Genomic DNA, 50,324 nt, shown 5'->3' on the forward strand with positions numbered 1-50,324 from the left:
GCGACGTTCGAGGTTTCGACTTCATGTACCACGGTGCCAGCCATGACCATGCCGAGCTGTTCGGGGTCGATGTCGCTGCGCGCGAGTACACCGCGAATGGCGTAAGCGGCGAGTTCATAGCTCATCAGTTGCGAATAGGCGCCGCCTGAGTCTAAAAATGGCGTGCGGCTACCGCAGACAATCATGGCTTTACTGAGTTTGCTCATGAGGCGCTCCCGGCAGCTTGTGCACCAGCGGCTTTAGTGCCAGCGGCTTTAGTGCCAGCGGCTTTAGTGCCAGCAAAGCGGCCCACTAAATGCATGCCATGACCAGAGACTACGCGCAGTGCATGTTGCCCATCGGCGTCGATGCTTGGGCTAACGTCTACCGATACTTCGCCGCTAGGCATGGGCAATGGTTTTACCCAACGGATATCTAGCTCTTGAATATCCCAGCCGGCATTGAGCAGGGTTTCCCAGGTTTTCGCGAGCTGGCCAAAGCCATGCAAGATGCAGCTACCAGTGGCGGTGCGGCGGCCAACTGCAGGCATGGTATGAATGGGGTTGAAGTCGCCGGTGAGGAAGGCGAAGCGCAAGCCATCTTTAGCGTCTACCGACCAGCTGCCCGTTGCCTCAAAGGCGGGCTCGACACGTTCGCTGGTGGCATTTTTATCACGCGGGCCAAGCAGCACGGCGGCATAGCTATCGATATCTAAACAGCGACCTAGGCCTTCAATGCTGGCTTCGATGCGCATATGAATACGCAGGCGATTGCCTACTTCTTTCACTTCAACGAGCTGGCCTTCCAGCGTCATCGGCATGCCGCGTGGGATGGGCTGATGCATCACCATATGCACACCCTGATTCAGCAAGGTGGTGAGATTGTAAGGTGCTAAGCGGCCCAGTTCAGCCAGTAATGGCATAGCCCAGTGGCTGCAAAAATGCGCCGGTACAGTATCGCGATAACGCGCGGCGGGTGCGCCGGTCCATTCGCTATAGGCATCGATTAGTTCATCGCTGGCGGGCAAAATGTGATCGTCTTTACGCACCGGCATTGCCGGCAGTTTGCTTGGGCGAGTCAGTGAGTTGCTCGAGAGCACGCCGGCTTTTAGCATGGCGTAAATTTTTGGCAGTTGCTGAGGTAAAAAACGGATAGGTAAATCGTTAGTCATGACAAGTCTCGTACAAAAAATAGATTACAGAATTTAAAGATACATGCACTTAGGCGTGTGAATCTTGCCCTAGCTAAAACTGAAGTGCACGCAACAAATCGCGTTCGTAATAAGCGCTCGCCAAGGTGTGCAGTTCGACGTTCATTAATTCCTTTAGCTCATACAAGCTCATCGCAGATGTATCTAGGCGGCGCACACCATAAGGCGTGAGGTCGCTGAGTTGGCGGGCGGCGTTTTTGAGCAAGATTTGCAGCCAAGTCCATGGAGTGGCCTCGAAGCGATAGCTTAGGCGAAGCTGGTCCAGTGTTTGCCGCAGCAGCTGAGCATCGATAATTTCAAAATAGCGCGGCATGATTTGTGTCAGCAGGCCATCTAAGCGATGCCAAATTAAGCGCTTTTGTTCGGCGCTGTAGCGGTTCCACTCAACCACTTCATGCAAATAGCGGCGACAGCCCCGGCAAACAATATCGCCATAAGTGGTCGAGCAGATGCCAACGCAGGGCGTTGGGACGGTTTCAAACGGCATCAGAAAAACCTATGCAAAAACGGCAAGCTTCTGACGATAGCAAAATTTGCGACCGTTGGGCTTGAACCAATGCGCGTACTCTGCGACAAAGAGTGCTTAGTTTTCTAGCCAAAAGGTAATTGCGTGAATACATATATGATGTTGAAGCATCCCCATATGCTAATAGCGGCGCTGCTTACGCTGGTGTATTTGTGGAGAGGTTTCTATTTGCTTACTGGCCAAGCAGAGCGACCAGCAAAGCTTTTGCGCATTGCACCGCATATTTTAGCTACCATCATGTTAGTGACCGGTTTTGCCATGATTTATCAGGTTGGCGCTATACCTGGCTGGGCTTTACTTAAGCTAGTGCTGCTGGTGGCCTTTATTGTTTGCGGCACGGTGGCGTTTCAGCGTTCACGCGGCTCTAGCATTGCCAAGCCGATCTTTGCTGTCGGCTTAGGCCTGTTATTTATGATGTGCTGGTTGGCGGTGGCTAAGCCTGCAATGGGTGTTTTCGGGTAAACTGCTACGCGGCGTAAACCTAAGCGTGATGGCTGCGTTTAGGCGAGTATCTATATCTAGGAGTTTTATTATGCGTTTAATGATGATTGCAATGGCCGCTGGCGCCATGGTGTTAGCGGGCTGTACAACAAACCCTTATACCGGCGAACGCCAAGTAGCTAAAGGCACATACGGTGCTGCTATCGGTGCTGCTATCGGTTGCGGTATTGCTACAGCAACTACTAAGCACGGCAAGCGTAATGAGCGTTGCTTGCAGGGCGCAGCCATTGGCGGCGTAACTGGCGGTGGTGTTGGCGTCTATATGGACGTACAAGAAAAGAAATTACGTGATCGTTTAGCGGGCGTTGGTGTTGGTATTCAGCGTGATAAAAATACCGGCATCATCACCTTGATCATGCCTGGCAACATTACCTTTGCCACAGCGCAAAGCGGTGTTCGTTCCGACTTCTATCCAGTGCTTGATGCTGTTGCTGACGTACTGAAAGAGTATGACGAAACATCGATCACCGTTTCTGGTCATACCGATAATGTTGGTGCAGCTAGCTACAACCAAACGTTGTCGCAACAACGTGCTTCATCAGTTGCCGGCTACTTGGTTAGTCGTGGCGTTGCTGGTAACCGTGTATCGGCTATTGGTAGTGGCATGAACCAGCCTATCGCTAGCAATGCTAACGAAGCTGGCCGTTCGCAAAACCGTCGTGTGGAAGTTGTGATTAACCCACCACGTGGCTAATTCTGCTACACGATAGAAAAAGCGCGCCTCAGGGCGCGTTTTTTTTGCTTAATAATGTAGGTGTAGTGTCATCAGGGTGATGGCTTTTGCGTTGTACTTGAATTGGCTAATTCGGAGGGGCATATGATGTGGCGAGTTTGTACCGCAGCGTTGTTATTACTGCAGATGGCCACGGCGCATGCCTCTTTGACAGTGCATATTCAGCAGACCCTAGAGAAGGGTTTGGATCTTGCAGTCGCTAACTTCTCTGGCCCAGCAGCTGGCGAGCCTTTGGGCGATATCATTCGTAATGATTTGCGCCACAGCCCAGGCTTGCGCGTTGCCGAACAAGCAGTCGGTGCATGGCAGCCAGGCGTTATGGAGTTTAATGAGGCGGCGCCAACGGTCACGAGCTTGACTGAGGCGGAGGCATCCAACGAACCGGCCCCGGCTCTGCCGAAATATATTGTGCAAGGTTTTGTGCAGCAAATTGCACCGCAGCGTTATCACTTTAGCTATGCCGTAGTCGAGCCAGCAACGCAGCGCGTGGTGCTGAGTGGGCAGCTGAAGGCGGGTAATGGTCGCTGGCGTGCGGTTGCGCATTACATCAGTGATGCCGTGTATGAAAAGCTCATTGGTGTGCCAGGCATGGCATCGCGTCAATTAGCCTATGTGCAAGTGCAGCAAGGCTCGCGGTATCGCCTGATGCTTGCTGATAGCGATGGTGCCAATGCCCGCACATTGCTGCAGTCGACCCAGCCGTTGCTATCGCCTAGTTGGTCGCCCGATGGCAAGACGATTGCGTATGTGAGCTTTGAGGATGGTCAATCGGCTATCTATAGCCAAAATATAAGTAGTGGTGAGCGCACACGCTTGACTGCTCTCACAGGCACTAGCGCTGCTCCGAGCTGGTCTCCCGATGGCCAACGCTTAGCGATGTCGTTATCGGCCGCAGGTAATACGGATATCTATATTTACCGCCTGAGTGATGGCGACCTGCAGCGTGTCACGGATCATGCCGCGATTGATACCGAACCAACGTGGGCTGCCGATGGCAATTCGCTCTTGTTCACTTCTGATCGCAGCGGTCGTGCGCAGATCTATCGCCTTGACTTAAGAAGCAATGACGCTCAGCGTGTCAGCTTCACTGGTCGCTTTAATGCGCGAGCAGCGCTGGATCCAACTAGTGATGCCATCGTGACGATTCATGATAGCGGCGATGGTCGTTACCGCGTGGCTGTTTTAGAGCCGAGACGTACGCCGTGGTTTCTGAGCAGTGGGGCATTGGCGAGCTCGCCGAGCTTTGCATCCAATGGTCTGCTGCTGACCTATACCGAACAAACCGCTGGCGGTGACCGTGTCTTCTTCGTCTCGCGAGATGGGCAGTTGCGCTGGCAGTGGCCAGAGCGCCTTGGCACGGTACGAAGTGCTGTGTGGGCGCCTAAATAGCACCAGTTTTCCGTTGTAATACTTGTTGTATCCCATCCTCAGTAGGAGCATTCCTTATGCAAAAGCGCCACCTTGCTGCACTCATTAGTGCCAGTATTTTCACCGTAACGTTGTCTGGTTGTGCGATGTTTCGCAGCGAGCCAACAGCGCCACCTGTAACGCCGGATATGAGTTCCGACACACTGCCAGCAGCTGCAGAAATAATAGCGGTTGATGCTGGTGTCGGCGCAATTGCAAACTGTAGCCGCGCGCAGTTACAAGCGCTGCTGAATGCGCAAACACCTGAGATTGCGCAGTTGTTGCGCCATAATGTGTACTTCTTTGGCACCGATGCTAGCGAGCTGTCACCTGATGCGTTGGCTAGCTTGAATGCGTTAGCAGGCGTGCTGAAAGCTGCTCAAGGTGTCAGTGTCCAGCTTGATGGCCATACAGATGCGCGTGGCACGCATGACTACAACTTGGCGCTCGGCGAGCGCCGCGGCAATGCAGTAGCTAGCTATCTGCAAAGCCAAGGTGCACAAGCGGCACAGATGGCAGTGGTCAGCTTTGGTAAAGAGCAGCCAGTTGCTGAAGGTAATGATGAATCAGCGTGGGCACAAAATCGCCGCGTTCAAGTCGCTTATTCTGCTTGCGATATGGCTCCCTGAGCCGTTAGCACCGCTTTTGCCAGCGACGGGGTGGGCTGCGATGCACTGCAGTGCACGCCAAGGTCGCGCAAAATACCATCGCTAATGCTGAAAATAAGGCCATGTACGGAAACGTCTTGGCCTTTTGCCCAAGCGCTTTTTAAAATGGTGGTATTGGCAACGTTGGCAACCTGCTCAACGACATTGAGCTCGCAGAGTAAATCCAGCTTAGCCTCATAAGATAAACCGTCGAAACGCGAAGCGTGATAGCGATGAATATCTTTAATGTGCTGCAGCCAGTTATCGATCAAGCCAAAGCTTAGGTTGTCTAAAGCAGCCTTCACACCGCCGCAGCCATAGTGGCCGGTAACCAAAATGTGTCTAACTTTCAGCACTTCTACTGCGTACTGCAGGACGGATAGGCAGTTCATGTCAGTGTGAACGACTAAGTTGGCGACGTTGCGGTGAACAAATACCTCGCCGGGCGCTAAGCCCATAATTTCATTAGCTGGAACGCGGCTATCGGCGCAACCTATCCACAGTAGTTGTGGCGATTGTTGTTGAGCTAACTTTTCGAAAAAGTCAGGCTCTTTGTCTTTAATCGCATCGGCCCAACGCACATTATTCTTAAATAGAGCATCTAACATTGTCGTTTCTCTTTAATGAACCGCAGTGAGTATGCCACGCTCTGCGCTAGCCTTTATGTCGGCTTTTGTCGATGATGTAAACATTGTTGTTAAGGGATTCTGATATGACATCGCCTCGTATGGGCTGGCCGCAGCTGCTGTCGCCGCAACGCTTTAAGGTCAAAAATGAGCAGATTATCGCGGCCCCGGCAGCGGCTACCGATCAAGGCTTAGCAGGCCTGCGCTCGGAGTTTCATATCGACCATGATCGTGTAGTCTTTTCTACTGCATTTCGCCGACTTGGTCGCAAAACTCAGGTGCATCCGCTGGCACAGCATGACCATACCCATAACCGACTAACGCATAGCGTGGAGGTTGCCAGTGTCGGCCGCAGCTTGGGTAACCGCGTTGGCGCCAGCTTGGAAATTAGCCCACATGAGTTGCCAGAAGGTTTCACTCCTTTTGATGTTGGCGGCATCGTGCAGGTAGCTTGCCTTGCGCACGATATGGGCAACCCGCCATTTGGTCATACCGGTGAATACGCCTTACGGGACTGGTTTCGTGATCCAGCGCGCGCCGAGTTGCTAGCACCGTTAACCAACGCTGAGCATTGCGACATCACAACCTATGAGGGCAATGCTCAAGGCCTACGCCTAGTGTGTTCGCAGGAAATGTATCGCAACGAGGGCGGTATGCGCCTCAGTGCTGCCACGGTCGGTGCTTTAGTAAAGTATCCATGGACTGCGCAGTGCTATCCCAAGCGTGGCAAGTTCAATATCTACCAAGCGGAGCTGCCTTATTATCGCGAGGTGGCGAAGTCGCTGGGCTTAATTCAGCGCGGCGATGAGCAGTGGGCGCGGCACCCATTGTCTTATTTGATGGAGGCCGCTGACGATATTTGCTATGCCATTGTCGATTTAGAAGATGCGGTGGAGATCGGCATTCTCGATTTGCATGAGCTAGAAAGTTTGCTCGGCCCTATTGTTCACCCCGATAAGCAGTGGCATATCCGCGATCCGCGCCAATACGCGGCGGCGCTGCGCGGCACCATGGTTGGCGCCTGCGTTAGCGATTTAGCCGACACTTTTATGCGCCATCACGATGCGCTCTTGCATGGCGAATTGCCTGGCAAAGATTTGATTGCCGTGGCTAGCCCGACCATTCGCGATGCGCTTTTGGCTGCCAAACAACTCGCGCACGACAAGGTCTATCGCCATCGCAGCAAAGTTGTCACTGAAATCGCGGCTTACCCCTGCTTAGGCATTGTGCTCGATACATTAATGCCGGCGGTGCATGCCTTCTGTGTGCATGGTCCAGACGCGCTATCGCCACGTCAACAAACCCAACTGGCCTTACTTGAAACGCCCTTAGAGCCTGGCTTGTCGCTATATCAAGGCTATTTGCGCGTGTTCGATTTTGTCGGCGGCATGACCGATAACCACGCCGCACGTTTGGCGCGAGAAATATCCGGCCTAGGTCTTATCTAAGCCCGCATGTGTATTTGAGTCGGCGCTAGGCAGTGCTATGCTCGCCCGCGGTGACTGATTAGTCGCAGTCAATTTAGTCGGAGTTTTTTATGCAGTTAACGAATAGTGTCGCCATCGTTACCGGTGGTGCATCAGGTTTAGGTTTTGCTACAGCGCAGGCATTTATTGCCAAAGGTGCGCGCGTGGCCTTGTTTGATTTGAATGAAGAGACCGGTGCTGCTGCCGCTAAAGAGCTAGGTGAGAATGCTCGCTTTTGCCGCGTTAACGTCTCCGATGAAGCGTCCGTGCAAGCTGGTTTAGCCGATGTTGTTGCGGCCTGGGGCGGTGTTCATATTGCAGTGAACTGTGCCGGCATTGGCAGCGCGATGCGGACTGTTGGTAGAAATGGCCCGCACTCATTGGACGTATTTAGTAAGGTAATTGCGGTGAACTTGATCGGCACATTTAATGTCACGCGCTTAGCCGCTGCTGAGATGGCTAAAAACGAAGGCAATGCCGACAACGAGCGCGGCGTGATTATCAACACAGCATCGGTTGCGGCGTTTGATGGCCAAATTGGTCAGGCGGCGTACTCGGCATCGAAAGGCGGCGTTGTTGGCATGACGCTACCATTGGCACGTGATTTAGCCAGCATTGGTGTGCGCGTGAATACCATTGCACCGGGCATCTTTAATACGCCATTGCTTCAGTCTTCACCGGATAGCGTGAAGCTGCCATTGATCGAAATGACGCAATTCCCTAAACGTTTAGGTCTGCCTTCAGAGTATGCGCAGCTAGCTGCTCAGTTAGTCGAAAACGCCTTTATGAATGGCGAAACCATTCGTATCGATGGCGCGATTCGTATGGCGCCACGCTAAGTCGTCATATGTAGCGGCTGATGAACGCTGCTGCATCCGGCTTCTGATAAAGCCCGTGCTATGTCCTAGCACGGGCTTTATCTTTACAATTGGCACACTTTAGCGCTGAGTGCTGTCATGACTTACCCCACCATTGCCGACTGCGTTGGCAACACGCCCTTGGTTCGCCTACAACGACTGCCCGGTGACACCAGCAATACCATTCTTGTGAAGCTCGAAGGCAATAATCCCGCCGGCTCAGTGAAAGATCGTCCTGCTTTAATGATGATTAACGAAGCTGAGCGCCGTGGTGATATTCGACCTGGCGACACATTGATTGAGGCCACCTCGGGTAATACTGGCATTGCTTTAGCCATGGCAGCGGCAATTAAGGGCTATAAAATGCGCTTGATCATGCCTGCGAGCCAAAGTCAGGAGCGCCGCGATGCGATGGCGGCCTATGGCGCCGAGCTGATCTCCATGGATGCCGGCATGGGCATGGAGGAGGCGCGAGACCTAGCGCTGCGTTTGCAGGCCGAAGGCGAGGGCGTGGTGCTCAATCAGTTTGGTAATAGCGATAACCCCTTGGCGCACTATCGTGGCACTGGCCCAGAGATTTGGCAGCAGACCAATGGTCAGATCACGCACTTTATTAGTTCGATGGGCACAACTGGTACCATCATGGGCGTTTCGCGCTACTTAAAAGAGCAAAATCCAGCAGTGCAAATTGTCGGCCTGCAGCCAATAGATGGTGCTTCGATACCCGGCATTCGGCGTTGGCCAGAGGCGTATTTGCCCACGATTTTTGAGCGCGATCGCGTCGATGTTGTTGTCGATACATCTCAGCAAGCAGCCGAAGACACCATGCGCCGTTTAGCCCGTGAAGAAGGCATATTTTGTGGAGTGTCGTCGGGTGGCTCGGTATGGGCGGCGCTAGAGCTATCAAAAACTGTCGAAAACGCCGTCATCGTGGCGATTATTTGTGATCGAGGTGACCGCTATTTATCCACTGGCGTATTTTCTTCGGATGATCGCGCATGAATACATTAGTGTTCGACATCGAAACCGTACCCGATATTGCTGGCGGTCGTCGCCTCTATGGTCTTGATGGCCTAGATGATGCCGCCGCCGCCGAAGCAATGTTTAAGCTGCGTCGACAAGAAACCGGTGGCTCCGACTTTATTCGCCACTCATTGCAACGAGTGGTGTGTATTTCTGCCGTGTTGCGCTCGCGTGATGGCGTGAAAGTTTGGTCATTGGGCGATGAGTCGTCGAGTGAGTCCGATCTGATTTCGCGCTTTTATCAGGGCTTGGAGCGCTTCAACCCAACCTTGGTGTCGTGGAATGGCAGTGGTTTTGATTTGCCGGTACTGCACTACCGTGCCTTGCTGCACGGCATTTCAGCGCCCACCTATTGGGATCAGGGCGAACTGAATCGCGATGCTAAATTTAATAACTACCTCGGTCGCTTTCACTCACGCCACACCGATGTCATGGATGTGCTGGCGGGCTATCAAGCACGTGCCGTACAGCCCTTAGATCAAGTGGCTAGCTTGCTGGGTTTTCCCGGTAAAAATGGCATGGATGGTGGTCAAGTATGGCCAACATTTTTGGCCGGCGACTTGGGCAGTATTCGCAATTACTGCGAGTCTGATGTGCTCAACACTTACTTGGTTTGGCTGCGTTTTCAGCAGATGCGCGGGCAGCTAGACGCAAGCCAGCTCGCTGAAGAGTTCACGCTGCTTGAAAATGCTCTTGTCGCTGCTAATCAACCACATTTAAGCGAGTTTTTGGCGCAATGGCAGACGGCAACAGCAGCCATGCCATTAATCGATCCGCCGCTAAATACCCCGATTTCTTCCCATTAATATTGCGCCGCCAGCCTTAAAGCTGGGGCGTGATTAGAGTCTGTTATGTCGCGTAAACACAATAAATTGAACGCCATGGAGCCAATGGCGCTAACCGTGACCAAGCTTGGTCACGATGGCCGTGGTATTGCGCATCGCGAAGATGGCAAATTGATATTTGTCGATGGCGCTTTGCCGGGCGAGCAGGTGGTGGTGAAGCTCACCAATCTGCATAAAAAATACGATGAAGGCCGAGTCATTGAAGTTATCACCGCTTCTAGCGATCGCGTTGACGCTCCGTGTGCGCACTTTGGTGTCTGTGGTGGTTGTTCGCTACAACATATGTCGCGCGAAGCGCAGCTGACATTGAAGCAGTCAGTATTGGCTGAGCACCTCCAGCACTTTGGTGGCATCGTCCCGCAAGAATGGCTGCCGCCGTTAGTTAGCGACAATATTTCCTATCGCCGTAAGGCTCGTATGGGCGTGCGCTATGTCATCAAAAAAGAGAAGTTGCTGGTCGGTTTCCGTGAGCGCCAAGCCAGCTTTCTCGCTGAGCTTGATTCCTGCGTGGTCATGGATCCTCGCCTAGGTTTGAGCATCACTGCTTTCCGTGAGCTGATAGGCGGCTTAGAGGCGCGTGATCATATCCCGCAAATCGAAGTGGCCGCCGGCGATGAGCTTGATGGTGTAGCGCCAGTGGCTTTGGTGTTTCGACACATGAATGAGCTGAGCAAAGGCGACCGCCAAGCGCTCATCGACTTCTGTGCTGAGCGTGGCTGGCAATGTTATTTGCAGCCAGGCAATTACGACACTGTGCATAAGGTGTGGCCTGAAGATGGCCCCGATCGTCTGGCCTATGAGCTGCCGTTTAAAACGCCTAGCGGCACCGATTTGCGTCTAGCCTTTCACCCAAATGACTTTACTCAGGTTAATGCCGAGATAAACCAGCGCATGCTGCCGTTGGCATTGGACTTGCTAGATATTCAGCCAGAAGATCGCGTCTTGGATCTGTTTTGTGGTCTTGGCAACTTCACCTTGCCATTGGCGACAAAGGCTCGGGAAGTCGTTGGAGTCGAGGGTTCGCAGGCGATGGTCTTGCGTGGCCAAGAAAATGCCACAGCCAATGGCTTAAATAATGTGTCGTTTTATATGCATGACCTGACGAAAGAAATTGCCAGCCAGCCATGGGCGACACTGGGCTTTGACCGGGTTTTGATTGATCCGCCGCGTAGTGGTGCGCTGGAAGTTTTGCCACATATTGTGAGCTTGAAGCCCAAGCGCATCGTCTATGTGTCATGTAATCCTGCCACGCTAGCGCGTGATGCCGGCGAGTTGGCCAAGGCCGGCTACGTGCTGTTGAAGGCAGGTATCATGGATATGTTTACGCATACCACGCATGTGGAGTCGATTGCGGTATTTGAAAAGCGGCGCTAGGCGCCCCATAACAGTGCTAGTAAGCACTGTTATGGCAACGCAAATAAGCAAAAAGAGAGCGCTCCGATGGTAAAAGTACGCGCTGACTACCCGACCTTAGCCGACGGCTCAGTAGACTTTGAGACCTGGCTAGACCGGGTCGAGGATCACGTTGAGCTGCATGATCGTGCAGAACTTTTGCGTGCCTGCCTCCGCGCTGAGCAGCTCGATCGTGATGCTGTTGCGCGTCATAATATTTGGTCATCGCGTACCTCAAGCTTCCTCACTGGCCTAGACATGGCTGATATTTTGTCTGAGCTCAATCTCGATCAAGAGTCGTTGATGGCGGCGGTGCTTTATCGTGCCGTTCGCGAAGGCAAAATTGAGCTGGCTCAGGTAGATAAAGAGTTCGGTCCTGATATTGCCGGCCTGATCGAGGGCGTACTACGCATGGCGGCCATTAGCCGTCTGATTAACCCTGATCTGCATAATAAAAACAGCGATGAACATCAGCTCGATAACGTCCGCAAAATGCTTATCGCAATGATCGATGATGTCCGCGTGCCGCTAATTAAGCTCGCTGAGCGTACTTTCGCTATCCGCGAGTTGAAAGATGCTAGCGACGAGCGTAAGCGCCGTGTCGCCCGCGAGATTTTCGATATTTACGCGCCATTAGCGCACCGGCTTGGCATCGGTCATGTGAAATGGGAGCTGGAAGATCTCTCATTTCGCTATCTTGAGCCTGAGGCCTATAAGCAAATTGCCAATCTGCTTGATGAGAAGCGCCTCGACCGCGATGGTTATATTGCGCAGGTTATTGAAACCGTGCGCGTGCAGCTCGAGCGTATGGGCATGGGACCGATTGAGGTCACCGGTCGAGCCAAGCATATTTATTCGATTTGGCGAAAAATGCAGCGTAAAGGTCTCGGCTTTCATGAGCTTTTTGATGTCCGCGCGATTCGTATTTTGCTGCCCGATGTGCGCGATTGCTATGCCGCACTAGGTGTCGTGCACTCGCTGTGGAAACATATTCCGAAAGAGTTCGACGACTATATTGCGACACCAAAAGAGAACGGCTACCGCTCTCTGCACACGGCAGTCATTGGCCCGTCCGGCAAGCCTATCGAGGTGCAAATTCGTACTTTTGATATGCACGAAGAGGCTGAACTCGGCGTTTGTGCGCATTGGACTTACAAAGAAGGCAAGGCCTCTCGCTCCGACGCGCGCTACGAAAACAAGATTGCCTGGTTGCGCCAAGTTCTTGAGTGGCAAGATGATATTGGTGACCAGCGCATAGAAGAGCTGGCTGAGCAAATTAACCTTGCCATCCATGACGAACGTATTTATGTGTTTACTCGCGATGGCCAAGTCATCGATCTGCAAGCTGGCTCAACACCTTTAGATTTCGCTTACCACATCCATACTGAAGTGGGTCATGGCTGCCGTGGCGCCAAGGTTAATGGGCGTATTGTGCCGCTGACTTACAAGCTAAAAACCGGTGAGCAGGTCGACATCATGACGCATCGCGGTGGTCATCCTAGTCGTGATTGGATGAATCCATCGCAAGGGTTTTTGGCGGCTAGCCGCTCGATAGCTAAAGTGCGCACTTGGTTTAAGCAGCAGGCGCGCGAAGGCAATGTAGCAGAAGGTCGCGGCCTGCTTGAGCGCGAGCTGTCGCGCCTAGGTATCGCACTACCGAAAGGCACGCTAGATCGCTTATCCCCGCGCTTTAATATGCGAACAGGCGAGGATGTGCTTGCAGCTCTAGGGGCTGGCGATTTGCCATTGGCGCGGATTACGCATGCATTGAGTGGTGAGCAATCGGCTGCGCAACAAGAGCTGGCATTGCCGGAGATAGCGCTACGTGCTCCACGTAGCGATCAAAACGGTGCCGGCATCATGATCGAAGGTGTGGGCAACTTACTCAGCCATGTCGCCGGATGCTGTAAGCCGGTGCCAGGCGAGTCGATTGTTGGCTTTATTACACAGGGGCGCGGCGTCAGCATTCATGCCCGTGGCTGTGCTGATTACGAACGCATGGCACAAGAGGATCCAGCGCGCACGCTTGATGTGCAATGGCAGCTCAATGAGCAAGCTTCGTACCCAGTGGATATTATGGTGCGAGCATGGGATCGCACAGGCTTATTGCGTGATGTCACGGCAGTATTGGCCAATGAGCAAGTCAATGTTACTGGTGTACAAACCCAGTCTGATAAGCACGATGCTACGGCAACTTTGCGTCTGACTATGGAGGTGTCGAGTCTAGATAAGTTGTCGCGTGTACTCACGCGCATTGAGCAGCTGGCCATGGTGATTGAGGCGCGACGGCTGACCGAGCATCGCCTGCCGTCGGATTCTGCTGGAGAGACTCAATGAGCGCTACTTCAGTGCATTCGGAGCAGGCATTGCGCCAGCTTTTAGCCATCATGGCTCGTCTGCGAGATCCTGAGCAGGGTTGTGCTTGGGACTTAGCGCAAGATGCACAAACGTTGGCGCCATATACCATCGAAGAGGCTTATGAGGTTGTCGATGCTATTGCCAGCGGCGATAGCGCCGCGCAATGCGAGGAGCTTGGCGACTTACTATTGCAAATTGTTTTCCAAGCGCAAGTTGCTAGCGAGCAGGGCGGCTTCAATTTTGCTGATGTCGCCGAGGCGATTAGCGCGAAGTTAATTCGCCGTCATCCGCATATCTTTCGTGATGACCGCCTCGATTTGCCGCGTATTGATCTGACGGCTGAGCAGGTGAGTGCGCAATGGGATGAGATTAAGGCGGTCGAGAAAGCGCTGAAGGCGGTGCAAGGCAAGTCCATTGAGCCTGTGGCGTTTCTCGACAAAGTTGGGGCCGGCCATAGTCCATTACGCCGAGCTGAAAAGCTGCAAGCGCGCGCAGGTGAGGTGGGCTATGACTGGCGAGATCCGCGCCCGGTTTTGGCCAAGTTGCGCGAAGAGATCGATGAGTTTGAGCAGGCCTTGGAGCAGGGCTTAGGCCAAGAGGCATTGCAAGATGAGCTTGGCGATATTTTATTTTGCACGACTAATCTCGCGCGCCAAGTGAGTGTCGATAGTGAGCAAGCATTACTCGGTGGTATCGCTAAGTTCCGTCGTCGCTTTGGCTATATTGAGCGCGAGCTATTGGCGCGAGATGAGTCTCTTCAAGAGTCGACGATAGAGGCTATGGAAGTGCTTTGGCAGGCGTCTAAGCGAGAAGGTTTGTAGGCTGAGGCTAGCTTAGGCGTGAGTTGCGAGCAAAAAAGAGAGAGGTGTTTAGCCTCTCTCAATGCTCCGCACGTATTACTTAAATGTGTAGCGTGCACCGACACGAAGTGTGTCTAGATCTACGTCGGCTGATGGTCCTGATGCAGTAGTTTCAAGTTGAGCCATTCGGTACTCAATGAAGCCTGCTACCTCAGGTGTAAAGGCATAGCTTGCACCGACCTCGTATTCCACGCCATCTAAATCATCAACATCGGTATAGCCGATTCGGGCATATGCGCTTAAGTTTTCGACTGGAGAAATACTGGCGTGAACGTTCGCAGAGTAGCCGCGCAATGAAGTGCCAGGGCCACCACCATTTATGTCAAGAGTAACTGTTTCTAAACCCCCGCCAACGCTAAAGCCATTCATGCCACGGTCATAGCTTAAGCCAATACGGGTTTCTTTTAAGTTGCCATTTGCGGTGTCTAGGTCAGCATCTTGGTGAAGAGCGGTTAGGCTTACGCCATGGCCAAGCTCGGCTAAGCCGCGGAAGCCGTAACCATTACCGTCATCGCTGCCTCCTCCTTGAATATCTAAGTCTTGATCTACATAGAACACATCCACAGAGCTGCCAGCGAAGGCGCTAAGTGGTGCGGCAACTAGAGCAACTGCCAGAGCAATTTTTTGTAATTTCATGAGGTAACCTCTTATTCTTAATTGAATGCATGCATTGCGAGTACAGCCAAGACCGTACGTAATGAGTAAAATCTAGATACATAAGACATACAATGCTTGCACTAAATTGGTGCGACCAACGGTAGTAAATTGCGACTGAGTGGTCATGAAATATTCATATTCAGTGTCAACCGATCGGATTGTCACGAAACCGTCACAAAAACTTCGATGAAATGTCATATTTAAAAGCCATAGTCGCGGCAACCCAAAAGCGGGCACCTAAATAGGTCCCTGGGTTGGCTGCCAAGCGGCCTAATCCCCCTAAGCTGATATGCAGAGGTAAATAATGAAACATGCAATCAAGATGACCGCGCTGGCTGTATTTGCCGCCTCCTTTGGCGCGACCGCCCTGGCCGCAGACAAAGCCTCGACTACCGGTGGCTTTAAAATTAAATCGGAAGATGGCAACTTCGAAGCCAAGATCGGTGGTCGCATCCATTTTGATGCCAACTACTACACCGATGAAGACGACATTAATGTCGGCACGCAAAATAGCGGCAATGACTTTTTCTTCCGCCGCGCACGCTTAACCTTAGAAGGCCGTGCATACGACTTCAAATACAAATTTGAAAATGACTTTGCCTCTTCAGGTGCTGGCGCTTCAAAGAATAACGAAGGCCTCCGTGAAATGTGGATTGGCCGTGAAGTGCTTGGTGGTGCCAACCTGCGTTTAGGTCAGGCTAAGCCATACCGCGGCATGGAAGAGTTAACAAGCTCCAATGAGCTGACCTTCATGGAGCGTCCATTTGCGACAGCTACAGGCATTTATGGTGAGCAGTTTGTTCTAGGTGCTTTCTTAGATGGCCATGGCGAAGGTTATGGTTGGGGTGTGTCGGCATACTCGCCACGTTCAGCGTCTGATGCCAATAAGGGCGGTAATGGCGCCAACGCTCGTGGCTTCATCGTACCGATTCGCTCGAATGGCAATCTCGTACACATTGGCTTAAGCGCATCGATTGATAAGTACGGCGTTGGTAACGAGAAAAACCCCAATGTTCGCGTTGTTGGTCGTGAAAATGGCTTGAAAAGCGGTAACTTGCTAGCGACTAAATATGATGAGCAAACCACGATTGCTGCTGAATTGGCTGCTCGTTTTGGCGCCATGACATTGCAAGGTGAGTATGCAAAGGCAGCCTTCAAAGACACCATTACTGCTGTGCCTAACCCCGATCAAGACGTGAATACCTATTACGTGCAAGCTAGCTACATGCTAACTGATCACGTTAAGCCATATGACTTCAAAAAAGGTGTGTTTAAGTCACCTAAAGTGGATGGTGAAGAAGGTGCGTTAGAGCTAAAAGCACGTTTTGACACGATTGAAAATAAAGACATCAGCGGTAATGAAGCGTCTTATTACACGGTCGGTTTGAACTACTACGCAACACCAAATACACGTTTTATGCTTGAGTATGTGGATGGTGAAACAGAAGTAGGTACAGACAAGAGTGCATCTGCTGTTACTGCTCGCGCACAGTTCAACTTCTAAGTTGTCCTAAACGCAGCAAAAAAGGCCCTTCGGGGCCTTTTTTCATGGTCAAGCAAAAAACTCAAGGACTTAGGCCGTATTGACTGCGTGATAAGCCAGCTCTGCCCCTCCCCGCCATGTGGAGTGCGTGATAACATCCTATCCCGTCTTAGCACCGACTTTCTCCGGTGTGCCAAAGTTCACGCGATAGCCTGGAATGTTCATGACTAAATATATATTCGTCACCGGCGGGGTGGTGTCTTCCTTGGGTAAGGGCATTTCAGCAGCCTCCTTAGCTGCCTTGCTGGAAGCGCGCGGTTTCGCCGTGACCATGATCAAGATGGACCCCTACATCAACGTTGACCCCGGCACTATGAGTCCGTTTCAGCACGGTGAGGTGTTTGTCACCAGTGATGGCGCTGAAACTGATCTCGACTTGGGCTATTACGAGCGCTTTTTGCGCCGTGGTCGTATGACCAAGAAAAATAACTTCACCTCTGGTCGCGTCTATCTCGACGTACTCACCAAAGAGCGCCGTGGCGACTATTTGGGCGGCACAGTACAAGTTATTCCGCATATTACCGACGCGATTAAACAGCGTGTGCGTGATGGCGCGCGCGGTCATGACATCGCCATTGTTGAAATTGGTGGCACCGCCGGCGACATCGAATCGCAACCATTTATGGAAGCGGTGCGGCAGATGCGCATTGAGCTGGGTTATCAGGGCTCTTTATTGATGCACCTGACTTTGGTGCCTTATATAGCCTCGGCTGGTGAGCTGAAAACCAAGCCAACACAGCATTCGGTAAAAGAGCTGCGCTCCATCGGTCTGCAGCCAGACATCCTTATTTGTCGTTCAGAGCATGACGTACCGGATGAGTCGCGCCGCAAAATTTCGCTGTTCACTAACGTCGAAGAGCGCGCAGTCATCATCGCTAAAGACGCGAAATCGATTTACCAAATTCCGCGCCGTTTTAACGAGCAAGGCCTCGATGATTTTGTCGTTGAGCGTCTAGGCCTAGCCGCACCAGCAGCCGATTTGAGCGACTGGGATGCTGTGGTTGACGGCCTGATGAATCCTGAGCGTGAAGTGTGTGTGGCCATGGTCGGAAAATACGTTGAGCTTATTGATGCCTATAAGTCGATCAATGAAGCGCTGCTGCATGCCGGCATTAAAAATCATGCAAAAGTAAAAATTCGCTACATCGATGCCGAAGCGATTGAGCAGCAAGGTTTGAGCTTACTCGATGGCGTTGATGCGATTTTGGTACCCGGCGGCTTTGGCGATCGCGGCACCGAAGGCAAGATTGCTACCGTTCGTCATGCCCGCGAAAACGCGATTCCCTACCTCGGTATTTGCTTAGGTATGCAAGTCGCGGTCATCGAGTACGCGCGCAATAAAGCCGGCCTTGACGATGCAAACTCCAGTGAGCTCAAGCCCGGCTGTGCGCACCCGGTCATCGGTCTAATTACTGAGTGGCAAACCGAGTCGGGTGCCATTGAGCGCCGCGATGCCAATTCAGACCTCGGCGGCACCATGCGCTTGGGCGCACAGCAGTGCCATTTAGTGCCTGGCACCTTGGCGCACAGCGTGTATGGCGCCGATGAAATTACTGAGCGCCATCGCCACCGTTATGAAGTCAACAATACCTATGTGCCGCAGCTCGAAGCTGCTGGCTTGCGTATTTCGGGCTATAGCGCCGATAAGTCCTTGGTTGAGATGGTCGAAATTCCTGATCACCCCTGGTTTGTTGCCTGCCAGTTCCATCCTGAGTTCACCAGTTCGCCGCGCGATGGCCACCCGCTATTCAGCGGATTTATTGCTGCCGCGCTGCTACACGCTGACTCACGCGGTTAAGCTTCTGAGTTGCTGGCATTGAGCACCGCGAGCGTAATGAATAATGCGCCGCGGACTTAACGAATAAAGCGCCGCGAGCGCACATAAAAAGAGGACTGAGCGATGACCGAGAAAACGATTTCCTTAGGCGCTATCGAGATGGCCAACAGCAAACCATTCGTGCTGTTCGGCGGCATGAATGTGTTGGAATCGCGCGATATGGCGATGCAGATCTGTGAGCACTACGTCACGGTCACCGAGAAGCTGGGCATCCCTTATGTGTTCAAGGCCTCGTTCGATAAAGCCAACCGTTCTAGCGTGAGCTCATATCGTGGACCAGGCTTAGAAGAAGGCCTGCGCATTTTTGAAGAGATCAAAAAGACCTTCAATGTGCCCATCATTACCGATGTGCATGAGCCAGAGCAGTGCGCACCAGTAGCTGAAGTGGTCGATATCATTCAGCTGCCAGCATTCTTGTCGCGGCAGACTGACTTGGTTGTGGCCATGGCGAAAACCAAAGCCCTCATCAATATCAAAAAGGCGCAGTTTTTAGCGCCAAAAGAGATGGGCCATATCCTCGCCAAGTTTGAAGAGGCTGGTAACGACCAGCTCATTCTGTGCGAGCGCGGCTCCAGCTTTGGTTACAACAACTTAGTCGTCGATATGCTCGGCTTTGGCATCATGAAGCAGTTTGACTACCCCGTGTTTTTCGATGTCACGCACGCGCTGCAAATGCCCGGCGGCCTGTCGAACGCCGCTGGTGGTCGTCGTGCGCAAGTCACTGAGTTGGCACTAGCAGGCATGAGCCAAAAGCTCGCAGGCTTATTTTTAGAAGCACATCCAGACCCTGAAAAAGCCAAATGCGACGGCCCTTGCGCCTTGCGCTTGTCACAGCTGGAACCATTCTTGGCGCAAGTGAAAGCCATCGATGATTTGGTAAAAAGCTTCCCCGTTCTCGACACTCATTAATTCATAAGGCTTGCCGTTAGTGGCAAGCCCAATAGCCCTTGGAGAGCCAAAAATGGCGATTATTGTAGATATTCGCGGTCGCGAAATCATGGATTCGCGCGGCAACCCCACCGTTGAAGCAGACGTGATTTTAGACAACGGCATGATGGGTCGCGCCACTGCGCCTAGCGGCGCTTCCACCGGCTCGCGCGAGGCTCTTGAGCTGCGCGATGGCGATAAGTCGCGTTACCTCGGCAAAGGCGTACTCAATGCTGTGGCCAATATTAACGGCCCCATCCGCGAGCTGCTGGTTGGCAAAACTGTGTTTGATCAAGCAGATTTAGATCACGCCATGATCGCGCTAGATGGCACTGAGACTAAGTCATCGCTAGGCGCTAATGCGATTTTGGCTGTGTCATTAGGCATTGCTAAAGCTGCTGCGCAAGCCAAAGGCCAGCCGCTTTATGCTTATATTGCTAGCCTGCGTAAAAACACCCAGTTCACCATGCCAGTACCGATGATGAACATCATCAATGGCGGCGAGCACGCTGATAATACTGTTGATATTCAAGAATTCATGGTTGAGCCAGTCGGCTTCACTAGCTTTGCTGAAGCGCTGCGTTGCGGCGCTGAAATTTTCCATGCCTTGAAAGGTGTGTTGAAAAAACGCGGCTTAAACACGGCTGTGGGCGATGAGGGCGGCTTTGCGCCAAACTTAAGCAGTAACGAAGAAGCGCTGAAGGTTATTGTTGAAGCCATCGGCATTGCCGGCTACAAAGCGGGCGAGAACGTCATGCTGGCACTCGATTGCGCCGCTTCTGAGTTCTATCACGATGGCAAATACGTGCTCGAAGGCGAGGGCAATAAGTCCTTCACTTCAGCTGAGTTTGTTGACTATCTCGCGGGTCTTTGCGATCGCTACCCCATCATTTCGATTGAAGATGGTTTGGACGAATCGGATTGGGCAGGTTGGAAAATTCTCACCGATAAGCTCGGCCACCGTGTGCAACTAGTCGGCGATGACTTGTTTGTCACCAATCCCGCCATCCTGCAAAAAGGCATCGACCAAGGCGTGGGCAACTCGATTCTGATCAAGTTCAACCAAATTGGCACATTGACTGAAACTTTGGACGCGATTTATTTGGCCAAAGCCAATGGCTATAGCACGGTAATTTCGCATCGCTCGGGTGAAACTGAAGATGCCACTATTGCTGACTTGGCTGTGGCAACAGCCGCTGGCCAGATCAAAACTGGTTCGCTGTGCCGCTCCGATCGCGTTGCGAAATACAACCAGCTGCTGCGTATTGAGCAAGAGCTCGACTACAGCGCGCCGTATCGCGGCAAGGCCGAGTTCAAGGGCTTAGCGTAAGTCATGACAGCTGCTCCCAGCCTGAGTCGAACCTTGCTATGGCTGGCGGCGGCTATCTTTGTGGTGCTGCAGCTGAGTCTGTGGTTCGGCGAAGGTGGCGTTCGCGATGTGCATCGGCTTAAAGGCGCGGTTGCGCTGCAGCAGGCAGAAAATCTCCGCCTGCGTCAGCGCAACGATGTTTTAGAGGCTGAGGTCAATGATCTAAAAACAGGCCATGCTGCAATTGAAGAGCGCGCACGGTTAGATCTTGGCATGATCAAAGACGATGAAACTTTTTATCTGGTGACGGGTAAAGCCTTGTCGGGTTCTGCAACCGCGCGAATGCCCGCGACACCAGCGGTGGTGCATGCGCCTAAAGATAGCGCTTCAGAGTCTGCGGCGGAGCCTGAGCGCCAACCATGAGTGCATATTTTGCAGTCGTCCCTGCTGCCGGAATAGGCACTCGTTTTGGCGGCAACCAAGCTAAGCAATACGCCATCCTTGATGGCCAGCCTGTGATTGCACACAGTCTTCAGCGCTTGCTAGATCTCGATGAAATCTCCCATATTGCATTAGTGCTGGCGGCTCATGATGAGCAGGCTGCGCTAGTTTCGGCTGTGCAGAATGCACGAGTTAGTCGCGTTGCTGGTGGTGCCGAGCGCATGGACTCGGTGCTGGCGGGCTTGCTGTCGCTGAAGCAAGCACGCGATGAAGACTGGGTACTGGTTCATGATGTTGCTCGGCCTTTGCTACGGCCGAATGATGTGCGCGAGTTGATTAACGCCTGTGCGCAGGATGATGTCGGTGGCCTATTGGCCCATGATGTGCGCGATACCATGAAGCAGAGTAGGGCTAATTCAGCGGAGCTTCGCGTTGAGGCAACTGTGCCGCGTGCTGGTCTGATGCATGCACTTACGCCGCAGCTATTTCGCTACGGCTTATTGCGTGATGCGTTATTGGCCGCACGCGCCGATGGTGTGGTGGTCACTGATGAGTCTGCCGCCATTGAGCGCCTCGGCCATCGCCCACGCCTAGTGTTGGGCGCGCGCGACAATATAAAAATCACCTACGCCGACGACCTTGCCCTCGCGGCGTTTTATTTATCGGCGCAACGCGCGCAAGGAATCTGCTCATGACCAGCTCTGCTGCTTTGCGTCCACGCATCGGCCACGGCATCGATGTGCACCGCTTTGGCGAAGGCGATTCGGTCACGCTCGCCGGTATTCGCATCGCCCACACGCATGGCTTGATGGCCCATTCCGATGGTGACGTAGCTTTGCACGCCTTATCGGATGCGCTACTTGGTGCGCTAGCCTTAGGCGATATCGGCAAGCATTTTCCCGATACAGACGCCGCTTTCGCTGGTGCCGACAGCCGTGAGCTATTACGCAAAGTCTTGGTGCTCATTCATGCCCGTGGCTATGTCGTGGGTAACGCCGACCTCACCATCATGGCCGAGCAACCGCGTCTGCGACCACATATTGATGCCATGCGCGCTGTCGTTGCGGAAGACCTTCAGGTCGCGCTCGATACCGTGAGTGTGAAGGCGACGACCACAGAGCAACTTGGTTTTGTCGGTCGCCGCGAAGGCATTGAGGCGCATGCCGTGGTGATGTTGTGGCCGATATGAGTGAGTTGCCTGCTTCAAGCGAAACATGCACAAGTCACACGCCAGCGCTGCGCGGGGATTGCCCTTCTCCGTGGGGCGAGCCATTAGCTCGTGCGCAATTAAAAGCCACGCCTGATGATTTTCAGGTAGTGGAAGTTATGGGCTTTGAGCCCAGCGGCGAGGGTGAGCATCTGTGGTTATGGGTGGAGAAGTGCGGTCTCAATACCGATGCCGTTGCCGCTGATATTGCTCAGCGCCTTGGGCTCTCACGCCAAGCTCTGAGCTATTCCGGTATGAAAGATCGCCATGCGCGAACACAGCAATGGTTTAGCGTGCATTGGCCTGCTGGTGCGGGCACGGCAAACGCCGGCGTTTGGTCATTGGGCGATGAATGGCTGCCGCAAGATAGTCCAAACGCGCAATATCGTGTGCTCAAGCAGGCACGCAGCAATCGTAAATTACGCCGTGGCGCCCATGCCGCCAACCAATTTGTCATCACGCTGCGTCAGTTAAGTTTTATCGGCGCAGCCACACGCGAGCTGCTAGATGAGCGACTCGCCACCATCGCCGTGCACGGCGTGCCGAACTATATTGGTGACCAGCGTTTTGGCCATGGCGGCCGCAATATCGACCAAGGCTTGAGGCTGCTCGCTGAGCGCCGCGCTGGCCAACGCCGCCGCCGTGACCAGCGCGAAAGCATTTGGTTATCGGCTCTGCGCTCGGCGCTATTTAATCGCGTTTTGGCCGCGCGAGTGAGCAATCAAAGCTGGGCGTCATATCTCGTTGGCGATGTTTTACAGCTCGATGGTCGCGGCAGTTTTTTTCAACCGACTGATGACGACGCCAGTTGGCCCGAGCGCCTAAGTGCCGGCCTGATTCATCCCACCGGCCCGATGCCTGGTGCCGGTGAAGCGGCGGTGCATGACGCCGTGGCCGCGCTCGAAGCGCAGACGCTAGCGCCATGGCAACAAATTATCGATGACCTTGCCGCAATTGGCCTACCTAATCAGCGCCGATCCCTGCGCTTGTGTGCCCCTGATTTATCGGCGCAATGGCTAGCTGATGATAGCTTACGCCTGAGCTTTAGCCTGCCCTGCGGTGCGTTCGCCACGGCGCTATTGGCATCGAGTATTGATTTAGAGGAGAGCCCGCATGCGCTTTTTGCTGAGTAATGACGACGGCGTATTAGCGCCTGGCTTGCAAGCAATGGCCGATGCCTTAGCTAATTTAGGCGAGGTCACGGTAGTTGCTCCTGATAGTGAGCGCAGTGCTTTTTCTAGTGCGCTGACACTGGATCGGCCGCTACGCCCGCAGCGCTTAGCCAATGGTTTCATTTCGCTTAATGGCACGCCGGCAGACTGTATTCATGTTGCGCTTAATGGCCTTCTCGATTTCGAGCCAGACTTGATTGTTTCAGGTATCAATGCCGGCCCAAACCTTGGCGATGATGTGCTTTATTCAGGCACGGTTGCGGCGGCATTGGAGGGGCGATTCTTAGGCCATCCAGCCATGGCCGTGTCGTTGGCGAAGCCGAAAATGGACATTCGCGGTATTGATGATTATCGCGCCGCTGCTGCCTACGCCGCACAGCTCATTAGCAAATGGCAGGATATTGGATTGCCACCGCGCTCTTTGCTCAACATTAATGTGCCGGGTGGCGAGCCCAGTGAACACAAAGGCTTTGCTGTGACCCGCCTAGGTCATCGCGCGCGTAGTCAAGATGTGCTGAAGCTACAAGACCCTCGCGGCAACACCGTATATTGGATAGGCGCCTTGGGTGATCCGCTCGATAATGCGCCTGGCACTGACTTTTATGCGGTCTCAGAAGGCTGCATTAGTGTGACGCCACTCGATCCTGATATGACGCATCGTGGTGCCATGAGCACACTGTCGGCATGGATTAAACAATTCTGATGGCTGAATTGTTCTGCCGCCCTGCGTGCTGCGTGCTACATTTGCCCCATCGCTTAGAGATAATAACAACACCATGAGCACCGGCACGCCCTTCGATATTCACGGTTCAGGATTTACGTCTGCCCGCACCCGCGACCGCTTAATGACACGGCTTATTGCGCAGGGTATTACCGATGCGCAAGTGCTTGATGTCATGCGCCAAACCCCGCGGCATGTATTTGTTGATGAAGCGCTTGCGCATCGAGCCTATGAAGACACTGCGCTGCCTATTGGTCACAGCCAAACGCTGTCGCAGCCATATATTGTGGCGCGAATGAGTGAGATTTTACTGGCCGCAGGGCCATGCCAGAAAGTCTTAGAAATTGGCACCGGATCGGGCTATCAAACTGCTGTTTTGGCGCAACTGGTTGGCAGCGTGCACTCCATTGAGCGCATCAAAGCATTGCAGGATAAAGCCCGCGATCGTTTAAAAGCATTAGGGCTTAATAATGTGCGTTTGCGCCATGCCGATGGCATGCAAGGCTGGCCCGGTGAGGGCGAGTACGACGGCATCATTGGCACGGCCGCCGCGATTGGTGTACCACCTGCGCTAATCGACTTATTAGCGGTCGGTGGGCGCATGGTTTTACCCGTAGGCGCTGGCCAAGGACAATCATTGGTGTTGGTGTGTAAAACGCTTGATGGCATCACTCAACAAACCATTGAGCCTGTACATTTTGTGCCAATGCTCGGCGGTGTAGTGGGTTAGGCGCTTAGAGTTTCAAATGCGCTTTTTCGGCCGATGTTCATATGCCACTACTTTCAGCGAGTACTATAGATTTAATAGTTAATTAAATCATTGACTTAATGGTGCCCCAGAGACGATTCGAACGTCCGACCTGCCCCTTAGGAGGGGGCTGCTCTATCCAGCTGAGCTACTGAGGCTTAGCTCGGTATTCTAGCGGATAGAGCGTGCAAATTCAGCCATCTAGGTCATTCAAACAGTCTTTATCTAAGTGTTCCTCGTGCATCCATAAGCGTAGCTTTGCTAGCGCCTCAAGCTGAATTTGTCGTACGCGTTCGCGCGTTACGCCAATGGTTGTGGCGATGCACTCAAGTGTTTGCTTGCAATGACTGTTAACGCCAAAGCGGCAGTTAATAATGTACTGCTCGCGCGAGTTTAATCTAGCCACAAAGCGAAACATGGCGGTGAGTAAGTTACTTTGCAGCGATTGATGCTCTGGGTTTTCATGCTCACCACAGCTCGGGTGTAGTGGATGCCCCTCATCTTCAAAGGTGGTCATGCTTGTAGGTGACTCTCGCCAAGGCAGCAGTTCGCGCACTTCATTTTCGCTGCGACCAATGGCATCTGCCATATCGGCCGGCCGCGCGTCGTGTCCATAGCGCTGACGCCATTCGCGGCTAACTCGTAGACATTTATTTAGACGCTTGCCCATGTGCACCGGCAGACGCACAACGCGCGATTGATCCATGATGCCGCGCTCGATGTATTGGCGTATCCAATGCACAGCATAGGTTGAAAAACGAAAGCCACGGCTAGCGTCAAATTTACCAACCGCGTGTATTAAGCCGAGGTTTCCCTCCTCAATTAAGTCTTCAAATGCCATGCTAGAGCGCTGATGTTGTCGCGCTATGCGAAGCACTAGACGTAAATTGCTGACAATCATGCGGTCGCGTGCACAGCCATCGCCCGCTTGCGAAGCTAAGCACAGGCTTAGCTCCTCTTCGGCCGTGAGTAGAGGGTAGTTGCGCACCTCGTTGAGGTAATACTGTAGAACACTACGATCGGGGAGTGATGGATTCTGCATGATGCATTCCTTGCCTGTTAGTGGCTATCCGAGCCGGCAAGGAAAATTAAGCAGAGCTACTTGTTAAACGCTAGGACAGCTCTGCATTTAGCCGACTAACGGCTGTTTATCGGGATGACTAGCTAGATCAGACAAATGCCATACAGAAGTATGATTTTTAACCAACATTAGTTGGTCAGCAAACGCTGCAAAATGCCCTCATAGAGGTCGGTCAGCGTGTCTAAGTCGGCTGCTTTCACACATTCGTTGATCTGATGAATCGTGCGATTGACCGGCCCTAGCTCCAATACTTGCGCACCTGTGGGTGCGATAAAGCGGCCATCAGATGTGCCGCCGGTAGTGAGCAGCGCAGGCGTGCGACCAGTGTAGTGCTGAATACTGCCAACCGCGGCATCGACTAATGCGCCAGCTGCTGTCAAAAATGGCTGGCCGCTTAAGCGCCACGCCAGCTCATAGCGCAGGCCGTGTTTATCCAAAATGGCCTCAGTGCGCTCGCGTAAAACCGCCTCAGTCAGTTCGGTAGAAAAGCGGAAGTTAAACACTACTTCGACATTGCCTGGGATGACGTTATTGGCGCCTGTGCCGGCGTTGATATTGGAAATTTGGAAGCTGGTGGCGGGGAAAAAGGCATTACCTTCATCCCAAGTCTCAGCGGCCAGTTCGGTAAGCGCGGGCGCGACGCGATGAATTGGGTTGTCGGCCAAATGCGGGTAGGCGACATGGCCTTGTTTGCCGAGCACATTAAGGATGCCGCCGAGCGAGCCGCGACGGCCATTTTTAATGACATCGCCGACTAGATCAGTGCTGGAGGGTTCGCCGACTAAGCACCAGGTGATTTTTTCGCCGCGCGCTTCCAACGTTTCCACTACTCGCACGGTGCCATCGATCGCGATGCCTTCTTCGTCGCTGGTGATCAAGAACGCAATGCTGCCTTTATGGTCTGGATGCGCAGCGACAAAGCGTTCGCAGGCCACCACCATGGCGGCGAGTGAACCCTTCATGTCAGCTGCACCTCGGCCCATCAACATACCGTCTTCAATGCGTGGCTCGAATGGCGGCACTGCCCATTGCTCGCTAGGACCTGGCGGCACGACATCGGTGTGACCAGCAAAAGCAAATAGAGGACCTTCTGTGCCACGGCGTGCCCAGAAATTATCGACTTCACCAAAGCGTAGGCGCTCAATCACAAAACCGATGGCCTCTAAGCGACGGATCATTAGGTCTTGGCAGTCGGCATCAAAAGGTGTCACCGAGGGTTCGCGGATGAGGGCGAGGGTGAGTTCTAGTGTGGGTGATAAGGGCGTGGCTGCGTTCATCAGATTCTCGTCGGCATTGTTTGGTTTTGTGGCCATTTCGCGGCACACTGTGAGCACAAAATATCTCATTAAGCGCCGCAGTTTAGCGATCTTGTGCCAGCGCGTCTTGCCAACAAGGTAATAACAACTGGTGGGTGATCTGTTCAGCAAGGCCTAACGCAGTAATAATCACACTTTTGGCCACATGGCCTGTGCAACGAGCAGACATATCATGATGAAAAAATCCTCGCGCATTGCTGCCGCCGTCATTGCTGCCGCTACCGTTTTGGTCGCTTGTAGCCCAAAGCCACATACGCCATCGATGACAGAAGACGGCAAACGCATCGTGGTCATTGGCCACGCCGCGCCGCTCACTGGCACTCAGGCGCATCTCGGTAAAGATAATGAAAATGGCGTGCGCTTAGCCATCGATGATTTAAATGCCGCTGGCTTTAAAATTGGCGATGAGTCGGTGGTCTTTCAACTCGACTCGCAAGATGATCAGGCCGACCCGCGTATGGCCACCACAGTCGCGCAAAAGTTTGTTGATGATGGCGTTAAGGCCGTCATTGGTCATTTGAACTCAGGCACCACCATGCCGGCTTCGCGTGTTTATAACAGCGCTGGCATCGTAGAAATCTCGCCTTCGGCAACCACGCCACGTTATACCCAACAAGGTTTCGATAACGCCTTTCGTGTCATGGCGAATGATATTCAGCAGGGGCGAGCTTTAGGCGAATTTGCCGTACAGGAGCTGGGCGCGAAGAAAATTGCCATCATCGATGACCGCACTGCCTATGGCCAAGGCCTAGCTGATGAGTTTGAAAAAGCCGCTATTGCTGCCGGCGCTGAAATCATTGTGCGCGAATACACCAGCGATAAAGCCTCGGACTTCACTGCTATTTTGACCAAGATTAAAGGTAAGAAGCCGGACTTGTTATTTTTTGGTGGCATGGATGGTCAAGGCGCGCCTATGGCCAAGCAAATGCAGTCATTGGGCTTAAGTATGCAGCTGCTTGGCGGCGATGGTATTCATACCGCCGAGTTTATGAAGCTTGCCGCAACAGCTGCCGAGGGTGTTGTCGCATCGCTTCCGGGTCGACCTTTAGACACGCTAGCGAATGGCCCAGCGTTTAAAAAGCGCTTCGAAGCTAAGTACGGAAAAATCCAGCTTTATGCACCGTATTGCTACGACGCTATGATGATTCTCGCGCAAGCCATGCAGCGTGCCGGCACTACCGATCCTGTGAAAGTGAAACAAGAGTTGGCCAAAACTGACTATAACGGCGTTACCTCGCGTATTCGTTTTGATGCTCAGGGCGACCTCACGCAAGGCTCGATCACGGTCTATCGCGCCAAGGCCGGCCAATGGCAAGTGCTGAAAACGATTGAGTCGAAATAAGCCATGGATGTGTTGCAGCAACAGTTACTCAATGGCCTGATTTTAGGCAGCATTTACGCATTGATCGCGCTTGGCTACACCTTGGTGTATGGCATTTTGGGGCTAATTAACTTCGCTCATGGCGAGGTGGTGATGATCGGCGCCATGGTCACCATCAGCGTATTGAGTTGGTTGCTCGGCATGCATTTGCCCTTGTCACCGGTGTTACTCATTGCGTTTAGCTTGCTGCTGGCGATTCCGGTTTGCGCTTTGTTGGGCATGGGTATTGAGCGCTTCGCCTATCGACCGCTGCGTGGCGCGCCGCGTTTAGCGCCGCTGATCACCGCCATCGGTGTTTCCATCGTGCTGCAAAACGTCGCCATGATGATCTGGGGTCGCCAATACATTCCTTTTCCTGCGATTTTGCCGAGTGAGCCAATTCAACTTGGCTCTGCCACCTTTATGCCGGTGCAGGGCGTCATTGTGCTGCTCTCAGCGGTGTTGATGGGCGCGCTCTTGCTACTCGTGCATCGCACCAAACTTGGCCGTGCCATGCGCGCTGCGGCGCAGTCACCATCGGTTGCTCGCCTGATGGGCGTCTCCGTTGATCGTGTTGTCGCTAGTGCCTTTGTTATCGGCTCGATACTGGCGGCGGTCGCGGGTGTGATGGTTAGCGCTAATTATGGCCAAGCTCATGCCTATATGGGCTTTATGCTAGGTCTAAAAGCCTTCTCCGCTGCCGTGCTTGGCGGTATTGGTAACCTTGCAGGGGCAGTCGTTGGCGGCTTGCTATTGGGCATTATTGAAAGCTTAGGTGCGGGCTATATTGGCGACCTGACTGGCGGCTTTTTGGGCAGCCAATATCAGGATGTCTTTGCATTTCTAGTGCTGATTTTAGTGCTGGTGTTTAGGCCGTCGGGCCTGCTTGGCGAACGCTCGGCGGATCGTCCATGAAGTTCAATTTAATGGCATTGGCGCAAGGCCGCGTGCGTTGGTTTTTATTAGGCCTGCTGCTCACCGCGCCATTTTGGATGGGCGCTTTGCTTGGGCCGTACTGGGTGCGCATCCTCGACTACTGCTTGCTCTACGCCATTTTGGCTCTAGGGCTAAATATCGTTGTTGGCTATGCCGGCTTGCTCGACTTGGGCTTCATCGCCTTCTACGCCGTTGGCGCTTATGTCTTTGCGCTACTAGCCTCGCCACACTGGGATATGCATTGGTCGCCCTGGCTGATTTTACCTATCGCGGCAGCTATCGCGGCTGTGGTTGGCGCCATGCTCGGCGCGCCAACTTTGCGGCTACGCGGCGACTATCTCGCCATTGTCACCTTGGGTTTCGGCGAAATCGTACGCTTGTTTATCAATAATCTTGATCGACCAATAAACATTACCAATGGCCCGCAAGGCATTAGCGGCATCGATACTTTAAGCGTTGGTGGCTGGAGTTTTGACCAAGGCTTAAACTTTGGCGTGGTCAACTTGGTCAGTGCGCAGCTGTACTTCTATGTGCTACTCGCGTTGGTTATTATTGCCGTAGTGGCCTGCCGCCGCTTAGAAAACTCCCGCATTGGTCGCGCCTGGGTTGCCATTCGCGAGGATGAAGTAGCGGCGACTGCCATGGGCATTAATACGCGCAATATGAAGCTATTAGCCTTCGCCATGGGCGCGAGCTTTGGTGGTGTTGGCGGAGCGCTATTTGCCTCGTTTCAGGGCTTTGTTAGCCCTGAAAGCTTCACGTTGATGGAGTCGGTCATGGTGCTGTGCATGGTGGTGCTCGGCGGCATGGGGCATATCCCAGGCGTGCTGTTGGGAGCGTTTTTACTGACCATCACGCCAGAAATTTTGCGAGAAGTTATTAGCCCTTTGCAGCAGCAGCTATTTGGCCATCAAGTTGTCGATCCGGAAAACTTGCGCATGTTGCTGTTCGGCCTTTCGATGATTCTGGTCATGCTCTATCGTCCTGGCGGGCTCTGGCCATCGGCCCGGCGCGCGCAGGAGCTGAAGCATGACTGAGCTTTTGCAGCTGCGTGATATCAGCAAGCGCTTCGGCGGTGTTAAGGCTTTAAAGGGCATCGATTTAAGCATTCCCGAAGGCACTATTTATGGCCTGATTGGCCCCAATGGCGCCGGTAAAACCACGCTGTTTAATATCATCACCGGCATGTATACCGCCGATACCGGCACTCGCGTATTGCGCGGCCAAGCCTTGCCGTTGAATTTGAAGCCCTACGAAATCGTCATTCGTGGTATTGCGCGAACGTTTCAGAATATTCGCCTGTTTCACTATATGAGCGCCTTAGAAAACATCATGGTGGGCTGCCATCGCCACAGTGGCATAGGCCTGTTTGCTACCTTGTTTAATACCGCGAACGCTCGCACCGAAGAAGCCAGCATTCGAGCGCGTGCGTTTGAGTTGCTCGACTACGTTGGCCTGCCGCGCAGCTGTGCTTCGCGCCTAGCTAATGAACTGTCATATGGCGACCAGCGCCGCCTAGAAATTGCCCGCGCCTTGGCCACACGGCCGTCATTATTAGCGCTCGATGAGCCTGCTGCCGGCATGAACCCAACCGAGACTGAGGCGCTGCGCGTATTGCTCACCCGCATTCGCGATGACGGCATCACCGTGCTGCTGATTGAGCACGATGTAAAACTGATGATGAGTTTATGTGATCGCTTGGCCGTGCTCGACTTTGGTGAGCTGATAGCCGAAGGCGAGCCAGCAGCTATTCGTCAAGATCCACGCGTGATTGCGGCGTATTTGGGAGGTGAGGCATGAGCTTACTGAGCGTGCGTGACCTCACCGTGCATTATGGCGGCATTGAAGCCGTGCGCGGCATCAGCTTGGATGTGCAGGCTGGGGAACTGGTCTCGCTTATTGGGGCCAATGGCGCGGGTAAAACATCGACCATGGGTGCACTTGGCGGCCTGCTAAAAGCGGGTGGCTCATTGACCTATGACGGTGTCGACTTAAGCCGCTTGCCGGCGCATGAGCGAGTAGGGCGCGGCCTAGCATTGGTGCCAGAAGGGCGCGGTATTTTTGCCAAACTCACGGTGCTGGAAAACTTACAAATGGGTGCTTACTGCCGCAATGATAGCTCGCAAATCGCCCACGATTTAGCGCAGCAATTAGAGCAGTTTCCGCGCTTAGCGGAGCGTCGTGGGCAGTTGGCTGGCACGTTATCGGGTGGTGAGCAGCAAATGTTAGCGATTGCTCGCGCACTAATGAGCCGGCCGAAATTATTACTGCTCGATGAGCCGTCGATGGGCCTGGCCCCAATTTTGGTTGAGCAGATTTTTCGACTGATTGAGCGGATAGCTAGCGAGGGTGTGGCAGTGCTGTTGGTTGAGCAAAATGCCCGCCAAGCGCTGGAAATTGCGCAGCGAGCTTATGTCATGGAGTCAGGTGTTATCACGCTGAGCGGCGAGGCAAAAGCACTGGCTGCCGACCCACGTGTGCGGGCGGCGTATTTAGGGCACTAGTGCGTAGATTTTGCGGGTGCTAAGACTGCGTGTATCGAGCGCAGTAAGTAGGCAGAGCGTACAGAATTTACTGCGTGGTCGAATTACTAATATCAAAATCAAGTGATGCCACCTGAGTTTTGCTCAGCGTCACCTGCGTATTGAGTGCGATGGCATCGTAATAACGACGAACCTGCTGGACATAATGCAGGCCTTGGCCAACATCCGGCACAGAGCGGCCTTGGCGACGATTATCCTGCGCTAACTGGCGTAAATTACGCGACACATCGAGCCAGCTATTGGCATCGCCGCCATTGCGCTCGGTGAGTTTGCGGGCGCGCAAAATATGCGCAGGGCCCATATTATATGAAGCCAGCGCCATCCACGTGCGATCAGGCTCGGCAACGCTCTCTGGCATACGATCGTGAATGTATTTGAAGTAGGCGCTGCCACCATGAATGCTTTGGCCGGCATGCTCACGATTTTTTACGCCCATCATCGAGGCAGTTCCCTGCGTCAGCATCATCAGGCCTTTAACACCTGTTGGTGACACAGCGTTGGGGTTCCATTTCGACTCTTGATAGGCAATGGCCGCAAGTAGACGCCAGTCGACATCGGTGGCGGTGCTCTCGCGCTCAAACAACGATTGATAATGCGGCAAGCGGTTAGCAATATCGCGATTGAAATGCTTGGCGCCATAGCTGTCGAAGACGTTGCCATTGCTATAAAACTCGGCCAAACGCTGCAAAGTGCCATCGGCCTGTTTGCGCACTAAGAAGTCTTGGGCGGCTTGGTAAAGGCTGTGATCACCAGACTTCATGAACACCCAAGACACTGCATCGGTGCGCTCAAGCGACATGCTGTCGCGAAGATTAGGGAAGAGTGGGCGGAAGGCGTCGAATTCGCGCGAATTCATCGCGACAAAATCGACTCGGCCTTCATCGAGCAAGCCTAATAAGTCGAGGCTTTTGCCTTGGCGAATCTCGATGATTTTGACGTTTTCAACTTCGCGCACAGAGTCTTTTAAATGCTGGGCCTCGGTGCTGCCTGCGACGACACCAACGACTTTGCCGGTAAGCCCTGAGATATCTTTGGGCATGCGCTGATCATTGCGCTGAACCAGCTGCTGCTGAACTTCAATGACTGGGTTGCTAACGCGCAAACGCTCAAGGCGAGGGTCGTCGGCGGTAATGCCAGTGAGTGCGAGTTGAGCTTGATTGCGACGAATCGATTGCAAGACTCGGTGCGGTGATGTGACTGAGTCGACAACGAGTTTTACGCCGAGTTCATTAGCAAACTGCTGCGCAAGCTCGAACTGCAGGCCGTGAGTATGGCCATCTTGCTGGAAGAATGTGCTGGGGCTAGAGACGCCGACGAGGTGAAGTTCACCACTGCTACGCACCATGTCCAAAGCATTTTGCATAGGCTGCAAGGCCAGTGTGCTAGCTGCTAATGTGCCCGCTACCGCGACTTTAACGTGGCGGCGGTTAATGCGTTTGAGCATTTTAATAGCTTGGCGATGCGGGCTTAGACGCTTTGGTGGGCGTTTAATAGCCATGTGGCACCTCAACTTGTCTTCTCTGAGTTGCTTGCAGTGTAGGGCTAGGAAGGCTGAGCGTCCAACCTGACCCGATGAAGCTCGCTAGATTGTCCGACAATGTCTCGGCGCTGGCCGCGAATACAGACTGCGCTAATGTGACGATCAGCCGTCCGTCGGCAGCTGTTTTTGCTACACTATGCACCTCAGATTTTTCCTCTTTGGCACGCGAGACTCCACTATGCTGCTTCTGCCCGGCGCTTCTGCGCTCACCGCCTTCCGTCAACAACGTTTGTTGGACACCTTGCGAGAGCTTCAGCCCAGCATTCAGGCGGTCTCCGCACGTTGGCTGCACATTGTCGACACTGACTTAAGCGAAGCTCCAGAGTCGCTGCAAGCACTCTTACATTATGGCGATGAGTTTGATGTCAGCGAGCAGGGCCGAGTGGCGGTAGTGGTGCCACGGCCAGGAACTATTTCGCCATGGTCATCGAAAGCTACCGATATTGCCCACAATACCGGCTTGGCTGCCGTGCGCCGCATCGAGCGCGCCACTGAGTATTGGGTGGCTGGCGCTGAAAGTTTGAGCGCTGCCGATTGGCAGCAAGTCACTGCGCTGCTTCACGATCGCATGACTGAAGCGGTGCTTAATGCTCCTGCGGACGCCAGCATTTTATTTCGCCAAGAAGCGCCGCGTGAGCTGAAATCTATCGATGTTTTAGGTGGTGGCCGTGAAGCTTTAGCTGAGGCCAACCAAACCCACGGCTTTGCGCTGAGCGATGACGAAGTGGATTATCTGGTCGACAACTTCACGCGCTTGGGCCGCAACCCGCACGACATCGAGCTGATGATGTTTGCTCAGGCCAACTCCGAGCATTGCCGCCACAAAATTTTCAATGCCAGCTGGGTGATTGACGGCAAGGCTACGCCGCACACGCTATTTGGCATGATCAAAAACACCTACGCCAATTACAGTGTCGGCATTTTATCGGCCTATCACGATAATGCCGCGGTCATTGCCGGCAGCGAAGCCGATCGTTTTTATCGCCTCAATGGCGGCCACGCTTACGGCTTTAATCACGAGCCCGTGCATATTTTGATGAAAGTGGAAACGCATAACCACCCGACCGCGATTGCGCCATTTGCCGGTGCAGCGACAGGCTCTGGTGGTGAAATCCGTGATGAAGGTGCGACCGGTCGCGGTGGCAAACCCAAGGCGGGACTCACTGGCTTTACGGTATCGAACTTGAATATCCCCGGCTTTGTGCAGCCATGGGAAACACCATATGGCAAGCCCGATCGCATCGTCACTGCGCGCGACATCATGCTGCAAGGCCCACTTGGCGGTGCGGCATTTAATAACGAATTTGGTCGCCCAGCCCTGTGCGGTTATTTTCGTTCCTTCGAGCTGCGCGTCAACGGTGTTCATGGCTCCGAAGTCATGGGCTATCACAAGCCCATCATGATCGCTGGCGGCTACGGCAATATTCGCGATGATCATGTGCAGAAAAATCCGATTGAGCCCGGCGACCTATTGATTGTGCTCGGCGGCCCAGCATTGCTCATCGGCCTAGGTGGTGGTGCAGCTTCGTCGATGGCCAGTGGCGCCAGCGCAGAGAACCTAGACTTCGCCTCAGTGCAGCGCGAAAACCCTGAAATGGAGCGTCGGGCGCAAGAAGTCATTGATGCCTGCTGGAGTTTGGGTGCAGCCAACCCTATTGTTTCAGTTCACGATGTTGGCGCCGGTGGCTTGTCCAACGCCATGCCCGAATTGGTCAATGATCACGAGCTTGGCGCAACCTTGAATTTACGTGCTATCCCGAGCTTAGAGCGCGGCATGGCACCAGTTGAAATTTGGTGCAACGAAGCGCAAGAGCGCTATGTTTTGGCTATTCGCCCAAGCAGCTTGCAGCTATTTACTGAGCTTTGTGAGCGCGAGCGAGCCTTGTTTGCGGTCTTGGGTGAGGCAAAAGAAGTGCGACATTTGCGTGTGGAAGATGCGCATTTTGGTAATGCCCCAGTCGATATGCCGATGTCGGTGTTGCTCGGCAAAACACCAAAAATGCAGCGCAGCTTTCAGCGCCAACTGCTCACACAAACCGCGCTCAACTTGCGTGATGTCACTGCGCTAGACGCCGCCGAACGAGTTTTGCAGCTGCCTTCGGTAGCCTCAAAGCAATTCCTGATCACCATTGGCGACCGCTCAATTACTGGCTTAGTGGCGCGCGAGCAAATGGTCGGCCCATGGCAAGTGCCGGTAGCTGATGTCGCAGTAACCGCGACTGGTTTCAATGGCTACACCGGCGAGGCCATGGCGATGGGTGAACGCACGCCCGTGGCCATACTCAACGCCGCTGCCTCTGCACGCTTGGCCGTTGGTGAGACCATCACCAATATGGCGGCATCGCGCATTGCCAAGCTCTCCGACATTAAACTGTCGGCGAACTGGATGGCCGCCGCTGGCGCTGGCAAAGAAGATGAAAACCTCTATGACGCCGTCTACGCAGTGGGCATGGAGTTATGCCCAGCGCTGAGCTTAACCATTCCGGTGGGCAAAGACTCGATGTCTATGCGCACAGTTTGGCAGGATGGCGATGAATCAAAATCAGTGACCTCGCCGCTGTCATTAGTGGTCACCGGCTTCGCTCCTGTGACTGATATTCGCGCCACACTCACCCCTGAATTACGCCGCGATATCGACGATACAGTGCTAGTGCTGATCGATCTTGGTCGTGGCCATAACCGCCTCGGCGGCTCCGCCTTGGCGCAGGTTTATAGCCAAGTCGGCACGACGCCTGCCGATGTCGATGACCCCATGCTCTTACAAGCCTTCTTCGATGGCATCCAAACGCTCAATGCCGATGGCCGTTTGCTGGCCTATCACGATCGCAGCGATGGCGGCCTCTGGGCCACTTTGGCGGAAATGGCCTTCGCCGGCCGTGTTGGCGTCAACGTCGCCCTCGACGCGATAGCCGACAGTGATAGCGAGGCTGATATCTTAGCCGCACTATTTAGCGAAGAATTAGGTGCTGTGCTGCAAGTCCGTGCCAGCGATGCTGAGGCGGTGAAAGCTGCTTTTGCCAATACGCTAGTTGCCGGTCATGTGCACGTGCTTGGCGGCCTTAATAGCCGTGAAGAATTGAACATCAGCCTGAAAGGCAAGGCTCGCTTAAGCCTGCCGCGCTCGCGTGCTCAACAGTTGTGGGCCGAGACCAGCTATCGCATGCAAGCGCTGCGCGATAACGCCGACTGCGCCGAAGAGGAATTCAAGGCCTTGGCCGAGCCAGCCCCCGGCTTATTTGCCAAACTTAGTTTCGATATCAATGACGACATCGCCGCACCGTTTATTGCTAGCGGCATTCGTCCACGCGTGGCGATCTTGCGTGAGCAGGGCGTCAATGGCCAAACCGAGATGGCTGCAGCATTCCATCGCGCCGGTTTTACCGCGATCGATGTGCACATGAGCGATCTCATCAGCCGTCGTGTGTCATTGAAGGACTTCGTTGGCCTTGTCGCTTGCGGTGGCTTCTCTTATGGCGACGTGCTCGGCGCTGGCGGTGGCTGGGCTAAATCCATCCTCTTCACCGAACATGTGCGTGATGAATTCGCGGCCTTCTTTGCTCGCCCAGACACCTTTAGCTTAGGCGTGTGCAATGGCTGCCAAATGCTCTCGCAACTGAAGGCGCTCATTCCAGGCGCGGATATGTGGCCAACCTTTGCCCGCAACCGCAGCGAAGTCTTTGAGGCGCGAACTTGCTTGGTTGAAGTGCCGGAATCGCCTTCGTTATTTTTAGCGGGAATGGCCGGCTCCACTATGCCCATCGCCGTGGCTCATGGCGAAGGCCGCGCGCATCACGACGCTAGCACGTTGGCGGCTCTGGGCGAACAAGGCTTGGTTGCTCTCGGCTGGGTCGATGGTTATGGCCGCCGCACGCAGCAGTACCCGCTCAATCCCAATGGCTCGCCACACGGCATTGCCGGCGTGACCAGTCGCGATGGCCGCGCCACCATCATGATGCCGCATCCCGAGCGCGTATTCCGTGCCGTGCAACACAGCTGGCATCCGCAAGAATGGCAAGAAGACGGCCCGTGGATGCGCATGTTCCGCAATGCTCGTCGCTTTATCGGATAAGGCCTACTCGCGGCGTAGGCTTTGTCTGCGCCGCGGCAAAATGCGAGTAGACTCGGGCTCATGATGAGACCCCTTGCGCCGACGATAATTGAGACTTGCTGATGACTGAGCGAACGGACGCGCCGATTTTGCTGCGACTGGCCTATCAGGCCATGCTCAAGGCTGGATTGCCGGTCGAAGCTATCTTGCTACAAGCCAAAGTGTCACCTAACTGGCTTGATGTTGAGTCGCCCGAGCGCACGCCATTTGCCGGTCAAGCCATGTTTTGGCGCGCACTCGAAGACATCTCCGGCGACCCTCATATCGGCCTGCACTTAGGCGAGCATCTACCGGTCTATCGCGGCCAGGTGCTCGAATACCTCATTTCATCCAGCCCCACTTTTGGCGAAGGTCTGCACCGCGCCTTGGCGTATCAGCGCTTATTGAGCGATGCCATTACCTCGCGCTTAGTAATCGATGGTAATCACTGCTATCTCGCCGACATTGCCGATGCCACCGGCATGCGTCATTTTGCCGAAGCACTAGTGATGGGTGTGATCCGCTTTTTTGGCTCGCTTACCGATGGTCACTTTCAGCCACTCGCCGTGCACTTCACGCATGTTGAAGGCGCATCTCCGGCCGAATACGAACGCGTTTATGGCTGCCCAGTAACGCTAGGCTGCAGCGAAAATCGGATCTATTTTGATATGCGAGTGCTTGACCACCAGGTTTGGCATGCCGAGCCAAGCTTGTTGCGCCTGCATGAAAAAATGGCTAACGAGAAGCTCGCTGAGCTTGAGCGTTTGGATTTAGTTGAAGCAGTGAAGCGAGCAATTGGTGAGATGCTAGAGTCAGGTGATACCACGTTAGAGGCGGTGGCGCAGCGCATCGGCATGCCGGCGCGGCGTTTGCGGACTGAGCTGGAGGAGGCGGGCACAAGCTTTAATCATGTGCTGGCAGACTATCGTTCACGGTTGGCGCGGCGTTTATTGGCTCGCACCGATGAGAGTATTGAGCAGATTGTGTATTTGACGGGATTTGCCGAGCCGAGCACGTTTTATCGGGCGTTTAAGCGCTGGACTCAGGAAACTCCGATCGAGTATCGGAAGCGGAAGCAGCTTGAAGCTTGAGCTAGTTGGCGCTGGTGGAGATAGTGGCTGTGCTACGGCTTCGCCTATTCGCACCGCCACTATCTCCACCAGCGCCTGAGTCGTCAGCAATAGAGCCTCTCGCGAATAGGCGAAGCCGTAGCGAGGGGCTCTATTGCTGACGACTTTTCTCAATGGGGGCTCTTGTGCTAAGAGCTCACGTACTGCCAGAGGACTGCTGCGAAGAACATGAAAATATACTGCAATAAAATAGTATGCCTAGCTCTGCTGGCGGTGCTTCTTCAAGGCTGCGCTGGAGTAAGGCTAAGTTATAAATCGTTGCTGAAAAATCCTGACGTAGAACCATCCTTGCAAATAAAGGTCGGTGAAGCCGCTGAGGTTTTAGCAATTGGCAATGGCTTTCCGGGTTGGTGGGGTTACTACCCTTGGATGATCAGTGCCGCGCCAGAGATAGCCAGTATTGAGTGCGAAAATACCAGAAGCTTCATCCCATTCCGTGAGCCTGGAGTCTTATTTGGCGGCACCGTTTGTAGACTAGTTGCCCATCAAAAAGGCGATGCCACACTCTATTTTGGCAATAAATTTAATTTGGGCGAAGATGCTCATGCGCTAAAAATAGCGGTAGTTGTAGAGGATGAGTAGCGCTGACAGCTCGCTTGCTCGTCTTAACGTTAGCGCTGTTTAAGGCAAGACGCCTCCGCATAAGGTTATCGAAATCCAAGACCTATCGAATGAACAAGTTAGGCATAAACTGAATCATGCTGGGCGTTAACTAGCTTTTTTACTACTTTTTTGAAGATAAGCTTAGTAAGCTCCTAGCGAATATATATCATGGTTAGCCTTTGTGGCCTGGCGATAATATATTTTTATTTACTGTCCTAGGCTAAGTAAATATAAAATAATCATAAGTAGTATTGATGATATTGCTTGCCATACTGCTACTGGATTTCGCTCAATCAGTGGAGGGCGTATTTTGTTTAAAAACTGCTTACTTGGCTGGCGCAAGTCATGAGTAAACTCAAATATTTCCTCGTAACGCTGGCTTGGTAATGGATGAACCGCTTTTTGAATAGCATAATCTACCCATTTAGGGATTTCTCGGTCCTCTTCAAGCACGCTACGATACCAAAGCTTCTTTTGGGCGGATAAAGTCTTAGTTTTTGCGACATTAGTGTCATAAGGATAGCGTCCAGATAAAAGATAGTAGGTAATTACTCCTAGAGAGAATAATTCTGATCGTGTTGTGCCATATTCGCCCAAAAAATACTCCGGCGCACTGTAAAGAGCTGTGCCTTGTAAGTAGGTGGCTGGCTGCTCTATCGTTGTTTCTTGTAGCCCAGCGATGCTAACAGCGCCGAAGTCGATTATTTTAATGACACCATCTGTATCGATCATAATATTTTCAGGTCGTAAGTCCTGATGCAGCATCTCCATGCGATGAAAAGCATATAGCCCTTTGGTAATTTGCTCCACAATACTGCGGACGGCTTCGATATCGGCTTTTGGGTTGTCTATTGCCCACTGAGCTAGAGTTTTGCCTTTGATGAATTCGAATACGGTATAAATATAATTGCGCGGTCTGTCTGGCAATTCTGCTTTCATGACGTGGGTATTATTAATGCGCCTAGCAACCCACTCCTCCATCAAGAAGTGCTCTAAATAGTCTTCATTTCCGCCTAGGTCAACTGAGGGAGTTTTTAAAACTACCTGCTTTTTTGATGCGTTATCTTGTGCTAAGTAGACATGGCTTCTGGAGTTGGCATGAATTTCTCGAAGAATAGTGTAGCCATCAAACACCATCCGCCCTCTGAGTTCGGGTGGGAATGGTAGCTGCTCTATTTGTTGCTTAACGTGATTTACTGCCTGCTCTGGCAGATTATCGATTCGCACAATTTGAATGCTAAGATTGTCATCGCTACCTTGTTCATACGCTAGAGTAGTGATGGCTTGTGCAGCAGCATTTAGGTTGTCGTGGTGCTGCTCTAGTGTTGAAACTATATCTTGCGCACTAACGAACTCATAAACTCCGTCAGTGGTAATAATAAAAATATCGCCTGCGTTAACGCTTAGTAATTGATAGTCAGAGTTGCATTTTGACTCAATGCCTAGTGCGCGACTTAGGTAGCTTTTATCTTGCGTAGCCCATAGACGATGATCATTAGTGAGTTGCTCTAGGCCATTACTATTAAAGCGATATATTCTTGTATCGCCAATATGGAGAATATGCGCAGAGTGACCTTTTATAATTAGTGCGCTAAATGTACAGACATAGCCCTTATCTTTGTCATAGCGATGTGGGCTACTCATAGTTTGTGAATAAAGCCATGAGTTTGTGGCAGATAGAACGCGTTCAGCCGAGCCTTTAACGGACCAAGCCTCAGACGTGCAGTAATAGTCTTGCAAAAAGCTTTGTATCGCGGTTTGACTAGCTATATGGCTGACGGCACTACTACTAATGCCATCAGCCATTGCAACAGCAATACCTTTGATTCCACGTAAAGAATCTTCAGGAATATGAATACCATGAAAGTCTTGGTTCTCTAACTTTCGGCCTTTGTCAGAGTGCTGCCCAATACTAACTTTCAGGTTATTCATTATTATGCATTGCGCTTAGGTGCAGTTCTAACATGCGTTGAATATAAAGTGAGGCCAGTAAAAGCAAGGCCGCCAACTAAGTTGCCCAAAGCGGTAGGGATTTCATTCCATATTAAATAGTCTGCAATAGAGAAGTCTCCACCCATGATTAAGCCGAATGGAAACAAAAACATATTAACTACAGAGTGCTCAAATCCCATAAAGAAAAATAGGAATATTGGCATCCACATGGCAATAACTTTTCCGCTAACTGATGTTGATATCATCGCCCCAACAACGCCTAGAGATACCATCCAGTTGCAAAGCATGCCACGAATAAAAATAGTCAGCCAGCCATCTACTCCATATTGAGCATAACCTAATGTACGTGCTTCACCGATACTAGCTACTTTCGTGCCAACGGCGCCTGCATCAGTATTGAAGCCGTAGGTGAAAACAAAAGCCATCATGGCTGCAACGGTTAAGGCGCCAGCAAAGTTTCCTAAGAAAACTAAGCCCCAGTTTCTTAGTACGCCGGAAACTGTAACACCAGGGCGTTTATCAAGTAAGGCCAACGGTGCCAGCACGAAGACGCCAGTTAACAAGTCAAACCCCATTAAATAGAGCATGCAAAAACCGACGGGGAATAAAATTGCGCCAAGCAGAAATGAACCAGTTTGAACGGCAATAGTAATCGCAAAAACAGCAGCTAAAGCTAAGATTGCACCAGCCATATAGGCACGAATTAAGGTGTCACGAGTAGACATGAAGACTTTTGATTCTCCAGAGTCGACCATTTTTGTAACAAACTCAGAGGGTGCTAAGTAGGACATAAGATTTCTCTTTTAAAGGTAAAGGGCTAGCCATTTGGTATCACTCGTGCGTTTTATAAATGCCTAAGATTTACTCACTTTTCCCTGATTTTTCTTCAAGAAAATGCTCTCTGCTATGCTTGGGTATTGAGCATGAAGAACCAAACGATATGTTTGTAAGAGCAAGAGCTGTGCCACAAAAAAAATGGGAAATAGCCTGTTTTTTAATAAATTTCGCACCAACTTAGGATTGTTGATGGCCTGCTTGCTCCGCTATGGTGCGAGAGCTTAAGCATTATGGCGTGACTATTTATTTTGATTTTTAATTTAATGAGAAGCGATTGCTGCATGACATATAAAGAAAATGTGCTAGTTAGGCTTAGCGTGAAAGTAGTTCCAGGCGCCTCGAAGTCTGAAATATCTGGATGGTTGGGTGATGCGCTGAAAATTCGTGTGGCTGCTCAGCCCGAGAAAGGGAAGGCGAATGCGGCAGTGGTGCTTGTGCTAGCAACTAGCCTTGGTCTACCTGAAAAAAGCGTTAGCGTTGTTTCAGGCAAGACATCTCAGCATAAGGTTGTCGAGATCCAAGGCCTATCGAATGAGCAAGTTAGGCATAAACTGAATCATGCAGAGTGCTAACTAACTTTTTACTTTGAATGAAATCAAGTTCAAAAATACACTAAAGTGCGACATCACCACCAAGCTTGGAGCTTCACATGAGCAAACTGATCATGATTTTACTGTCGATTTTCTTACCGCCAGTAGCCGTATTTATAAAAGAAGGTGTAGGCAAGCATCTGATACTAAACATCATTTTGTGCTTACTTTTTGTTCTTCCCGGCTCTGTGCATGCGTTATGGGTAAACATGAGGTAGAGGGGGAGTGTCATCCGAGAAATGCATAGCGCCGACCTAGCGCTGCCGCGAAACAAGCTAGCCTATTTCTTATCAGGCAGGCTTGGCGGCCCAAGAAAATATTTGCTTCAGAAGAGCCTGCGCGAGCTCCGAAAGCATGAGGGGTGGATGAGGTCGGCGCGAATAGGCGAAACCGTAGCGCAGTCCTCATCCACCCCTCATGCTGTTCTCAGATAAACGCCAAAAGCCTCAGCTATCAGCGCCTTCCATCTGAGTCTGCAAATAATTCTGAATCCCCACCTTCTCAATCAAGCCTAGCTGCGTTTCCAGCCAATCCACATGCTCTTCCTCAGCATCCAAAATATGCTGAAATAAATCGCGACTACCGTAATCACTAACACTCTCGCAGTAGGCAATCGCCTCACGCAAATCAGGAATGGCTTTGTTTTCCAAAGCCAAATCTGATTTCAGCATCTCTTCGGTATTTTCACCAATCATCAATTTGCCAAGATCTTGCAGGTTAGGAAGGCCTTCCAAAAATAGAATGCGCTTGATCAGCAAGTCGGCATGTTTCATTTCGTCGATGGATTCGTGATATTCGTGAGCGCCAAGCTTTTTCAGGCCCCAGTCGTCATACATCCGCGAATGCAAAAAGTACTGATTAATCGCCACCAGCTCATTGGCCAGGGTTTTGTTCAAATGAGCAATGACTTGCTTATCGCCTTTCATGGATGGCGCTCCTAGGTTACGAATGGATGCCCAGAGTTTGGCCTCTGGGCATCCCTGTCGCAAGCCTTACTTCAGTTGAGCTGAGCTTTTGCCGAGCACGCGGCGGGCAATAATCAGCTGCTGAATTTGCTGCGTGCCTTCGAAAATGTCGAGGATTTTAGAGTCGCGCGACCACTTCTCTAGCAGCTCATCTTCGCCATAACCGAGCGAGGCGGCGAGCTCGACACACTTCAGTGTGACCTCGTTAGCCACTCGTCCGGCTTTGGCTTTGCAGATAGAGGCATCTTTAGAGTTCGGCTGCTTGTTATCTGCCATCCATGCGGCTTTTAACGTGAGTAGGCGTGCGGCCTCCCATTCTGCTTCTAAGCGATACAGCGTGGCTTCAGCGTGCGATGAGTTGAGCGGTGGTGTGCCGTAGTTGGGATCGATGTGGTCGGCGAGTAATTCTTTCATGCGCTCAATGGAAGCTGCGGCGACACCAACAGCCATGGCCGCAACCAAGGGGCGGGTGTTATCGAAGGTTTCCATGACGCCGGCGAAGCCTTTTTTCAGATCAATTTCTGGCGTGCCGAGTAAGTTGGCGGCAGGCACGCGGCAGTCGGTGAAGTTGATCGCCGCGGTATCGGAGGCTTTGATGCCGAGCTTGTGTTCGAGGCGAGTGACTTCCATGCCTGGTGTGCCGTGCTCGACAACGAAGGATTTAATCGCGGCCTTGCCTAGCGATTTATCCAGAGTGGCCCAGACTACGACGCACTCGGCGCGGGCACCTGCGGTGACGTAGATTTTCTCACCATTAAGAATGTAATCATCGCCATCTTTTACCGCGGTGGTGCGAATAGCGGCGGAGTCGGAGCCGCAGCTGGGCTCGGTGATGGCCATCGCGGCCCATTTGCCCTTAAAGCGTGCGAGCTGTTCGTCGTTGGCAACTGCTGCAATAGCGGCATTGCCCAAACCTTGGCGTGGAATCGACAGCAGCAGGCCGGTATCACCACGGCACAGCTCCATGGTGCCGAGCGCGACAGATAAATTGCCACCATTACGAATGCCAGTATTGCCATCGGTACTTGGGCGCTTACTAGCACTGGTGGCACCAGCGGCTTCATCTGAGCCCTCGTTCATGCCGTCGAGTAAGGAGGCGAGCATGTCTAATTCTTTCGGATAGGCATGTTCAGCACGGTCATATTTGCGTGAGATGGGACGATAGAAATTGTCCGCGACTTGCTTGGCTTGCTCGATGAGCATGGCAAATTTTTTCGGTGTGTCTAAGTTCATGATGCTGCTCCAGCGCGTGAGCGTGTGAGTGGCTCAATGCGCGCAAATAGTTGCTTCTAAAATAGCCGCTGGTGAAAACGGTGGTTTAGGCCGGTATAAAAACGACGTCAAAAAAGTCTGGTTTATAAATGCAAGCCGCCGTGAGCAATCGCTACGGCGCGTAAATCGCGATACCAACGCTCGACTGGATGCTCTTTGGTGAAGCCGTGGCCACCGAGTAGCTGCACGCCATTGGTGCCGATTTGCATGGCTTTTTCTGCGCACAACAAACGCGCCAAATAGATTTCGCGATGGAAGGGTTTGCCAGCTTCGGCGAGCGAGCCAGCACGCCAGGTCATGATGCGCATAGCTTCGACTTCGATGGCCATGTCCGCGACCATAAAGGCCACACCTTGGCGATGCGAAATCGGCTCACCAAAGGCTTCGCGTTCATTCACATATGGCACGACATAATCGAGCACGGCCTGCGCCGTACCAGTAGCCAAAGCGCACCAAGCCAAATAACCAAAGTCGATAAAGGCTTGATAGTCCAGCTCGCCTTCACCTAGTAAAGCCTCGACTGGCAGCATCACATTATCGAGTTGCAGCTTCACGGTTTCTGCCGCCTTCATGCCCATCGCAGGGTCTTCTTGGAAGCGCAAACCTTCGGTGCCGGCGGGCACGATGAACACTTGCGGCTGGCCATCGAGTTCGGCGGCAATGAGCAAAAGCTCGGCACTAGCGCCGCCAATGACTAAAGATTTTTCACCATTGAGCACAAAGCCAGACTTATCGCGACGAGCTTTGGTGCTTAGGCGCGATGGGTCAAATAAGACCGTGGGCTCACTCACTGCAATGGTCGCAAGCGGTGGCGTGTCTTCAGCAAATGCGGGCAGATAAGTCGCTTGCTGACTATCGCTGCCCCATCGCGTTAAGGCATTGGCAACGGACATTGGCGCAAGTAGTGCAGCCGCCAAAGAAAAGTCGCCATGCGCTAAATCTTCAGCCGCTAACAGTTGCGTGACTACGGTGGACTCAGAGGCAACACCGCCGAGTGCTTCGGGCACGGCATAGAGCGCAAGACCAAGCTCTTGAGCCTGAAGACGTAGTGCCTCGGGGCAGCGCGCGGTGGCATCGGCATCGTGGGCTTGTGGTCGTATGGTATCGGTGGCAAAGCGCTGCAATGAGTCGCGCATCATGTGCTGCTCATCACTGAGCGAAAGATCAAAGAGGCCACTATTGCTGGTATGGCTTAGGCGCTGCTTGCCTTTGCCTGCACTAGGTTTGAATAGGCGCGCGCTGGCACTGACGAGTTGGAAGCCAGCTTTGCTGCCGCGATACAGTAGTTTTTCAACAGGTTTGCGCAGCTTTAGGGTGTCGGCGAGTTGCGATTGGGCGAAACGGCTGAGGGCAGAAATGCCAAGGCCTTGGATATCTCCGGCGTTCATACGAGCTCCTGTGTGCATGAGCGTGACGAGTGGCCACGGGGTCAGCTCCGATCATGCACAGAAAAGTCGCGGTCGTGTTGACTTAGATGACCGATTGGTCTGTCATTTTCGACCTAGGCGCGCAGCGCATTGTTTTAACGAGAGACTATTGCGATGAGTAGGGGTCTCAGCTTTTGACTGGCGGTCTCAAATCATCGATGTGTAATGGAAATTCGCCACGCTGGCGGTCTTCGAAATAATAACGCAGGGTGCGTTTGACCGATGGAAATGCCAATTCATCCCATGGAATATCGGCTTCATCGAAGAGTTGGCACTCTAGCGATTCGACACCAATGCCAAACTTGCCATCGACCAAATGCGCGCGGTGCAACATATAAACTTGGTTGATGTAGGGAATGTTGAACACGGTGTAGAGCGTGAGTTCACGCACATCAGCTTCGGCCTCTTCCCAGGTTTCGCGGGCGGCGCCTTCAGCAACGGTTTCACCATTTTCCATAAAGCCGGCGGGTAGCGTCCAAAAGCCGTAGCGTGGCTCGATGGCGCGGCGGCATAGCAACACTTTATCGCCCCAGACCGGCAAACAGCCAGCGATGATATTAGGGTTTTGATAATGCACGATATTGCAGTCGTCGCAGATATAGCGCGGTCGCGAATCGCCTTCGGGAATGCGCTGTGTTACCTGGCTGCCACAATTGCTGCAAAATTTCATAACGAAAGCTCCCGTAAACGCGTTCCAGTATACCTGAGGGTGTGTATGATTCAGCCATGACTACGCACTCACGCATTGAAACGCTTAAGCAAAATCTCTCACCGTTTGATAACACCGTGCGTGCCGATGCGGCGGTGCTGATTGGCCTGAGTAATGAGCCTGAGCCCACTATTTTGCTAACCCAGCGCGCCCTGCACATGAACTCGCATGCAGGCGAGGTGGCATTTCCCGGTGGTAAACGCGATGCCGATGACCTGCATTTGGTTGTCACTGCTTTGCGTGAAAGCGAAGAGGAAGTGGCGCTGCCGCAGTCGAAAGTTGAAGTTATCGGGGCATTGAAGCCAGCGCGCGCCAAAAGCGGTATTTTGGTGATGCCAATCATTGGCGTGATTCACGATGCGCCTGAGCTACACGGTAATCCAGAAGAGATCGATAGCGTGTTTCGCGTGCCATTACAGTACTTTTTCGACATCAAGGCCGAGCGCACTCACCGCATTAATTTTCGCGGCCTTGACCTCGTGGTGCCGTGCTTTCGTTTTGATGGCTACATCATTTGGGGCTTAACGGCCTATATGCTGGTGGAGTTTATGCGGGAAGGCTTTGGCCATCATATTGACTACCCGTGGCCACCGGTTTTGCCCGGCGTATTGGTGCCAAAGCGCAGCGAAAGCTAAGTCTTAGCACTCTTAAGGAGACGAATATGAAGTATCAGTTAGGCGATCGCCGTGTTGAGGCCGATGGTGAGCATTGGGTGGCCGATAACGCCACAGTGATTGGTTCGGTGCGCTTGTGTGAGCGCAGCAGTGTCTGGTTTAACGCGGTGCTGCGCGGCGATTGTGACCAAATCACCATCGGCGAAAACTCCAATATTCAGGATGGTGCCGTGCTGCATACCGATTATGGATTTCCGCTGACAGTCGGTAGCAATGTCACTGTTGGCCACCAAGCCATGCTGCATGGCTGCACTATTGGCGATGGCTCGTTGGTAGGCATCGGCGCGGTGATTTTAAATGGCGCCAAAATAGGCAAGGGCTGTGTTATTGGTGCCAATGCCTTGATTGGCGAGGGCAAAGAGATTCCCGATTTTTCGCTAGTGGTGGGTTCGCCAGGCCGAGTGATTCGTGAGGTGCCCGAGGCGCAGCGACAAATGTTGTTGCTCAGTGCCCAGCATTATGTCGAAAATGCCCGCCGTTTTCGCGATGAGCTAAAACCACAAGATTAAGTGGCCTTGCCCTGTTAGGAGTTTTCGATGTCTGCACGCCAACCCATTAGCCTGGGCACACCATTTTCCGCGAGCGCTACTCGTGTCATGTTGTTGGGAGCGGGCGAGCTGGGCCGTGAAGTCATCATGGCTTTAAAAGGTTTGGGCTGTGAAGTGATAGCTGTTGATCGCTACGCCAATGCGCCGGGCATGCAAGTCGCTGATCGCTCACACGTGGTGTCTATGCTCGATGGCGCTGCACTGCGACGCATTATTGAGCTAGAAAAACCCGCACTGATCGTGCCTGAAATCGAAGCCATTGCGACCGATGAGCTGGTGGCGCTGGAGCAGGAAGGCTGGTGCGTGGTGCCGACCGCTCGTGCGGCTCAGCTCACCATGAACCGCGAAGGCATTCGTCGTTTAGCGGCTGAAACCTTAGGTTTAGCGACGTCTCCGTATGTCTTTGTTGATAACTACGTAGACTTCTGTGTGGCTGTCACGCAGGTTGGTATGCCCTGTGTGGTGAAGCCAATTATGTCGTCTTCCGGCAAGGGCCAAAGCACAGTAAAAACAGAGGCGGACTTACAGCACGCTTGGGATTATGCGCAATCGGGTGGCCGTAGCGGTGCCGGGCGCGTCATCGTTGAAGGTTTTATCGACTTTGATTATGAGATCACTTTGCTCACCGTGCGCCATGCTGGCGGCACCTCATTTTGTGCGCCCATTGGGCATTTGCAAGAGTCAGGAGATTATCGCGAGTCGTGGCAGCCGCAAGCGATGTCGGCAAAAGCGCTGGCCGAGGCTGAGCGCATTGCTGAGGCAGTTGCGAATGATCTTGGCGGCTGGGGTGTGTTTGGCATGGAGTTTTTTGTCAAGGGCGACAATGTATGGTTTAGCGAAGTCTCGCCACGGCCACATGACACAGGCTTAGTCACGCTGATGTCGCAAAACCTATCGGAGTTCAGCCTGCATGCGCGGGCAATTTTGGGCTTGCCAATTCCTGTTATTCGACAGCCTAGGCCAACGGCATCATGTGTTTTGTTGGTTAATGGCAATTCGCGGCAAATGCGCTTTGATGGCGTTGCTGAGGCATTAGCCGAGCCCGATACAGACTTCCGATTATTTGCTAAACCGGAAGTAGTGGGGCAGCGTCGATTGGGCGTGGCATTAGCGCAAGATGATAGTGTTGAGGCTGCGCGTGCGAAGGCGCGCGCTGTCATTGCAAAAATTAATGTGGTGTTGTGACGCTAAAATTGCAGAGCATGAGTGTGGCGGTAGGCCGGGCTTAGCTCGCTGCCTGCCAAATGCTTGCGCGGCGAATCAAATGGCCGCGCAATTCGTGCACTTCAATAAAGTAATCCGCAATACGCAAGCACACAGGCGCATCGGGAATAGCCTCTAGGCGATCAAGTAAGAGGCCGTTAAGCGTACGCGGTCCCTCCACGGGCAATGACCAGCCCAAGGTGCGATTAATTGCCCGCAAGCTCGCGGCGCCATCGATTAAGCGTGCACCGTCACTGGTTGCATGCATTTCTGTATGGCGATCGGCTGTGGTGGTAGTGAACTCGCCAACGAGCTCTTCTAATATCGCCTCAAGCGTGACGAGCCCCTGCACATCCCCATACTCATCGACGACGATGCCTAAGCGCCGCCGAAGTTTCTGAAACTCGAGAAGCTGAGCTGGCAATGGGGTGCGTTCGGGCAGAAAGTAGGCGCTGCGCACGGACTGCATGAGTGCGGCTTTATTAAACCCTTGCTGGCCTAAGAAGCGTGTGGTGTTGCGCACATGCAAAATGCCTACGGTGTTATTTAAGTCGCCAT

The 50,324-nt window shown here is 52.9% G+C and carries 49 protein-coding genes and 1 tRNA gene; 34 read left to right on the top strand and 16 right to left on the bottom strand.

Annotation, left to right across the window (positions count from 1 at the left end):
• The 3 genes from AC3DKE_RS04975 to AC3DKE_RS04985 form a co-directional block, all read right to left on the bottom strand.
• A partial coding sequence (locus AC3DKE_RS04975; RefSeq protein ID WP_487990167.1) for a thiolase family protein occupies positions 1–206 on the bottom strand: 206 nt, incomplete at its 3' end.
• On the bottom strand, positions 203–1,150 hold the full coding sequence (locus AC3DKE_RS04980) for a MaoC/PaaZ C-terminal domain-containing protein (protein ID WP_487990168.1): 948 nt from the start codon (positions 1,148–1,150) through the stop codon (positions 203–205). The genes AC3DKE_RS04975 and AC3DKE_RS04980, both read right to left, overlap by 4 nt.
• Before the next feature lie 73 nt (positions 1,151–1,223).
• A complete protein-coding gene (locus tag AC3DKE_RS04985; protein WP_340675187.1) occupies positions 1,224–1,676 on the bottom strand; it encodes a DUF1289 domain-containing protein in 453 nt (150 codons plus the stop codon).
• Between the two features lie 123 nt (positions 1,677–1,799).
• On the opposite strand from AC3DKE_RS04985, the gene AC3DKE_RS04990 reads away from it, so the two are divergent.
• The 4 genes from AC3DKE_RS04990 to AC3DKE_RS05005 all read left to right on the top strand — a co-directional run bounded on the left by AC3DKE_RS04990 (position 1,800) and on the right by AC3DKE_RS05005 (position 4,985).
• Complete coding sequence (locus tag AC3DKE_RS04990) at positions 1,800–2,177, top strand: SirB2 family protein (RefSeq protein ID WP_484216827.1); 378 nt, start codon at positions 1,800–1,802, stop codon at positions 2,175–2,177.
• Positions 2,178–2,247: 70 nt separating this feature from the next.
• Positions 2,248–2,910 (top strand): YiaD family glycine zipper/OmpA-like lipoprotein, encoded by a 663-nt coding sequence (locus AC3DKE_RS04995; RefSeq protein ID WP_340675189.1) that lies wholly within the window; start codon positions 2,248–2,250, stop codon positions 2,908–2,910.
• A 123-nt stretch (positions 2,911–3,033) separates the two neighbouring features.
• Positions 3,034–4,338, top strand: coding sequence for a Tol-Pal system beta propeller repeat protein TolB (tolB, locus tag AC3DKE_RS05000; RefSeq protein WP_340675190.1), 1,305 nt, complete (start codon positions 3,034–3,036; stop codon positions 4,336–4,338).
• A gap of 56 nt (positions 4,339–4,394) precedes the next feature.
• On the top strand, positions 4,395–4,985 hold the full coding sequence (locus AC3DKE_RS05005) for an OmpA family protein (RefSeq protein WP_484216828.1): 591 nt from the start codon (positions 4,395–4,397) through the stop codon (positions 4,983–4,985).
• Here AC3DKE_RS05005 and can read toward each other — a convergent pair.
• Positions 4,958–5,611, bottom strand: a complete 654-nt coding sequence (can, locus tag AC3DKE_RS05010) for a carbonate dehydratase (protein ID WP_340675192.1) — start codon at positions 5,609–5,611, stop codon at positions 4,958–4,960. The genes AC3DKE_RS05005 and can overlap by 28 nt on opposite strands.
• A 104-nt stretch (positions 5,612–5,715) precedes the next feature.
• On the opposite strand from can, the gene AC3DKE_RS05015 reads away from it, so the two are divergent.
• The 7 genes from AC3DKE_RS05015 (at position 5,716) to mazG (ending at position 14,391) form a co-directional block, all read left to right on the top strand.
• Complete coding sequence (locus AC3DKE_RS05015; protein ID WP_340675193.1) at positions 5,716–7,077, top strand: deoxyguanosinetriphosphate triphosphohydrolase; 1,362 nt, start codon at positions 5,716–5,718, stop codon at positions 7,075–7,077.
• 89 nt (positions 7,078–7,166) lie between these two features.
• Positions 7,167–7,934 carry a 3-hydroxyacyl-CoA dehydrogenase gene (locus tag AC3DKE_RS05020; protein WP_340675194.1) on the top strand — a complete coding sequence of 256 codons (768 nt, stop codon included), beginning with the start codon at positions 7,167–7,169 and terminating at the stop codon, positions 7,932–7,934.
• A gap of 117 nt (positions 7,935–8,051) precedes the next feature.
• Positions 8,052–8,954 carry a cysteine synthase CysM gene (gene cysM / locus AC3DKE_RS05025; RefSeq protein ID WP_340675195.1) on the top strand — a complete coding sequence of 301 codons (903 nt, stop codon included), beginning with the start codon at positions 8,052–8,054 and terminating at the stop codon, positions 8,952–8,954.
• Complete coding sequence (locus AC3DKE_RS05030; protein WP_487990169.1) at positions 8,951–9,781, top strand: 3'-5' exonuclease; 831 nt, start codon at positions 8,951–8,953, stop codon at positions 9,779–9,781. The genes cysM and AC3DKE_RS05030 overlap by 4 nt, the downstream gene beginning before the upstream one ends.
• A gap of 45 nt (positions 9,782–9,826) precedes the next feature.
• On the top strand, positions 9,827–11,194 hold the full coding sequence (gene rlmD / locus AC3DKE_RS05035) for a 23S rRNA (uracil(1939)-C(5))-methyltransferase RlmD (protein ID WP_411730060.1): 1,368 nt from the start codon (positions 9,827–9,829) through the stop codon (positions 11,192–11,194).
• 66 nt (positions 11,195–11,260) lie between these two features.
• Entirely contained in the window at positions 11,261–13,549 is a 2,289-nt protein-coding gene (gene relA / locus AC3DKE_RS05040) for a GTP diphosphokinase (RefSeq protein ID WP_340675198.1), read from the top strand.
• Positions 13,546–14,391 carry a nucleoside triphosphate pyrophosphohydrolase gene (gene mazG, locus AC3DKE_RS05045; RefSeq protein WP_340675199.1) on the top strand — a complete coding sequence of 282 codons (846 nt, stop codon included), beginning with the start codon at positions 13,546–13,548 and terminating at the stop codon, positions 14,389–14,391. The genes relA and mazG overlap by 4 nt, the downstream gene beginning before the upstream one ends.
• A 75-nt stretch (positions 14,392–14,466) precedes the next feature.
• On the opposite strand, the gene AC3DKE_RS05050 is transcribed toward mazG, so the two are convergent.
• The gene (locus tag AC3DKE_RS05050) at positions 14,467–15,066 is read right to left on the bottom strand and encodes a porin (protein WP_487990170.1); all 600 of its coding nucleotides are present in this window, start codon (positions 15,064–15,066) and stop codon (positions 14,467–14,469) included.
• Between the two features lie 325 nt (positions 15,067–15,391).
• Here AC3DKE_RS05050 and AC3DKE_RS05055 point away from each other — a divergent pair, with 325 nt between their 5' ends.
• The 10 genes from AC3DKE_RS05055 (at position 15,392) to AC3DKE_RS05100 (ending at position 24,974) form a co-directional block, all read left to right on the top strand.
• A complete protein-coding gene (locus AC3DKE_RS05055) occupies positions 15,392–16,591 on the top strand; it encodes an OprO/OprP family phosphate-selective porin (protein WP_487990171.1) in 1,200 nt (399 codons plus the stop codon).
• 202 nt (positions 16,592–16,793) lie between these two features.
• Positions 16,794–18,428 carry a CTP synthase gene (gene pyrG / locus AC3DKE_RS05060; protein WP_487990172.1) on the top strand — a complete coding sequence of 545 codons (1,635 nt, stop codon included), beginning with the start codon at positions 16,794–16,796 and terminating at the stop codon, positions 18,426–18,428.
• 102 nt (positions 18,429–18,530) lie between these two features.
• Positions 18,531–19,376, top strand: a complete 846-nt coding sequence (kdsA, locus tag AC3DKE_RS05065) for a 3-deoxy-8-phosphooctulonate synthase (RefSeq protein ID WP_411730062.1) — start codon at positions 18,531–18,533, stop codon at positions 19,374–19,376.
• Positions 19,377–19,428: 52 nt separating this feature from the next.
• Positions 19,429–20,724, top strand: coding sequence for a phosphopyruvate hydratase (eno, locus tag AC3DKE_RS05070; protein WP_411730063.1), 1,296 nt, complete (start codon positions 19,429–19,431; stop codon positions 20,722–20,724).
• A 3-nt stretch (positions 20,725–20,727) separates the two neighbouring features.
• Positions 20,728–21,126 (top strand): cell division protein FtsB, encoded by a 399-nt coding sequence (gene ftsB / locus AC3DKE_RS05075; protein ID WP_379067819.1) that lies wholly within the window; start codon positions 20,728–20,730, stop codon positions 21,124–21,126.
• A complete protein-coding gene (gene ispD / locus AC3DKE_RS05080) occupies positions 21,123–21,839 on the top strand; it encodes a 2-C-methyl-D-erythritol 4-phosphate cytidylyltransferase (RefSeq protein WP_340675309.1) in 717 nt (238 codons plus the stop codon). Before ftsB ends, ispD begins: the two co-directional genes overlap by 4 nt.
• On the top strand, positions 21,836–22,333 hold the full coding sequence (gene ispF / locus AC3DKE_RS05085) for a 2-C-methyl-D-erythritol 2,4-cyclodiphosphate synthase (protein ID WP_340675310.1): 498 nt from the start codon (positions 21,836–21,838) through the stop codon (positions 22,331–22,333). The genes ispD and ispF overlap by 4 nt, the downstream gene beginning before the upstream one ends.
• Positions 22,330–23,484, top strand: coding sequence for a tRNA pseudouridine(13) synthase TruD (gene truD / locus AC3DKE_RS05090; protein WP_484216831.1), 1,155 nt, complete (start codon positions 22,330–22,332; stop codon positions 23,482–23,484). Before ispF ends, truD begins: the two co-directional genes overlap by 4 nt.
• Complete coding sequence (gene surE / locus AC3DKE_RS05095; protein ID WP_340675312.1) at positions 23,465–24,226, top strand: 5'/3'-nucleotidase SurE; 762 nt, start codon at positions 23,465–23,467, stop codon at positions 24,224–24,226. Before truD ends, surE begins: the two co-directional genes overlap by 20 nt.
• 73 nt (positions 24,227–24,299) lie before the next feature.
• Complete coding sequence (locus AC3DKE_RS05100) at positions 24,300–24,974, top strand: protein-L-isoaspartate(D-aspartate) O-methyltransferase (RefSeq protein WP_340675313.1); 675 nt, start codon at positions 24,300–24,302, stop codon at positions 24,972–24,974.
• A gap of 99 nt (positions 24,975–25,073) precedes the next feature.
• Here the strand turns inward: AC3DKE_RS05100 and AC3DKE_RS05105 are convergent.
• The 3 genes from AC3DKE_RS05105 to dapE all read right to left on the bottom strand — a co-directional run bounded on the left by AC3DKE_RS05105 (position 25,074) and on the right by dapE (position 27,350).
• Positions 25,074–25,150: transfer RNA gene (locus AC3DKE_RS05105), tRNA-Arg, on the bottom strand.
• A gap of 35 nt (positions 25,151–25,185) precedes the next feature.
• A complete protein-coding gene (locus AC3DKE_RS05110; protein ID WP_379067829.1) occupies positions 25,186–26,034 on the bottom strand; it encodes a sigma-70 family RNA polymerase sigma factor in 849 nt (282 codons plus the stop codon).
• Positions 26,035–26,201: 167 nt separating this feature from the next.
• Positions 26,202–27,350 (bottom strand): succinyl-diaminopimelate desuccinylase, encoded by a 1,149-nt coding sequence (gene dapE, locus AC3DKE_RS05115; RefSeq protein WP_340675315.1) that lies wholly within the window; start codon positions 27,348–27,350, stop codon positions 26,202–26,204.
• A 211-nt stretch (positions 27,351–27,561) separates the two neighbouring features.
• Here dapE and AC3DKE_RS05120 point away from each other — a divergent pair, with 211 nt between their 5' ends.
• Genes AC3DKE_RS05120 through AC3DKE_RS05140 form a run of 5 tightly spaced genes read left to right on the top strand, consistent with a single transcriptional unit; the run spans position 27,562 to position 32,189 of the window.
• Positions 27,562–28,731 (top strand): branched-chain amino acid ABC transporter substrate-binding protein, encoded by a 1,170-nt coding sequence (locus tag AC3DKE_RS05120; RefSeq protein WP_340675316.1) that lies wholly within the window; start codon positions 27,562–27,564, stop codon positions 28,729–28,731.
• Positions 28,732–28,734: 3 nt separating this feature from the next.
• Positions 28,735–29,664, top strand: coding sequence for a branched-chain amino acid ABC transporter permease (locus tag AC3DKE_RS05125; protein ID WP_340675317.1), 930 nt, complete (start codon positions 28,735–28,737; stop codon positions 29,662–29,664).
• Positions 29,661–30,722 (top strand): branched-chain amino acid ABC transporter permease, encoded by a 1,062-nt coding sequence (locus AC3DKE_RS05130; RefSeq protein WP_487990173.1) that lies wholly within the window; start codon positions 29,661–29,663, stop codon positions 30,720–30,722. The genes AC3DKE_RS05125 and AC3DKE_RS05130 overlap by 4 nt, the downstream gene beginning before the upstream one ends.
• Positions 30,715–31,485, top strand: coding sequence for an ABC transporter ATP-binding protein (locus AC3DKE_RS05135; protein WP_379067840.1), 771 nt, complete (start codon positions 30,715–30,717; stop codon positions 31,483–31,485). Before AC3DKE_RS05130 ends, AC3DKE_RS05135 begins: the two co-directional genes overlap by 8 nt.
• Complete coding sequence (locus AC3DKE_RS05140; protein ID WP_340675320.1) at positions 31,482–32,189, top strand: ABC transporter ATP-binding protein; 708 nt, start codon at positions 31,482–31,484, stop codon at positions 32,187–32,189. Before AC3DKE_RS05135 ends, AC3DKE_RS05140 begins: the two co-directional genes overlap by 4 nt.
• A gap of 67 nt (positions 32,190–32,256) precedes the next feature.
• Here the strand turns inward: AC3DKE_RS05140 and mltF are convergent, their stop codons facing one another.
• Positions 32,257–33,726 carry a membrane-bound lytic murein transglycosylase MltF gene (mltF, locus tag AC3DKE_RS05145; RefSeq protein WP_340675321.1) on the bottom strand — a complete coding sequence of 490 codons (1,470 nt, stop codon included), beginning with the start codon at positions 33,724–33,726 and terminating at the stop codon, positions 32,257–32,259.
• Between the two features lie 220 nt (positions 33,727–33,946).
• On the opposite strand from mltF, the gene purL reads away from it, so the two are divergent.
• The 3 genes from purL to AC3DKE_RS05160 all read left to right on the top strand — a co-directional run bounded on the left by purL (position 33,947) and on the right by AC3DKE_RS05160 (position 39,567).
• Positions 33,947–37,837 (top strand): phosphoribosylformylglycinamidine synthase, encoded by a 3,891-nt coding sequence (purL, locus tag AC3DKE_RS05150; protein WP_487990174.1) that lies wholly within the window; start codon positions 33,947–33,949, stop codon positions 37,835–37,837.
• A gap of 101 nt (positions 37,838–37,938) precedes the next feature.
• Positions 37,939–38,946, top strand: coding sequence for an AraC family transcriptional regulator (locus tag AC3DKE_RS05155; protein ID WP_487990175.1), 1,008 nt, complete (start codon positions 37,939–37,941; stop codon positions 38,944–38,946).
• A 327-nt stretch (positions 38,947–39,273) separates the two neighbouring features.
• Entirely contained in the window at positions 39,274–39,567 is a 294-nt protein-coding gene (locus tag AC3DKE_RS05160) for a hypothetical protein (protein ID WP_340675324.1), read from the top strand.
• 228 nt (positions 39,568–39,795) lie between these two features.
• Here AC3DKE_RS05160 and AC3DKE_RS05165 read toward each other — a convergent pair whose 3' ends face one another.
• Together AC3DKE_RS05165 and AC3DKE_RS05170 are read right to left on the bottom strand one after the other, a co-directional pair.
• Positions 39,796–41,520: a bifunctional protein-serine/threonine kinase/phosphatase gene (locus AC3DKE_RS05165; RefSeq protein ID WP_340675325.1), complete on the bottom strand. Its 1,725-nt coding sequence runs from the start codon at positions 41,518–41,520 to the stop codon at positions 39,796–39,798.
• 2 nt (positions 41,521–41,522) lie between these two features.
• The gene (locus AC3DKE_RS05170; RefSeq protein WP_340675326.1) at positions 41,523–42,332 is read right to left on the bottom strand and encodes a formate/nitrite transporter family protein; all 810 of its coding nucleotides are present in this window, start codon (positions 42,330–42,332) and stop codon (positions 41,523–41,525) included.
• A gap of 327 nt (positions 42,333–42,659) precedes the next feature.
• Between AC3DKE_RS05170 and AC3DKE_RS05175 the strand changes: the two genes are divergently transcribed.
• Both AC3DKE_RS05175 and AC3DKE_RS05180 read left to right on the top strand, forming a co-directional pair.
• The gene (locus AC3DKE_RS05175; RefSeq protein WP_340675327.1) at positions 42,660–42,950 is read left to right on the top strand and encodes a DUF167 domain-containing protein; all 291 of its coding nucleotides are present in this window, start codon (positions 42,660–42,662) and stop codon (positions 42,948–42,950) included.
• Positions 42,951–43,042: 92 nt separating this feature from the next.
• On the top strand, positions 43,043–43,186 hold the full coding sequence (locus AC3DKE_RS05180; RefSeq protein WP_379072051.1) for a YqaE/Pmp3 family membrane protein: 144 nt from the start codon (positions 43,043–43,045) through the stop codon (positions 43,184–43,186).
• A 228-nt stretch (positions 43,187–43,414) separates the two neighbouring features.
• On the opposite strand, the gene bfr is transcribed toward AC3DKE_RS05180, so the two are convergent.
• From bfr to AC3DKE_RS05200, 4 genes are all read right to left on the bottom strand, one after another.
• A complete protein-coding gene (gene bfr, locus AC3DKE_RS05185) occupies positions 43,415–43,894 on the bottom strand; it encodes a bacterioferritin (RefSeq protein WP_340675329.1) in 480 nt (159 codons plus the stop codon).
• Positions 43,895–43,960: 66 nt separating this feature from the next.
• Positions 43,961–45,166: an acyl-CoA dehydrogenase family protein gene (locus AC3DKE_RS05190; RefSeq protein ID WP_411729815.1), complete on the bottom strand. Its 1,206-nt coding sequence runs from the start codon at positions 45,164–45,166 to the stop codon at positions 43,961–43,963.
• Between the two features lie 122 nt (positions 45,167–45,288).
• Positions 45,289–46,593, bottom strand: coding sequence for an acyl-CoA dehydrogenase family protein (locus AC3DKE_RS05195; RefSeq protein ID WP_340675331.1), 1,305 nt, complete (start codon positions 46,591–46,593; stop codon positions 45,289–45,291).
• A 166-nt stretch (positions 46,594–46,759) separates the two neighbouring features.
• A complete protein-coding gene (locus AC3DKE_RS05200; RefSeq protein WP_340675332.1) occupies positions 46,760–47,302 on the bottom strand; it encodes an NUDIX hydrolase in 543 nt (180 codons plus the stop codon).
• A 56-nt stretch (positions 47,303–47,358) separates the two neighbouring features.
• Between AC3DKE_RS05200 and AC3DKE_RS05205 the strand changes: the two genes are divergently transcribed.
• The 3 genes from AC3DKE_RS05205 to purT are packed head-to-tail and all read left to right on the top strand — an operon-like array spanning position 47,359 to position 49,748.
• Positions 47,359–47,976, top strand: coding sequence for a CoA pyrophosphatase (locus AC3DKE_RS05205; protein ID WP_340675333.1), 618 nt, complete (start codon positions 47,359–47,361; stop codon positions 47,974–47,976).
• Between the two features lie 26 nt (positions 47,977–48,002).
• Positions 48,003–48,524, top strand: a complete 522-nt coding sequence (locus AC3DKE_RS05210) for a gamma carbonic anhydrase family protein (RefSeq protein ID WP_340675334.1) — start codon at positions 48,003–48,005, stop codon at positions 48,522–48,524.
• A 27-nt stretch (positions 48,525–48,551) separates the two neighbouring features.
• Entirely contained in the window at positions 48,552–49,748 is a 1,197-nt protein-coding gene (gene purT / locus AC3DKE_RS05215; RefSeq protein WP_340675335.1) for a formate-dependent phosphoribosylglycinamide formyltransferase, read from the top strand.
• A gap of 40 nt (positions 49,749–49,788) precedes the next feature.
• Here the strand turns inward: purT and AC3DKE_RS05220 are convergent.
• Positions 49,789–50,324 (bottom strand): transporter associated domain-containing protein (locus AC3DKE_RS05220; protein WP_487990176.1); only part of this gene is annotated, 536 nt, incomplete at its 5' end.

This window comes from Paraperlucidibaca sp. (assembly GCF_982810325.1).

Coding starts and splice junctions, on each gene's coding strand:
- AC3DKE_RS04980 (WP_487990168.1), bottom strand. CDS start 1,150: ATGACTAACGATTTACCTATCCGTTTTTTACCTCAGCAACTGCCAAAA.
- AC3DKE_RS04985 (WP_340675187.1), bottom strand. CDS start 1,676: ATGCCGTTTGAAACCGTCCCAACGCCCTGCGTTGGCATCTGCTCGACC.
- AC3DKE_RS04995 (WP_340675189.1), top strand. CDS start 2,248: ATGCGTTTAATGATGATTGCAATGGCCGCTGGCGCCATGGTGTTAGCG.
- tolB (WP_340675190.1), top strand. CDS start 3,034: ATGATGTGGCGAGTTTGTACCGCAGCGTTGTTATTACTGCAGATGGCC.
- AC3DKE_RS05005 (WP_484216828.1), top strand. CDS start 4,395: ATGCAAAAGCGCCACCTTGCTGCACTCATTAGTGCCAGTATTTTCACC.
- can (WP_340675192.1), bottom strand. CDS start 5,611: ATGTTAGATGCTCTATTTAAGAATAATGTGCGTTGGGCCGATGCGATT.
- AC3DKE_RS05015 (WP_340675193.1), top strand. CDS start 5,716: ATGACATCGCCTCGTATGGGCTGGCCGCAGCTGCTGTCGCCGCAACGC.
- AC3DKE_RS05020 (WP_340675194.1), top strand. CDS start 7,167: ATGCAGTTAACGAATAGTGTCGCCATCGTTACCGGTGGTGCATCAGGT.
- cysM (WP_340675195.1), top strand. CDS start 8,052: ATGACTTACCCCACCATTGCCGACTGCGTTGGCAACACGCCCTTGGTT.
- AC3DKE_RS05030 (WP_487990169.1), top strand. CDS start 8,951: ATGAATACATTAGTGTTCGACATCGAAACCGTACCCGATATTGCTGGC.
- rlmD (WP_411730060.1), top strand. CDS start 9,827: ATGTCGCGTAAACACAATAAATTGAACGCCATGGAGCCAATGGCGCTA.
- relA (WP_340675198.1), top strand. CDS start 11,261: ATGGTAAAAGTACGCGCTGACTACCCGACCTTAGCCGACGGCTCAGTA.
- mazG (WP_340675199.1), top strand. CDS start 13,546: ATGAGCGCTACTTCAGTGCATTCGGAGCAGGCATTGCGCCAGCTTTTA.
- AC3DKE_RS05050 (WP_487990170.1), bottom strand. CDS start 15,066: ATGAAATTACAAAAAATTGCTCTGGCAGTTGCTCTAGTTGCCGCACCA.
- AC3DKE_RS05055 (WP_487990171.1), top strand. CDS start 15,392: ATGAAACATGCAATCAAGATGACCGCGCTGGCTGTATTTGCCGCCTCC.
- pyrG (WP_487990172.1), top strand. CDS start 16,794: ATGACTAAATATATATTCGTCACCGGCGGGGTGGTGTCTTCCTTGGGT.
- kdsA (WP_411730062.1), top strand. CDS start 18,531: ATGACCGAGAAAACGATTTCCTTAGGCGCTATCGAGATGGCCAACAGC.
- eno (WP_411730063.1), top strand. CDS start 19,429: ATGGCGATTATTGTAGATATTCGCGGTCGCGAAATCATGGATTCGCGC.
- ftsB (WP_379067819.1), top strand. CDS start 20,728: ATGACAGCTGCTCCCAGCCTGAGTCGAACCTTGCTATGGCTGGCGGCG.
- ispD (WP_340675309.1), top strand. CDS start 21,123: ATGAGTGCATATTTTGCAGTCGTCCCTGCTGCCGGAATAGGCACTCGT.
- ispF (WP_340675310.1), top strand. CDS start 21,836: ATGACCAGCTCTGCTGCTTTGCGTCCACGCATCGGCCACGGCATCGAT.
- truD (WP_484216831.1), top strand. CDS start 22,330: ATGAGTGAGTTGCCTGCTTCAAGCGAAACATGCACAAGTCACACGCCA.
- surE (WP_340675312.1), top strand. CDS start 23,465: ATGCGCTTTTTGCTGAGTAATGACGACGGCGTATTAGCGCCTGGCTTG.
- AC3DKE_RS05100 (WP_340675313.1), top strand. CDS start 24,300: ATGAGCACCGGCACGCCCTTCGATATTCACGGTTCAGGATTTACGTCT.
- AC3DKE_RS05110 (WP_379067829.1), bottom strand. CDS start 26,034: ATGCAGAATCCATCACTCCCCGATCGTAGTGTTCTACAGTATTACCTC.
- dapE (WP_340675315.1), bottom strand. CDS start 27,350: ATGAACGCAGCCACGCCCTTATCACCCACACTAGAACTCACCCTCGCC.
- AC3DKE_RS05120 (WP_340675316.1), top strand. CDS start 27,562: ATGATGAAAAAATCCTCGCGCATTGCTGCCGCCGTCATTGCTGCCGCT.
- AC3DKE_RS05125 (WP_340675317.1), top strand. CDS start 28,735: ATGGATGTGTTGCAGCAACAGTTACTCAATGGCCTGATTTTAGGCAGC.
- AC3DKE_RS05130 (WP_487990173.1), top strand. CDS start 29,661: ATGAAGTTCAATTTAATGGCATTGGCGCAAGGCCGCGTGCGTTGGTTT.
- AC3DKE_RS05135 (WP_379067840.1), top strand. CDS start 30,715: ATGACTGAGCTTTTGCAGCTGCGTGATATCAGCAAGCGCTTCGGCGGT.
- AC3DKE_RS05140 (WP_340675320.1), top strand. CDS start 31,482: ATGAGCTTACTGAGCGTGCGTGACCTCACCGTGCATTATGGCGGCATT.
- mltF (WP_340675321.1), bottom strand. CDS start 33,726: ATGGCTATTAAACGCCCACCAAAGCGTCTAAGCCCGCATCGCCAAGCT.
- purL (WP_487990174.1), top strand. CDS start 33,947: ATGCTGCTTCTGCCCGGCGCTTCTGCGCTCACCGCCTTCCGTCAACAA.
- AC3DKE_RS05155 (WP_487990175.1), top strand. CDS start 37,939: ATGACTGAGCGAACGGACGCGCCGATTTTGCTGCGACTGGCCTATCAG.
- AC3DKE_RS05165 (WP_340675325.1), bottom strand. CDS start 41,520: ATGAATAACCTGAAAGTTAGTATTGGGCAGCACTCTGACAAAGGCCGA.
- AC3DKE_RS05170 (WP_340675326.1), bottom strand. CDS start 42,332: ATGTCCTACTTAGCACCCTCTGAGTTTGTTACAAAAATGGTCGACTCT.
- AC3DKE_RS05175 (WP_340675327.1), top strand. CDS start 42,660: ATGACATATAAAGAAAATGTGCTAGTTAGGCTTAGCGTGAAAGTAGTT.
- AC3DKE_RS05180 (WP_379072051.1), top strand. CDS start 43,043: ATGATTTTACTGTCGATTTTCTTACCGCCAGTAGCCGTATTTATAAAA.
- bfr (WP_340675329.1), bottom strand. CDS start 43,894: ATGAAAGGCGATAAGCAAGTCATTGCTCATTTGAACAAAACCCTGGCC.
- AC3DKE_RS05190 (WP_411729815.1), bottom strand. CDS start 45,166: ATGAACTTAGACACACCGAAAAAATTTGCCATGCTCATCGAGCAAGCC.
- AC3DKE_RS05195 (WP_340675331.1), bottom strand. CDS start 46,593: ATGAACGCCGGAGATATCCAAGGCCTTGGCATTTCTGCCCTCAGCCGT.
- AC3DKE_RS05200 (WP_340675332.1), bottom strand. CDS start 47,302: ATGAAATTTTGCAGCAATTGTGGCAGCCAGGTAACACAGCGCATTCCC.
- AC3DKE_RS05205 (WP_340675333.1), top strand. CDS start 47,359: ATGACTACGCACTCACGCATTGAAACGCTTAAGCAAAATCTCTCACCG.
- AC3DKE_RS05210 (WP_340675334.1), top strand. CDS start 48,003: ATGAAGTATCAGTTAGGCGATCGCCGTGTTGAGGCCGATGGTGAGCAT.
- purT (WP_340675335.1), top strand. CDS start 48,552: ATGTCTGCACGCCAACCCATTAGCCTGGGCACACCATTTTCCGCGAGC.